This is a genomic window from Streptomyces sp. NPDC051677, assembly GCF_044453465.1.
GTDB lineage: Bacteria > Actinomycetota > Actinomycetes > Streptomycetales > Streptomycetaceae > Streptomyces.
The window spans coordinates 112,143-169,127 of sequence record NZ_JBITCT010000011.1; the positions used below are offsets into that span (position 1 = coordinate 112,143).

At 72.0% G+C, this 56,985-nt stretch carries 46 protein-coding genes, 2 tRNA genes and 1 pseudogene (2 of these 49 running past the window's edge); 17 read left to right on the top strand and 32 right to left on the bottom strand.

The window, feature by feature from the left end:
- The 3 genes from aroA to ACIBAF_RS15400 form a co-directional block, all read left to right on the top strand.
- A protein-coding gene (gene aroA / locus ACIBAF_RS15390) for a 3-phosphoshikimate 1-carboxyvinyltransferase (protein ID WP_399463697.1) crosses the window boundary here: on the top strand, positions 1–485 show its final stretch. 865 nt of this gene lie to the left of the window's left edge; 485 of the gene's 1,350 nt are visible here — the last part of the coding sequence; the start codon falls outside the window, past its left edge; its stop codon occupies positions 483–485.
- 11 nt (positions 486–496) lie between these two features.
- Positions 497–1,507, top strand: coding sequence for a ribosome small subunit-dependent GTPase A (gene rsgA, locus ACIBAF_RS15395; RefSeq protein WP_399463698.1), 1,011 nt, complete (start codon positions 497–499; stop codon positions 1,505–1,507).
- An 86-nt stretch (positions 1,508–1,593) separates the two neighbouring features.
- Positions 1,594–1,917, top strand: a complete 324-nt coding sequence (locus ACIBAF_RS15400; RefSeq protein WP_399463699.1) for a DMT family transporter — start codon at positions 1,594–1,596, stop codon at positions 1,915–1,917.
- Between the two features lie 47 nt (positions 1,918–1,964).
- Here ACIBAF_RS15400 and ACIBAF_RS15405 read toward each other — a convergent pair whose 3' ends face one another.
- Positions 1,965–2,567, bottom strand: a complete 603-nt coding sequence (locus ACIBAF_RS15405) for a TetR/AcrR family transcriptional regulator (RefSeq protein WP_399463700.1) — start codon at positions 2,565–2,567, stop codon at positions 1,965–1,967.
- Positions 2,568–2,707: 140 nt separating this feature from the next.
- Between ACIBAF_RS15405 and hisN the strand changes: the two genes are divergently transcribed.
- The 4 genes and pseudogenes from hisN to ACIBAF_RS15425 all read left to right on the top strand — a co-directional run.
- Positions 2,708–3,508 (top strand): histidinol-phosphatase, encoded by an 801-nt coding sequence (gene hisN, locus ACIBAF_RS15410; RefSeq protein ID WP_399463701.1) that lies wholly within the window; start codon positions 2,708–2,710, stop codon positions 3,506–3,508.
- Positions 3,509–3,720: 212 nt separating this feature from the next.
- The gene (locus ACIBAF_RS15415; RefSeq protein WP_399463702.1) at positions 3,721–4,113 is read left to right on the top strand and encodes a cyclic nucleotide-binding/CBS domain-containing protein; all 393 of its coding nucleotides are present in this window, start codon (positions 3,721–3,723) and stop codon (positions 4,111–4,113) included.
- A gap of 129 nt (positions 4,114–4,242) precedes the next feature.
- Positions 4,243–4,659 carry a Fur family transcriptional regulator gene (locus ACIBAF_RS15420; protein WP_399463703.1) on the top strand — a complete coding sequence of 139 codons (417 nt, stop codon included), beginning with the start codon at positions 4,243–4,245 and terminating at the stop codon, positions 4,657–4,659.
- Between the two features lie 124 nt (positions 4,660–4,783).
- A pseudogene (locus ACIBAF_RS15425) lies at positions 4,784–5,129 on the top strand (hypothetical protein); the annotation flags it as partial.
- Between the two features lie 131 nt (positions 5,130–5,260).
- On the opposite strand, the gene ACIBAF_RS15430 reads toward ACIBAF_RS15425, so the two are convergent.
- The 4 genes from ACIBAF_RS15430 to ACIBAF_RS15445 form a co-directional block, all read right to left on the bottom strand.
- Positions 5,261–5,334, bottom strand: a tRNA-Met gene (locus tag ACIBAF_RS15430).
- 241 nt (positions 5,335–5,575) lie between these two features.
- Positions 5,576–7,411 carry a tetratricopeptide repeat protein gene (locus ACIBAF_RS15435; RefSeq protein WP_399463704.1) on the bottom strand — a complete coding sequence of 612 codons (1,836 nt, stop codon included), beginning with the start codon at positions 7,409–7,411 and terminating at the stop codon, positions 5,576–5,578.
- Between the two features lie 206 nt (positions 7,412–7,617).
- Positions 7,618–7,691 (bottom strand) — tRNA-Met (locus ACIBAF_RS15440).
- A gap of 40 nt (positions 7,692–7,731) precedes the next feature.
- On the bottom strand, positions 7,732–10,719 hold the full coding sequence (locus ACIBAF_RS15445; RefSeq protein WP_399463813.1) for a UPF0182 family protein: 2,988 nt from the start codon (positions 10,717–10,719) through the stop codon (positions 7,732–7,734).
- A gap of 164 nt (positions 10,720–10,883) precedes the next feature.
- On the opposite strand from ACIBAF_RS15445, the gene ACIBAF_RS15450 reads away from it, so the two are divergent.
- Positions 10,884–11,426: a PPA1309 family protein gene (locus tag ACIBAF_RS15450; RefSeq protein ID WP_399463705.1), complete on the top strand. Its 543-nt coding sequence runs from the start codon at positions 10,884–10,886 to the stop codon at positions 11,424–11,426.
- Positions 11,427–11,460: 34 nt separating this feature from the next.
- Here ACIBAF_RS15450 and ACIBAF_RS15455 read toward each other — a convergent pair whose 3' ends face one another.
- The 4 genes from ACIBAF_RS15455 to ACIBAF_RS15470 form a co-directional block, all read right to left on the bottom strand.
- Positions 11,461–12,555, bottom strand: coding sequence for a PDZ domain-containing protein (locus tag ACIBAF_RS15455; protein WP_399463706.1), 1,095 nt, complete (start codon positions 12,553–12,555; stop codon positions 11,461–11,463).
- Positions 12,556–12,609: 54 nt separating this feature from the next.
- Entirely contained in the window at positions 12,610–12,774 is a 165-nt protein-coding gene (locus tag ACIBAF_RS15460) for a hypothetical protein (RefSeq protein WP_399463707.1), read from the bottom strand.
- Between the two features lie 260 nt (positions 12,775–13,034).
- On the bottom strand, positions 13,035–13,493 hold the full coding sequence (locus ACIBAF_RS15465; RefSeq protein ID WP_399463709.1) for a molybdenum cofactor biosynthesis protein MoaE: 459 nt from the start codon (positions 13,491–13,493) through the stop codon (positions 13,035–13,037).
- A 100-nt stretch (positions 13,494–13,593) separates the two neighbouring features.
- On the bottom strand, positions 13,594–14,703 hold the full coding sequence (locus ACIBAF_RS15470) for an SDR family oxidoreductase (RefSeq protein ID WP_399463711.1): 1,110 nt from the start codon (positions 14,701–14,703) through the stop codon (positions 13,594–13,596).
- Positions 14,704–14,894: 191 nt separating this feature from the next.
- Between ACIBAF_RS15470 and ACIBAF_RS15475 the strand changes: the two genes are divergently transcribed.
- Together ACIBAF_RS15475 and ACIBAF_RS15480 are read left to right on the top strand one after the other, a co-directional pair.
- The gene (locus ACIBAF_RS15475; RefSeq protein WP_399463712.1) at positions 14,895–16,355 is read left to right on the top strand and encodes a zinc-dependent metalloprotease; all 1,461 of its coding nucleotides are present in this window, start codon (positions 14,895–14,897) and stop codon (positions 16,353–16,355) included.
- Positions 16,352–16,867, top strand: a complete 516-nt coding sequence (locus ACIBAF_RS15480; protein ID WP_399463713.1) for an NUDIX hydrolase — start codon at positions 16,352–16,354, stop codon at positions 16,865–16,867. Before ACIBAF_RS15475 ends, ACIBAF_RS15480 begins: the two co-directional genes overlap by 4 nt.
- 159 nt (positions 16,868–17,026) lie before the next feature.
- On the opposite strand, the gene ACIBAF_RS15485 is transcribed toward ACIBAF_RS15480, so the two are convergent.
- From ACIBAF_RS15485 to ACIBAF_RS15500, 4 genes are all read right to left on the bottom strand, one after another.
- On the bottom strand, positions 17,027–17,782 hold the full coding sequence (locus tag ACIBAF_RS15485; RefSeq protein ID WP_399463714.1) for an AIM24 family protein: 756 nt from the start codon (positions 17,780–17,782) through the stop codon (positions 17,027–17,029).
- A gap of 18 nt (positions 17,783–17,800) precedes the next feature.
- Positions 17,801–18,481, bottom strand: coding sequence for an AIM24 family protein (locus ACIBAF_RS15490; RefSeq protein ID WP_079659796.1), 681 nt, complete (start codon positions 18,479–18,481; stop codon positions 17,801–17,803).
- 11 nt (positions 18,482–18,492) lie between these two features.
- On the bottom strand, positions 18,493–20,148 hold the full coding sequence (locus ACIBAF_RS15495) for a TerD family protein (RefSeq protein ID WP_399463716.1): 1,656 nt from the start codon (positions 20,146–20,148) through the stop codon (positions 18,493–18,495).
- A gap of 144 nt (positions 20,149–20,292) precedes the next feature.
- The gene (locus tag ACIBAF_RS15500) at positions 20,293–20,889 is read right to left on the bottom strand and encodes a M48 family metallopeptidase (RefSeq protein WP_399463717.1); all 597 of its coding nucleotides are present in this window, start codon (positions 20,887–20,889) and stop codon (positions 20,293–20,295) included.
- A 241-nt stretch (positions 20,890–21,130) separates the two neighbouring features.
- Here ACIBAF_RS15500 and ACIBAF_RS15505 point away from each other — a divergent pair, with 241 nt between their 5' ends.
- Together ACIBAF_RS15505 and ACIBAF_RS15510 are read left to right on the top strand one after the other, a co-directional pair.
- The gene (locus tag ACIBAF_RS15505) at positions 21,131–22,345 is read left to right on the top strand and encodes a TOMM precursor leader peptide-binding protein (RefSeq protein ID WP_399463719.1); all 1,215 of its coding nucleotides are present in this window, start codon (positions 21,131–21,133) and stop codon (positions 22,343–22,345) included.
- A complete protein-coding gene (locus ACIBAF_RS15510) occupies positions 22,338–23,726 on the top strand; it encodes an ABC1 kinase family protein (protein ID WP_399463720.1) in 1,389 nt (462 codons plus the stop codon). Before ACIBAF_RS15505 ends, ACIBAF_RS15510 begins: the two co-directional genes overlap by 8 nt.
- Positions 23,727–23,747: 21 nt before the next feature.
- Here ACIBAF_RS15510 and ACIBAF_RS15515 read toward each other — a convergent pair whose 3' ends face one another.
- The 5 genes from ACIBAF_RS15515 to ACIBAF_RS15535 all read right to left on the bottom strand — a co-directional run bounded on the left by ACIBAF_RS15515 (position 23,748) and on the right by ACIBAF_RS15535 (position 27,694).
- Positions 23,748–23,960, bottom strand: coding sequence for a hypothetical protein (locus ACIBAF_RS15515; protein WP_399463721.1), 213 nt, complete (start codon positions 23,958–23,960; stop codon positions 23,748–23,750).
- A gap of 136 nt (positions 23,961–24,096) precedes the next feature.
- Entirely contained in the window at positions 24,097–24,420 is a 324-nt protein-coding gene (locus ACIBAF_RS15520; protein ID WP_399463722.1) for a hypothetical protein, read from the bottom strand.
- A complete protein-coding gene (locus ACIBAF_RS15525; protein ID WP_005480495.1) occupies positions 24,417–24,785 on the bottom strand; it encodes a WhiB family transcriptional regulator in 369 nt (122 codons plus the stop codon). Before ACIBAF_RS15525 ends, ACIBAF_RS15520 begins: the two co-directional genes overlap by 4 nt.
- Before the next feature lie 176 nt (positions 24,786–24,961).
- A complete protein-coding gene (locus ACIBAF_RS15530; RefSeq protein ID WP_399463723.1) occupies positions 24,962–25,279 on the bottom strand; it encodes a hypothetical protein in 318 nt (105 codons plus the stop codon).
- A 210-nt stretch (positions 25,280–25,489) separates the two neighbouring features.
- Positions 25,490–27,694: an ATP-dependent DNA helicase UvrD2 gene (locus tag ACIBAF_RS15535; RefSeq protein WP_399463724.1), complete on the bottom strand. Its 2,205-nt coding sequence runs from the start codon at positions 27,692–27,694 to the stop codon at positions 25,490–25,492.
- 194 nt (positions 27,695–27,888) lie between these two features.
- Here ACIBAF_RS15535 and ACIBAF_RS15540 point away from each other — a divergent pair, with 194 nt between their 5' ends.
- Both ACIBAF_RS15540 and ACIBAF_RS15545 read left to right on the top strand, forming a co-directional pair.
- Complete coding sequence (locus ACIBAF_RS15540) at positions 27,889–28,146, top strand: mycoredoxin (protein ID WP_399463725.1); 258 nt, start codon at positions 27,889–27,891, stop codon at positions 28,144–28,146.
- 242 nt (positions 28,147–28,388) lie between these two features.
- Entirely contained in the window at positions 28,389–29,126 is a 738-nt protein-coding gene (locus tag ACIBAF_RS15545; RefSeq protein ID WP_399463726.1) for a hypothetical protein, read from the top strand.
- Between the two features lie 62 nt (positions 29,127–29,188).
- Here ACIBAF_RS15545 and nudC read toward each other — a convergent pair whose 3' ends face one another.
- From nudC to ACIBAF_RS15570, 5 genes are all read right to left on the bottom strand, one after another.
- On the bottom strand, positions 29,189–30,133 hold the full coding sequence (nudC, locus tag ACIBAF_RS15550; RefSeq protein WP_399463727.1) for an NAD(+) diphosphatase: 945 nt from the start codon (positions 30,131–30,133) through the stop codon (positions 29,189–29,191).
- Between the two features lie 155 nt (positions 30,134–30,288).
- Positions 30,289–31,701 (bottom strand): dipeptidase, encoded by a 1,413-nt coding sequence (locus tag ACIBAF_RS15555; RefSeq protein ID WP_399463728.1) that lies wholly within the window; start codon positions 31,699–31,701, stop codon positions 30,289–30,291.
- A gap of 10 nt (positions 31,702–31,711) precedes the next feature.
- On the bottom strand, positions 31,712–35,275 hold the full coding sequence (locus ACIBAF_RS15560; protein WP_399463729.1) for a UvrD-helicase domain-containing protein: 3,564 nt from the start codon (positions 35,273–35,275) through the stop codon (positions 31,712–31,714).
- A 44-nt stretch (positions 35,276–35,319) separates the two neighbouring features.
- Positions 35,320–38,640 carry an ATP-dependent helicase gene (locus ACIBAF_RS15565; RefSeq protein WP_399463730.1) on the bottom strand — a complete coding sequence of 1,107 codons (3,321 nt, stop codon included), beginning with the start codon at positions 38,638–38,640 and terminating at the stop codon, positions 35,320–35,322.
- 159 nt (positions 38,641–38,799) lie between these two features.
- A complete protein-coding gene (locus ACIBAF_RS15570; RefSeq protein ID WP_399463731.1) occupies positions 38,800–39,186 on the bottom strand; it encodes an MGMT family protein in 387 nt (128 codons plus the stop codon).
- A gap of 185 nt (positions 39,187–39,371) precedes the next feature.
- Between ACIBAF_RS15570 and ACIBAF_RS15575 the strand changes: the two genes are divergently transcribed.
- The 3 genes from ACIBAF_RS15575 to ACIBAF_RS15585 all read left to right on the top strand — a co-directional run bounded on the left by ACIBAF_RS15575 (position 39,372) and on the right by ACIBAF_RS15585 (position 45,421).
- Positions 39,372–42,089: a YbhN family protein gene (locus ACIBAF_RS15575; RefSeq protein ID WP_399463732.1), complete on the top strand. Its 2,718-nt coding sequence runs from the start codon at positions 39,372–39,374 to the stop codon at positions 42,087–42,089.
- 74 nt (positions 42,090–42,163) lie between these two features.
- Complete coding sequence (locus ACIBAF_RS15580) at positions 42,164–43,708, top strand: alpha/beta hydrolase (protein WP_399463733.1); 1,545 nt, start codon at positions 42,164–42,166, stop codon at positions 43,706–43,708.
- 150 nt (positions 43,709–43,858) lie between these two features.
- Positions 43,859–45,421, top strand: a complete 1,563-nt coding sequence (locus ACIBAF_RS15585; protein WP_399463734.1) for an alpha/beta hydrolase — start codon at positions 43,859–43,861, stop codon at positions 45,419–45,421.
- An 86-nt stretch (positions 45,422–45,507) separates the two neighbouring features.
- On the opposite strand, the gene moeZ is transcribed toward ACIBAF_RS15585, so the two are convergent.
- The 9 genes from moeZ to ACIBAF_RS15630 all read right to left on the bottom strand — a co-directional run.
- A complete protein-coding gene (moeZ, locus tag ACIBAF_RS15590) occupies positions 45,508–46,686 on the bottom strand; it encodes an adenylyltransferase/sulfurtransferase MoeZ (RefSeq protein ID WP_399463735.1) in 1,179 nt (392 codons plus the stop codon).
- Positions 46,687–46,749: 63 nt separating this feature from the next.
- Complete coding sequence (locus ACIBAF_RS15595; RefSeq protein ID WP_399463736.1) at positions 46,750–47,508, bottom strand: spherulation-specific family 4 protein; 759 nt, start codon at positions 47,506–47,508, stop codon at positions 46,750–46,752.
- Positions 47,496–48,458, bottom strand: a complete 963-nt coding sequence (locus tag ACIBAF_RS15600; protein WP_399463737.1) for an NAD-dependent epimerase/dehydratase family protein — start codon at positions 48,456–48,458, stop codon at positions 47,496–47,498. Before ACIBAF_RS15600 ends, ACIBAF_RS15595 begins: the two co-directional genes overlap by 13 nt.
- Before the next feature lie 426 nt (positions 48,459–48,884).
- A complete protein-coding gene (locus ACIBAF_RS15605; RefSeq protein ID WP_399463738.1) occupies positions 48,885–50,153 on the bottom strand; it encodes a hypothetical protein in 1,269 nt (422 codons plus the stop codon).
- Positions 50,150–51,877, bottom strand: a complete 1,728-nt coding sequence (locus tag ACIBAF_RS15610; protein WP_399463739.1) for a DUF3492 domain-containing protein — start codon at positions 51,875–51,877, stop codon at positions 50,150–50,152. Before ACIBAF_RS15610 ends, ACIBAF_RS15605 begins: the two co-directional genes overlap by 4 nt.
- A 354-nt stretch (positions 51,878–52,231) precedes the next feature.
- Positions 52,232–53,929, bottom strand: a complete 1,698-nt coding sequence (locus ACIBAF_RS15615) for a dipeptide ABC transporter ATP-binding protein (RefSeq protein WP_399463740.1) — start codon at positions 53,927–53,929, stop codon at positions 52,232–52,234.
- Positions 53,926–54,942, bottom strand: a complete 1,017-nt coding sequence (locus ACIBAF_RS15620; protein ID WP_399463741.1) for an ABC transporter permease — start codon at positions 54,940–54,942, stop codon at positions 53,926–53,928. Before ACIBAF_RS15620 ends, ACIBAF_RS15615 begins: the two co-directional genes overlap by 4 nt.
- Positions 54,939–55,958: an ABC transporter permease gene (locus tag ACIBAF_RS15625; protein WP_399463742.1), complete on the bottom strand. Its 1,020-nt coding sequence runs from the start codon at positions 55,956–55,958 to the stop codon at positions 54,939–54,941. Before ACIBAF_RS15625 ends, ACIBAF_RS15620 begins: the two co-directional genes overlap by 4 nt.
- A gap of 4 nt (positions 55,959–55,962) precedes the next feature.
- Positions 55,963–56,985 carry the 3' portion of an ABC transporter substrate-binding protein gene (locus ACIBAF_RS15630; protein WP_399463743.1) on the bottom strand. The gene runs 696 nt beyond the window's last position, so only the last 1,023 of its 1,719 coding nucleotides appear in the window; its start codon lies beyond the right edge, outside the window — the gene reads right to left on this strand; it ends in the stop codon at positions 55,963–55,965.

Below are 56,985 nucleotides of genomic sequence, written 5' to 3' on the forward strand. Positions count from 1 at the left end.
CCACCCAGCCGGGTGACCGGCTGCGCGAGATCTTCACCGAGATGGGCGGCTCCTGCGAGCTGGCCGACTACGGCCTGGTCTTCACCGGCTCGGGCTCGATCCACGGCATCGACGTCGACCTGGGCGACGTCGGCGAGCTGACCCCGGGCATCGCGGCGGTCGCCGCCCTCGCGGACTCCCCGTCCACCCTGCGGGGCGTGTCCCATCTGCGTCTGCACGAGACGGACCGGCTGGCCGCGCTCACCAAGGAGATCAACGAGCTCGGCGGCGACGTCACCGAGACCGCCGACGGCCTGCACATCCGCCCGCGCCCGCTGCACGGCGGGGTCTTCCACACCTACGACGACCACCGCATGGCGACGGCCGGTGCGATCATCGGCCTGGCGGTGGAGGGGGTGCGGATCGAGAACGTGGCGACGACGGCGAAGACCCTGCCGGACTTCCCCGACCTGTGGACCGGGATGCTCGGGGCGTCCGGGGTATAGGGACTCTCACCATGCGCCGCTACGGCAAGCACACCGACGAGGACGACATCCGCAGCCGCCCCAACCGCAAGGGCAACCGGCCTCGTACGCACATCCGGCCCAAGCACGAGGACTCCGTCGAGGGCATGGTCCTCACCGTCGACCGGGGCCGGCTGACCTGCCTCGTCGAGGACCGCGTCGTCCTGGCGATGAAGGCCCGTGAACTCGGCCGCAAGGCCGCGGTCGTGGGCGACCGGGTCGCCCTGGTCGGCGATCTGTCCGGCAAGAAGGACACCCTCGCCCGCATCGTCCGCATCGCGGAGCGCACCTCGGTGCTCCGCCGCACCGCGGACGACGACGACCCCTACGAGCGGGTCGTCGTCGCCAACGCCGGCCAGCTCGCCGTCGTCACGGCCCTGGCCGACCCGGAGCCCCGCCCCCGTCTGATCGACCGCTGCCTGGTGGCGGCCTTCGACGGCGGTCTGACCCCCCTCCTGGTCATGACGAAGTCGGACCTGGCGTCTCCGGACAAACTGCTGGAGCTGTACGGCCACCTCGACATCCCGTACGTCGTCACCAGCCGTGAGGAGCTGGACAACGGCGACGCGGCGGAGCGGGTGCGCGAGCAGCTGGCCGGGCGGATCACGGCGTTCGTCGGGCATTCCGGCGTCGGCAAGACGACCCTGGTCAACGCGCTGGTGCCGGAGGAGCGTCGGCGGGTGACCGGCCATGTGAACGCGGTGACCGGCCGCGGCCGCCACACCACGACCTCGGCGCTGGCGCTGCCCCTGGCGGGCACGGACGACTGGGTGATCGACACCCCGGGCATTCGGTCCTTCGGCCTCGCCCACGTCGACCCGGCCCGGGTGATCCACGCCTTCCCCGACCTGGAGCCGGGCACCGAGGGCTGCCCGCGCGCGTGCAGTCACGACGAGCCGGACTGCGCGCTGGACGCGTGGGTGGCCGAGGGCCACGCCGACCCGGCACGGCTGTACTCCCTGCGCCGGCTGCTCTCCACGCGGGAGCGCACGGAAGGCGACTGACCACCGCGTTGTTTGCGTCGGCCCGAGTCCGGTAAGTGCATAATCGCACCGAGCCGGACCGGGCCGGACCAACGGAGGGACAGCACATGGCGTGGCTGCTGGTCGTCGTGGCCGGATTGCTCGAGACCGGTTTCGCCGTCTGCCTCAAGCTGTCCCACGGCTTCACCAGGCTCTGGCCGACCATCGCCTTCTGCGCGTTCGCCCTCGGCAGCTTCGGCCTGCTGACCCTCTCCCTGAAGAAGCTCGACGTGGGCCCGGCCTATGCCGTGTGGACGGGCATCGGCGCAGCGGGCACCGCGATCTACGGCATGATCTTCCTCGGCGACCTGGTGTCGATCCTGAAGATCGTCTCGATCAGCCTGGTGATCATAGGGGTGATCGGCCTGCAGCTGTCGGGCTCCGCCCACTAGGACGCCAGGTCACCAGGTCACCAGGACGCCGGGCGCTACGCCTTGAACTACCGGTGCAACGCACCCCTCACCAGTTCCGCGACCCCGTCCTCTCCCGGCGGCGGCGCGGACACGCAGGACAGGGCGAGGCGGACGGCGAGTTCGCAGGAGCGGGCCAGGTCGGCTGCGTCGGCCCGGACGGCGCCGGGCCCGGAGAGCACCGCCACGGCCCGGTCGCGGACGGCGCCCACGAGGTCGCCGGGCGAGGGCAGCGGCCCGTCCGCCCGCCGCTGCGCCGGCACCGAGGAGGAGGACGGCACCGCCGAGAGCGTCGGCGCGGGCAGGCGTTCGCTCCAGAAGCCGGTGAGGACGGCCCGCACGAGGTCGTTCTCGCGGGCGGCCGAGGTGGTCCACTCGGCGGTCGCGGTGAGCCGTTCCCGGGCGTCGCCGTGCACGGCCAGCGCCCGCTCGACCCCGGCGAGGTACCCGTCGGCCTCGCGTCGGACAAGGGCCCTGGCCAGGCCTTCCTTGCTCCCGAACTCGTTGTACAGCGTCTGCCGGGACACCCCGGCCGCGGCGGCGACGTCCACCATCCGCACCGCGGGCCACGGCCGTTGCTCAAGCGCCTTGAAGGCGGCGTCCAGTAGGGATTCCCGCGCTGCAGGCATCATCGCCTCCCTGGGGCGAGCGGCTTGGTGCCCAGGTTTGACGCGCACGGGGGCACTGTCAAGGGTGCGCGGGGGCACAAGCGCCCTGTCCGCACTCCGGCCGGGTGTGGCCCCGTCCTCCCCTGCCGGATACGGTTCGTCCCATGCCGGACTACCTCGACGACCTCCGTCTCGCGCACGTCCTCGCGGACGCCGCCGACGCCGCGACCATGGCCCGTTTCAAGGCCCTCGACCTCAAGGTCGAGACGAAACCGGACATGACGCCGGTGAGCGAGGCCGACAAGGCCGCCGAGGAACTGATCCGCGGCCAGCTCCAGCGGGCCCGTCCGCGGGACGCGATCCTGGGCGAGGAGTACGGCATCGAGGGGACCGGCCCCCGCCGCTGGGTGATCGACCCGATCGACGGCACGAAGAACTACGTGCGGGGCGTGCCCGTCTGGGCCACGCTCATCTCGCTGATGGAGGCGGGAGAGGACGGCTTCCAGCCCGTCGTCGGCGTCGTCTCCGCGCCCGCGCTGGGCCGGCGCTGGTGGGCCGCGAAGGAGTACGGCGCCTTCAGCGGCCGCAGCCTCGCCTCCGCGAGCCGCCTGCACGTCTCCCGCGTCTCGAAGCTCTCCGACGCCTCCTTCGCGTACTCCTCGCTCACCGGCTGGGAGGAGCGCGGACACCTGAACGGCTTCCTCGACCTGACCCGCGAGGTGTGGCGCACGCGCGCGTACGGCGACTTCTGGCCGTACATGATGGTCGCCGAGGGCTCGGTCGACCTGTGCGCGGAACCCGAGCTCTCCCTCTGGGACATGGCCGCCACCGCGATCGTCGTGACGGAGGCCGGCGGCGTCTTCACGGGCCTCGACGGCCGACCGGGCCCGCACAGCGGCAACGCGGCCGCCTCCAACGGCCTGCTCCACGACGAGCTGCTGGGCTATCTCAACGAGCGGCACTGAACATCACGCCGGTGAACATCACGACGAACATCACGCCGGTGAACCACAGATGAGCGCGTGCGCCCTCAATTGGACGCACGCGCCCTCTTGTTGACCCGGGCTTTGCCTGCGACTCTGAGCTCACCCTCATTTGTGAACTTGTGCAGTCCCGAGGGGCGTCTCCGACGCCGGACTCGAACTGCCAGGGATTCGTAGGAGGTGACTCCGAACCCATGCTCGTCCGCGACGCCATGAGCACGGTGGTCCTCACCATCGGCCCCGCACACACCCTCCGTCAGGCCGCCGCCCTGATGTCCGCCCGTCGCGTCGGCGCGGCCATCGTCCTGGACCCGGACGCCGGCGGCATCGGCATCCTCACCGAACGGGACATCCTCAACTCCGTCGGCCTGGGTCAGGATCCGGACACCGAACGCACCCACGCCCACACCACCAACGACGTCGTCTTCGCCGCCCCGACCTGGACCCTGGAGGAGGCGGCCCGAGCCATGGCCCACGGCGGCTTCCGCCATCTGATCGTCCTCGACCGCGACGGCCCGGCCGGCATCGTCTCCGTCCGCGACATCATCCGCTGCTGGGCGCCGGTCCGACAGCAGGTACCGGCCTGAGCGCACCCCGGGCTCCCGACCCTCCGTCCACTCATCCGCGAGAGCTGAATTGGATTCAGTCCAATTCAAGATGATCTCTAAAGTCACACCCATTCGGGACCTGGTCCGGCTGGCTGCTAGGCTGGATTCATGAGTGACCTTCTGGAGCGGCTGCGCGGGCGCGGATGGCGTATGACCGCGCAGCGGCGCGTCGTGGCCGAGGTGCTCGACGGCGAACACGTCCACCTGACCGCCGAAGAAGTGCACGCCAGGGCCGTCGCCCGCCTGCCCGAGATCTCCCGAGCGACCGTCTACAACACGCTCGGCGAGCTGGTCTCCCTCGGCGAGGTTCTCGAGGTCGCCACCGACAAACGAGCCAAGCGCTACGACCCGAACGCACACCGCCCGCACCACCACCTGGTGTGCGCCCAGTGCGGCGCGATCAAGGACGTCCACCCGAGCGGCAACCCGCTGGCCGACCTCCCCGACTCGGAACGCTTCGGGTTCACGGTCTCGGACGTCGAGGTGACGTACCGCGGCGTCTGCCCGGCCTGCGCGGCGGCGTAACTCCGTCATATCGCCGGGAGTCGTGGGAGAGCCGTATCCGAAACTCGGCGCACGTGATCCGACCCGAACCTTGGGCCGGGGCCAGGGCGCGGTGACGCCCTCGGGCTGCGGCAAGTCCACCCTGCTGCGCATCGCGGCGGGCACGCTGAGCGCGGAGTACACGGCTCCGCTGCAGGTCGCGCTCGACAAGGGCGAGTTCGAACGGGAGGGCCTGGACGTCACCCTCAAGGTGCTGCCCACGCCCGAGGCCCTGCCGCTGCCGGCCAAGGGGACGTCGACGCCCTGTAGCGGCCCCGGAGGCGGCCGTCATGAACGGCGTCCGGCCCGGCTTCGACATCCGCTGGACAGCGGGGAACTTCTCCCCCGACCCCGGCTCGAAGAGCGGCCTGTGGGTGCGGCTGAAGGACGGCGAGACGGCGGCGGACGCCACGATGTCCGACCGCCGGCTGGGCACGATGATCGGCAAGGGAGAAGGACCCGGCGTTCCACGCCCGCTCTCCCCGAGTCGGGAACGGTGAACCGGAGCCTGTACGAGGAGGCTGTCGGCCATGCACACGACTGAGGGCCGGAACCCTTTCGGATTCCGGCCCTCGGCCTTCAGTAGCGGGGACAGGATTTGAACCTGCGACCTCTGGGTTATGAGCCCAGCGAGCTACCGAGCTGCTCCACCCCGCGTCGATGAATGCAACGTTACGTGAAGGCGGCCCCCAAAGGCAAATCAATAAGCCGGACCCCCACCCGCACCTACTTTTCACAGGCTGACCGACCCTTCCAGCCCGTCCGGCATGTGAAGACGAGGCCCTTCAGGGCCGACAGCGGGGGTCTGGGGGCGCAGCCACCAGAGGGCACGGGACCGCAACACCGGGTTCCCCTGACCCCCGCTCAGCACAAGGCGCCGCCCCCGCACAGCGCAGCGTCACGCAGACAGCTCTTCGCGCAGCGCGTCCCGCAGCCGCGCCGCCCGCTCGGCCACCTCCCCGGGCCCGAGCGACACCGCCCGGTCCGCCCACCGCTGCCCCTCCGCCAGCTCGCCGCGACGCGCGTAGACCAGGGCGAGCCGCAACGCCGCCCGCCCGTGCCCGGCGTCAGCCGCCCGCGTCCACCACACGGCAGCCTCGGGCTCACTCCCTTCCCGCGCGAGCAGCAGCCCGAGGTTGAAGGCGCCGTTGCGCGACCCGGCCTCCGCGGCCGTCCGGTACCGCCGGGCCGCCTCCACCACGTCGCCCCGGGCGGCGGCCAGCATGCCGACCCGTACCTGCGCCCGCCGATGTCCCTGCGTCGCTGCCCGCTCGTACCACTCCTCGCACTCGGTCTTCTCGTGCACGATCTCCCCGAGCTCGTGCGCCGGCTGCGGCGGCCGCCGCGCGTCGAGCACGGCCGCCAGCCGGTACGCGGCCTCCGCGCTGCCCCCGCCGGCGGCGCACCTCAGATGCCGTTCGGCCTCCTGCTCGTCCCCGTCCCGCAGGCGCGCGATGCCGACCTGCAGTGCCGCCTCGGTGTGCCCGGCGGCCGCCGCCCGCTCGTACCAGCGCTGCGCGACGCCCTCCTCGCCGCGCCCCGCGAAGAGGATCCCGAGGTTGAAGGCGGCGTCGACGCTGCCCGCCTCCGCGGCCTTGGAGAACCACGGCTCGGCCCCGGCGGTGTCGCCGCCCTGGAGCAGCAGGATGGCGAGCGCGTTGGCCGCCTCCCGGTGCCCGGCGTAGGCGGCGCGCCGGTACCACTGCTCGGCCTGCGCGGTGCGGCCCTGCTCGGCGCAGAGCAGGGCGAGGTTGTAGGCGCCGTTGTCGTCGCCTGCGTCCATCGCGGCCCGGTACCAGCGTTCGGCGGTCTGGGTCTGTCCGCGCTCGGCGTGCAGCGCGCCCAGGGCGTTCGCGGCGTTGCCGTCGCCGTCCTGGGCGGCGCGCAGCCACCAGATGGCGGCGTTCTCCGTGTCGCCGGCGTCGCGCAGCAGGAACCCGAGCGCGCAGGCGGCCCGCGCCTCGCCGTCCTTGGCGGACGTCAGATACCAGCGCCCGGCCTCCTTCAGCTCGCCCCGCTTCTCCAGGATCGTCCCGAGGTGCAGCGCGGCCCGCCGGTGCCCGCGCGCGGCGGCCTGGCGGTACCACTGCTCGGCCTCGGCCCGGACGCTGTGCTCCTTGGGGTCCTCGCGCTCCTCGTGGTCCCTGTGATCAAGAGCGCGGGCCAGCCGATAGGCGGCTTCCCGGTGACCGCGCTCGGCGGCGGCCCGCATCCACTGCTCGGCCCCGGGGTCCCCGCGGTGCTCCAGCAGGTCGGCGAGGGCGTACGCGCCCAGCGCATGCCCCTGCTCGGCGGACTGGCGCAGCCAGTACTCGGCGGCCGGCTCGTCCCCGCACTCACGACGGTGGCGGCCGAGCGCGTGCGCGGCCGCGGCGGAGCCGGCGACGGCGGCGACCCGCCACCAGCCGGCGGCCTCGTCGGGGTAGCCGCGCTGGTGGAGGAGGACACCCAGGTTGTTGGCGGCGGCCCGGTCGCCCTCGGCGGTGGCGGTACGCAGATGGGGCTCGGCTCCGTCGAGGTCGCCATGGCGCAGCAGCATGGCCCCGAGGACGCTCATGGCCTCGACGTCGCCGGCTTCCGCCGCGAGCCGCAGGCGCATCTCCTCGACGGCCTCCCCCGTCTCGACGGCGTCCGCCGTCTCGTCCCGGCTCTCGTCCGGGGTCGCTTCCTCACCGGAAGGCTGCACAAATCGCCCTGTCTCGAACAGAGTTGCCTTGTCCCCCATAACGTCCATCGTCGCACCACCTGCAACCCGGGTACACCTGGTATACCGCGGCCCGTAAGGTCACTTCAGCGTTTTGTCGACATGCCCACAGAGAGACAAGTCAAACACAGATCGCCCAACTCCCCACAGCGGCGCGGCCATCACTCCCCCCGGCACATGCGTTCGCACACCACGAAGGCCCGGATCCGTTTCCGGATCCGGGCCTTCGTTTTCAGTAGCGGGGACAGGATTTGAACCTGCGACCTCTGGGTTATGAGCCCAGCGAGCTACCGAGCTGCTCCACCCCGCGTCGTGTTCCACAACCGTACCACGACGCGGGGCGAACATGATCAGCCGCTACTTGGGCTGGGACTCGGACTCGGACTGGCCTTACTGCCGGAGCCGCTGCCCGACCCGCCGCTCGGGCTCGCCGAAGGCTTCGGACTCGGGCTGCTGCTCGCCTTGGCGCCCTTGTCGGCCTCCGCCTGCGCGTCCTCGGCCCGCTTCAGCGCGGCCTCGAGATCCTTCTGCGCCTTGGCGTACGCGTCCCAGTCGGGCTTCTTCAGCGCCTCCTGGCCGGCCTGGAAGGCCTTCTGGGCGTCGGCCAGCGCCTCCCGGACCGTCGGGTTGCTGGACGTCGGCGGTGGGGTGGTGCCGGTGCCGGTGCCCTCGTCCGTCGGCGGCGGGGTCGTGCTCTCCGCGCCGAACACCTTGTTGAGAGCCTCGTCCAGGGTGTCCTCGAAGGCGGTGTTGCCTCCGTAGGTCACCAACACCTTCTTCAGCAGCGGGTACTTGAGTCCGCCACCGCGTACGTACACGGGCTCCACGTACAGCAGGCCGCCGTCCAGGGGCACCGTCAGCAGGTTGCCGTACTCGATGTCCGAGTCGCCGCCCTTCAGAAGTCTGATGGACTCGGCGATGTCCTGTTCGGAGTTGAACTGGCTCTGGACCTGTTTGGGTCCGTCGACGGTCGTGCTCGTCGGCAGTTTCAGGACTCTGATCTTGCCGTAGTCGGGCGTGCCCGCCTCGGAGTCGACTGCCATGAACGCGCTGAGGTTGTCCCGGCCGTTGGGCGTGAACGTCGTCGTCAGCGAGAACGCCTGCGACTTCTGGTCGGGCATCTTCATGCTCAGGTAGTACGGCGGCACCGCGTCGCCCGACTTGTTGCTCGGGTCGTCGGGCACCTGCCACACCTCGCTGCCGCTGAGGAACGTCGTCGCGTCCTTCACGTGGTAGCGGCTGAGCAGTTCGCGCTGGACCTTGAACAGGTCCTGCGGGTACCGGAGATGGGCCATCAGGTCGGCCGAGATGGACGACTTGGACTTCACCGTGCCGGGGAACGCCTTCATCCAGGTCTTCAGGACCGGGTCCTCGGTGTCCCACTGGTACAGCTTGACCTCGCCGGTGTACGCGTCGACGGTCGCCTTCACCGAGTTGCGGATGTAGTTGACCTGGTTCTGCTGGGCCACCACCGCGCGGTTGTCGTTGGTGGCGGTCAGCGAGTCGGCCGTCGTATCGCCGAGGGTCGTACGGGAGGCGTACGGGTATCCGTTGGTCGTGGTGTACGCGTCGACGATCCACTGGATCTTGTGGTTCACCACCGCCGGGTAGGCGTCGCCGTCGATGGTCAGCCAGGGGGCGACCGCCTCGACGCGCTCCTTGGGCGTGCGGTTGTACAGGATCCGCGAACCGTCGCCGATGGCGCCGGAGTACAGGATCTGCGGCTCGCCGAACGCCACCGCGTACGCGGCCCGGTTGACCGGGTTGGAGAGGTTGACCCCGCTCTTGCCGGTGTAACTCGTGGTCTTCTCACCCGCGTCGTCGGAGTAGTCGATCTCCTTCTGGGGACCGCCGACGATCGAGTACGTGGTCGTCTTCTCCCCGTAGTACACCCGCTGCTCGTAGGTGCCGAGCTCGCCCTCGGAGGGCAGGTTGGACTCGGTGAAGACCGGGCGGCCCTCGGCGTCGGAGGTGGTGCCCTTAGCGGCGACCACGCCGTAACCGTGGGTGTAGCGGAAGTGGTTGTTGATCCAGTTCTGCTTGTCGACGCCCGCGAAGTTCAGCTCACGCAGACCGATGACGGTGTCCTCGTCGGCGCCCTTCACGTTGTAGCGGTCCACGTCCAGGTTGGTCGGGAACGCGTAGTACTTCCGCATCTGCTGGAGCTGCTGGAAGGTCGGGGAGACGATGTTCGGGTCGAGGACGCGGATGCTGGCCGTGGCGTCGACGTCGTCGCGCAGCGTCGTCTTGTCCTTGGTGGTGCTCGTGCCCGAGTACTCGGTGACCTGCGCGCCGTCGATGCCGTACGCCTCGCGCGTCGCCTTGAGGTTCTTCTCTACGTACGGGGCTTCCTTGGCCTGCTCGTTCGGCTGGACCTGAAACTTCTGGACGATCGCCGGGTACAGCCCGCCGATGAGGATCGCCGAGAGGACCATCAGGCCGAAGCCGATCACGGGCAGCTGCCAGGTGCGCCGCCACAGGGTGGCGAAGAACAGCAGCGCGCAGATGACGGCGATGCAGAACAGGATCGTCTTGGCCGGCAGATAGGCGTTGGCGTCGACGTACCGCAGGCCCGTCCAGTTGTCCGTCGCCTTGAAGTCGCTGGACTTCACCGCCAGGCCGTACCGGTCGAGCCAGTACGCGACGGCCTTCAGCGTGACGAAGATGCCCAGCAGCACCGACAGGTGTCCGGTGGCCGCGGCGGTGGCGCGCGCGCCCGGGCTGGTGACGCGCAGCCCGCCGTAGAGGTAGTGGGTGAGCGCGGCGGCGATCAGGGCGAGGATCGTGGCGGCGAAGCCGAAGCCGAGCAGGAACCGGTACCAGGGCAGGTCGAAGGCGAAGAAGGAGACGTCGAGGTGGAACTGCGGGTCCTTCTGGCCGAAGGACACACCGTTGACCCACATCAGCCACGTCCGCCACTGACCCGCCGCGGAGGCGCCGGCGATGAGGCCGACCAGGGCGGTGATGCCGAGCAACAGCCACGTCTTGTACGGCGCGATGCCCATGCGATAGCGGTCGAGGCTCTGCTGCTCGACCGACATCGCGCTCAGCGGCGGCCGCATCCGGTGGGCCAGCCAGATGTTGAAGCCGACCGCAAGGGCCATCAGCAGGCCGAAGACGAAGAACAGCCCGATCTTGGTCCAGAGCGTGGTCGTGAACACCGACGAGTAGTGCACCGAGCGGTACCAGAGCCAGTCCGTCCAGAACCCGGCGAACATGGTGAACGCCATGCCGAGGACGGCAAGGACGCCCAGTGTCATGAGCAGCGTCCGGACGCGCCGGGACGGGCGGCCCACTCTGATCCGCGGCCCCGTGGGGCCTCCGCCGCGGTCCGGCATCTGGAAAGCCAAGGTGCGCACCTCGAAAGTCGCAGTTGATCCGTCAGGCCCGCGTGTTCGTGGACCGTTCGTGGCCCCCCGTGATCGCGGGCCCACACCTATGCAACTTACTCACCGTTTACTCGGTTCCCGATTCCGGCCAGGAACGAGAGAGGATTGTGACCATGTCCAACACTCCCATGGCGGCGAGCCCGCTCACCCGGGCCGTGCTCGAGATCGACGAGTACGCCTCCGGCCTCGGCTGGGACCAGCCCGCCCGCCTTTTCGCCCTCGTAGACACCGCTCGGCTGCGAGCCCAGGAACCGTCGCTCGCCGCCCAGCTCGGCCTTCAGGACGAGCCCGAGACCACCGGTCTCACCCCGATCGAGCAGGACGAAGTGCCAACGGGCAAGCCGCTCGACGAGTTCCTCGCCACGATCGCGTGGCCCGACGCGGTCGTCGGCTGCGCCCTGACCGTGGAGCGTCTGATGCTGCCCCCGTCCGCCGAGGCGCAGGTCCCGAAGGGCCTGAGCGACGCGAAGCTCACCAAGTGGGTCGCGGAACACCCCGACCGCCAGGAGGTCCGGATGACGGTCGGCGTCCTGCGCGACGGCACCCGTGACTCGGCCCTGCGCCTGCGCGAGAAGGACGCGCCGACGGAGGTCCTCACAGGCGCGGGCCTGGTGCCGGGCCTGGCGGAGGCGCTGTCGGCGACGTTCGCGGAGTAACCCGCGCGTCGTTCGGCCTACTCGGCTGCTTCGCCTACTTCGTCGTGCACTTGGGCAGGTCGGCGGTGTCGCCGCTGCGGATGTCCTTCAGGGCGGTGAGGGCGTCGTCGATGGTGTTCACCTTGACGAGCCTGAGCCCCGAGGGAGTGTCCTTGGCGGCGGCCGCGCAGTTGTCCGCGGGGGTCAGGAAGTACTGGGCGCCCTGACTGCGCGCGCCGACCGTCTTCATCTCGATGCCGCCGATCGGTCCGACCTTGCCGGCGTCGTCGATGGTCCCGGTGCCGGCGACGAACTTGCCGCCGGTGAGGCTGCCGGGGGTGAGCTTGTCGTAGATGCCGAGCGCGAACATCAGACCGGCGCTGGGTCCTCCGACGTCGGCGAGCTTGATGTCGATGGTGAACGGGAAGGTGTGGTCGGTCCCGGCCGAGATCCCGACGATGGCCCGCTTTGCGCCGGTGTCGTCGGAGGTCGCGGTGGTGATGGTGACGTCCTGGGTCTTGGTCGCCGCCCGGTTCGCCTTCTCGGCGGCCGCCTGCTCCTTCGCCGGGACGATCCGGAAGACGACCTTCTCCCCCGCCTTGTGCTTGGTCACCAGCTTCGCGACGTCACCGGGTTCCTTCACCGCGGCGCCGTCCACGGCCTTGATCACGTCACCGGCGTGCAGCCTGCCCTCCGCCGGGGAGCCCTTCACGACGGTCGAGACGATCACCCAGGACGTCACCGGGATGTTCAGCTCCTTCAGGGCGGCGACCTTGGCGCTCTCCTGGGACTGGCTGAACTCCTCGGCGTTCTCCTGGGTCGACTGCTCCTCGGTCTTGCCGTCCGGGTACAGCGTGTCGTGCGGCACGACCTTGTTGTCGTGCGCGAGCCATCCGTAGACGGCCTCGACGAGGTTCATGCGGTAGTCGGCGCTGGTGACCCGCACCGTGGTCATGTTCAGGTGGCCGCTGGTCGCGTACGTCTTGCGCCCCGCGATCTGCAGCACCGGCTCGCCGCCGTGCTCGCCCAGTGTGTTCACCGTCGGCCCCGGGGACATCTCCGCGTACGGCACGGGGATGAGTACGCCCGCGCACAGGAGCGCGATCAGCATCAGGGTGGAGGCGAGCATCGTCGCGGTGCGGCGTGGCATGCCTCGACAGTACGTGACGCGTCTGTCAGCGCACCGTCAGGGCTGCCACCCGGGTCACGCACGCGAGTGGGGCTTCTCCATGGCCGCGCGGAAGCGGGCGTATCCGTCCAGCTCAGGGCCGTCGCTGCGGGCCTTCCGGGTCCGGTTGGCCCAGCTGCCCCACAGACCGGCGCCGATCGCGGCGACCAGCGGAATCAGCAACCACGCGAGCGCAGCCATGCCGACCTCCCAACCCCGATGTGCCACCGCAACTGACTGATCAGCAGATTAACCATCCGCACTGACAACGCTCACGGCAGGGGGCCGGTTACGCAACCGGACGGGTGGTCGGCAGGGCGTAGCGGACGGGCATCGCGGGGGCGCTGCGGGCTCAGCAGGCGCCGACCCGCCCTCCCGTCGCCCGACCACCACCCCTCAACGACGGCGCTACGCGCCGACCCGCCCTCCCGTCGCCCGACCACCACCCCTCAACGACGGCGCTACGCGCCGACCCATTCATCAGTACCGTCGGAGAACGTCTGGTGCTTCCAGATGGGCACCTCGTGCTTGAGGTCGTCGATCAGCTTCCGGCAGGCCTCGAAGGCCTCCCCCCGGTGCGGACACGACACGGCGACGACGACGGCGAGATCACCGACGCGGAGATCCCCGATCCGGTGCACGGCGGCCAGCGCCCGCACCGGGTACTCGGCGACGACCTTCTCGGCGATCCGCCGCATCTCCGCCTCGGCGCTGGGGTGGCAGGAGTACCCGAGCGCGTCGACGTCGGCGCCCCCGTCGTGGTTGCGCACGGTGCCCACGAACAGCGCCGTCCCACCGGCCGCGTCGTCCCCTACGGCCTTGAAGACCTCGTCCAGGGAGAGCGCCGTCTCACGAACGGCGATCAGCTTGATGGGATCGTGCGCTGCCTGCTCGCCGGGATGGTGGTTGGTGGCTGCCATACCCCCATCGTGCCGCACGCCGGAAGGCAGGCGAAACGGCAGATCACCCAGCACACGCGCGTGCCGCTTTGGAACGACCTACAGAATCAGCCCGCCGACGCTACCGACGCCGCGCCTTCCGAGCCCGGCGCACCACGGCCGCCGCGCCCAGCAGCGCGACCGTCGCCCCCGCCGCGCCGGCAGCCGTCGCGTCCTTCCGTCCCAGTCGCCGCCCGACGACCGTGTGCCGCCCGGACACCTCCTCCAGCAGCTCCGCGAGCACCTCCTCGTTGGTCCACTGCGGCCGCCACCCCGCGTCGTGCAACCGGCTCCCGCTCACCACCCAGGGGTACATCGTGTACGCCAGGTCGCCCGCCGGAGACGGCGTCAGCCCGATCCGGTGCAGCCGGGCCGCGGCGCCCAGCGCGACCGCGGACGGCAGCTCCATCCGCCGGATCCCGCTGAGCTCCTCGACCTCCTCCTGCTCCAGCCACCCGTCGCAGCCCACGGCCAGTTCGCCGTCGACCTTCTCCAGGACGGCGTACTCCAGAGCGCCCACGAGGTCCTCGACGTGGCAGAACTGCCAGGCCGGCCGCGACCCGGCGACGACCAGCAGCCGCGGCGACTCGAAGTACCGCGTCAGCGCCGTGTCGGTGCCTCCGACGAGCACCGCGGGCCGCACCACGGTCACGTTGAGCCCCGGATGCGCCCGGGGCGCACGCCGGGCGAGCCGTTCGATTTCCAGGAGGTCGCCGACGCCGGTGGCCTCCGCCGTCGCCCGCAGCTCCGCGTCCTCCGAGAGCGGCAGCTCGTTGTCCTCGAGCGCTCCGTAGACCATCGCGGAGGTGCACAGCACGACGCGGTGCACCCCGGCCGCGGCGGCGGCCGTCAGCACGGTCTGCGTACCGCGCACGTTGTAGGCCGTCCGGGCGGCGGCGTCACTCCCCAGGTCGAGGTCGAGCGCGAGGTGGACCACGACGTCCGCCCCGCGGAGCTTTTCGGCGATCGCGGGATCGCGGACGTCGAGGATGTGCCACTGTGCCGCGTCGCACTCGCCCCGCCGCTCGTCGATGGCGACGACCTGCTTGACCTCCTCGGACGCGGCGAGCCGCTCGGTGAGCAGCGCGCCGACCCCGGTCGCGGCACCGGTCACGGCGACTACGGGCCCGCGCGCACCGCTCGGGGCTGAGCGGTTTCGCGCTGCGCGAACCTGCGGATCTGGGGAACTCACCAGGTGTCTCCAGCGGTTGTCTTGGCATACGGGCGCGAGTGACGCGTACGTACCAGTGGCATCCATCCTGCCGCAGGCCAGGAGTCGGCGAAGCACCGAGGCCCGATCGAGCCGGGGTGTCTACGCTGGGTGGTGTTGCAGGGCAGTCGCCGCCGGCCGAGAACCGGTGGCCTTACCAGCCGAGGAACCCCGTGAGTGACACCCCATTCGGATTCGGCCTTCCGCCGGAGGAGCCGGAAGACGGCGACGAGGGCAAGAAGAAGGACTCGCAGAGCGGCGGTGGTCAGGGACCGGCCAACCCGTTCGGTTTCGGCGGGCTGCCCGGTGCCGGAGGCTTCGGCAGCCCGGGCGGCCCGGGCGCCGACAATCCGCTCGCCGCGATGTTCGGCTCGCTGAACCCCAACGACCTGGGGGCCGCGTTCCAGCAGCTGGGCCAGATGCTCTCCTACGAGGGCGGCCCGGTGAACTGGGACATGGCCAAGCAGATCGCCCGCCAGACGGTCTCCCAGGGCACCTCCGACGGCGTGAAGGACGTGAGCGTCGGTCCCGCCGAGCACACCGCGGTCCAGGAGGCCGTCCGCCTGGCCGACCTGTGGCTGGACGACGCCACGTCCCTGCCGTCCGGCGCGGCCTCGGCCGTGGCGTGGTCCCGCGCGGAGTGGGTCGAGGCGACCCTGCCCGCGTGGAAGGAGCTCGTCGATCCGGTCGCCGAGCGCGTCGGCGCGGCCATGGGCGATGTCCTGCCGGAGGAGATGCAGGCCATGGCCGGCCCGCTGATCGGCATGATGCGCTCCATGGGCGGCGCGATGTTCGGCTCGCAGATCGGGCAGGCCGTGGGCGTGCTCGCGGGCGAGGTCGTCGGCTCGACCGACATCGGTCTGCCGCTCGGCCCGGCCGGGCGTGCCGCGCTGCTGCCGGTGAACATGGAGGCGTTCGGCAACGACCTGGGCGTGGCGAAGGACGAGGTGCGGCTGTACCTCGCGCTGCGCGAGGCCGCCCACCAGCGTCTGTTCGCGCATGTGCCGTGGCTGCGTTCGCACCTGTTCGGCGCGGTCGAGGGCTACGCGCGCGGGATCAAGGTCGACACGGCCAAGCTGGAGGACGTGGTCGGTCAGTTCGACCCACAGAACCCCGAGCAGTTGCAGGACGCGCTGCAGCAGGGCATGTTCCAGCCGGAGGACACCCCGGAGCAGAAGGCCGCCCTGGCCCGCCTGGAGACGGCCCTGGCGCTCGTCGAGGGCTGGGTGGACGCGGTGGTGCACGCCGCCGCGAAGCCGCGCCTGACGTCCGCCGACGCCCTGCGGGAGACGCTGCGCCGCCGGCGCGCCACGGGCGGTCCCGCGGAGCAGACGTTCGCGACGCTGATCGGTCTGGAGCTGCGCCCGCGCCGCCTGCGGGACGCCTCCCGTCTGTGGGCCTCGCTGACGGACGCGCGCGGGGTCGACGGCCGGGACGCCCTGTGGGCCCACCCGGACATGCTGCCCACGGCCTCCGACCTGGACGACCCGGACGGCTTCGTGCACCGCGAGCACATGGACTTCTCCGAGTGGGACAAGATGCTCGGCGAGGCGGCGAGCGGCGACCTCGGCGAGAAGCCGAACCTGAAGAAGGACGACGGCGAGGACGACTCCAAGGGCGACGAAACCGAGTGAGCCTGCACGACGACGCGGTCCTCGTCCTGAAGGGGTACGAGGGCCAGGAAGAGCTGCGCCAGACCTACCTGGACCATCTCTGGGCGCATCCGGACGGCATGTGGAAGGCCTGCGGGGACGGCCACATCACGGCGAGCGCGCTGGTGATCGACCCCGAGCACGGGCGGGTGCTGCTCACGCTCCACAAGAAGTTGCGCAAGTGGCTGCAGATGGGCGGCCACTGCGAGCCGGTCGACGCGACGCTGGCGGCCGCGGCGCTCCGGGAGGGCACCGAGGAGTCGGGTATCCCTGGGCTGACCCTGCTGCCCGACGGGCCGGTGCGCCTGGACCGGCATCTCACGCCGTGCGCCTGGCACTTCGACGTCCAGTACGCGGCACTCGCTCCGGCCGGGGCCGTGCCGGCCATCAGCGACGAGTCGCTCGACCTGCGCTGGTTCCCGTACGCCGAGGTGGCGGAGGTCGCCGACGAGTCGGTCGTCCGGCTGCTGGAAGCGACCCGCGCGCGGCTGTGAGCCGGAACGGGTAAGGGGCGACCCTCCAGGCGGCCGCCCCTTACGTTTGTTTTCCGGACGGTTCGGCAGCACCCCGAAGGGGAGCGGGGCATTGCGCGACCAGTCACGACGGGCCCGCAGCCGATCGACGGGCCCACCGCGGCGCCACCAGCGGAGCGCTCAGCTCCAGACGTTGCCCTGGTTCTGACCGCGTGCCCCCTGCTGCCCCATGCCGTACTGCGCGGCCAGACCGGAGCCGATCGCCGCGTTCTGCGGCGGCAGCAGCTCGCTGGGCTGGACGAGCGCGTAGCCGGTGCCCATGAAGCTGAGCTCCCAGCCCTCACCGGTGTTGCCGCGTCGGCGCCACACCCCGGAGGAGTGCGTCTGGGCCTGCATCTGCACCCGCAGCCCGGTCGACCAGGCGACGATCGCGTCGGCGTCGCAGTTGACGTACTTGTCGGGCGTGACCTGCATCATCAGGGGCGCGCCCGAGGTCATCAGGGCGACCCGGCCACGGCCGGTGATGTTGAGCTGGTACTTCCCGGAGCCGGAGATGCCGTACTGACTGTCGACGGCGATGACGTCGTAGTGCAGTGAGGAGTCCATGGCCAGCACGTAGCTGCCGTCGACGGTCAGCCCGTCCTGCTCCACATCCATGAGGTGGACGTGCTGGGCGAGGTTGGCGAGGTAGACCGTGCCCTGCCCGTGGCAGCGCATGAGGTCCAGGCCCTCGCCGGTGTACGCACGCGCGCGTCCCTGCTGGTTGTTCTGGTACTCGGCGTCGAACTCCATCAGGCCCTGGTAGGCGACCATCGTGCCCTTGCGGGCGAGGATGTCGTCATGGCCCTCCAGGGTGACCCGGAGCATCTGCTTGTTCTGCAGACTCCAGCGTTCCTGGGTCTGCGAGTCGTTGTGCGCGAAAAGTGGGCTCTGCATGGCGTTTCTGGCTCCCCCTCAGCCCCGGACCCGAAGGCGGTCCGTGCTGTCCTCGCTGGGCTGGACGACGACGATGCCCTGGCCGGAGAAGGCCATCTGGTAGGCCTCGCCGCTGCCCCGGCCGATGAGCGACTGCGCCTTGAAGCTGCGCTTGCCCTTCACCTTGAGATTGGGCGACCAGGCGACGAGCGCGTCGGGATCGACGTAGGTCTCGTCCTCGCCACCGCCGCAGTCGACGACGATCGGCTTGCCCCGGGAGGTCAGCGCAACCCAGCCCTGCCCGGAGATCTTGGTGTTCCACAGGCCCTGACCGGCGAACTTCGCGAGACCCTTGACGCGTTCGACGCCCCACGTAAGGTGCGCGTCGAAGGCGAGCAGGTTGGTGGCGTTGACGGAGATGCCGTCGCCGTTGAGGTTGATGACGACGACGTTCGCCCCGTAGTCGGCGAGGTAGAGCAGGCCGTCGCCGGTGCACTTCATCAGGGGCGCGCCCTCGCCGGTCATCCAGTCGCGTGCGATCTGGCGCACGGCCGGCGGGTTGGGCTCGTACTGGACGAAGCCCTCGTAGGCGACCATCGAGCCCACGCGCGCGAAGAGGTCGTTCCCGGTCTGCATGGCGACCTTCAGCATGTGGTTGCCGTGGTTCTCCATGCGTGCGGTGACGGGTGCGGGGGCATAGCCCGCGAGCGGCTGGTTCATGACGGGCTCCCTCAGACCTCGTACGGCTGGACGACGATGAAGTTGCCGGGAGCGCCCCGGAACTGGAGGTTGACGCTCTCGCCGGTGTCGCCGGGGTAGGCGTTGCGGCGCATCCGCACCTGGCTGGAGACGACCACCTGGGAGGCGGCCGACCAGGCGACGACGGCGTTGCAGTCGGCGAACGTGGTGGGCGTGACCGGCAGGACGACAGGCGTGCCGTGCGTCTTCACGACGATCGTGCCGGTGCCCTGGAACTGCATGGTGAACAGCGCGCCCCCGGGGATGCCGTGGCCCTCGATGCGGCGGACCTCGTACTGGAGGCTCTCGTCGAAGGCGAGGACGTTCTCCGAGGAGACGCAGAGGGCGTCGCCCTGGAGTTCGACGGGGTGCAGGTGGGTGGAGTTCTCGGCGAGGAAGACCTGTCCCTGGCCGGTGCAGCGCATCAGCTGCATCTCCTGGCCGGTCGCGTTGCCCACGATCCGGCCGGCGAACCCGGCTCCCTTGTAGCTGAAGTCGACCTTGCCCTGGTAGAGGACCATGCTGCCCTGCCGGGCGAGCACGGGCTGGCCGCCGATGCCGAGGTCGACGCGGATCAGCTTCTTGTTCTGCTGCGTCCAGCGCTGTCCGGTGGGCGTCTCCTTGAACTGCTGGAGCGCGGCGGTCACACCGGCGCCGCCTTGGGGCGCGCCCTGCGGGACGCCGTAGGCCTGCTGGCCCGGGACCTGCCCGAACGGCGGCTGGTGGCCGTAGCCGGGCGGTGGGGTCGGCTGTCCGTAGCCGGGCGGCGTCTGTGGGGCCTGGGGCTGCTGGCCGTAGCCGGGCGGCATGGGCGCGGCCGGCGCGGGGGGCTGACCGTACGGCTGCTGCTGGGGCGGCTGTCCGTAGGGCGCGGGGGCCGGAGCGGGGGGCGGGACCTGACCGCCGCCGGGCGGGGTCATCGGCGCGACGATGGTCGGCGCGGCGTGCACCGAGGGCGCGGGCGCCGGGGCGGACGGCGGTGTCGCGCCGGGCGGGGGCGCGAAGCCCTGAGCGGCGGGCTGCGGCGCGGGCGCCGGGGCGGACGGTGCGCCGAAGGCGGGCGGGGCGAAGCCCGGAGCGGCGCCGGCCTGCGGCTGCTGCGGGGCGGCGGGGGCCTCCTCCTCGGCGACCTCGCCGCCGAAGTTCTTCAGCAGCGCGTCCAGTCCGCCGTCGAAGCCCTGTCCGACGGCCGCGAACCGCCACACGTCCTTCAGGTAGAAGTCGCCCAGCATCACGGCCCGCTCGGTGGTGAACTCCGAGCCGTTGAACGCGTAGCGGGCCACTTCTTCGCCGCCGGCGACGATGCGGAGGTAGCCGGGGCCGATCTGCGACATCTGCCCGGCGCCGTCGAGGGTCGCGGTGAAGGCCAGCTTCTGGATCTGCGGCGGGATCCGGTCCAGCGTGATGCGGAAGGACTCCGTGTCGCCCGCCTGGGCGCCCAGGAGCTGGATGGACTCCTCGGGAGACTTCGGCTGGTTGAAGAAGACGAAGTACCGGTCGTCCGAGAGCCGTTCGTCGGCGTCGAGGCCGAAGCAGCTGATGTCGAAGGTCAGACCGGGACCGGCGATCTGCACGCCTACGTACAGATCGGTGCCCGCGGTGAGGTCACTGATCCTGGCCTTGTGGCCGCGTTGGAATTCCCTGGGCATGCGTAACGACCGTCCCCCATCCCGATTGCGAGTGCGTCGCGTCAGGCTAACGGCAAAGTCCGACAACGCACGATGTCGGTACAGACCCGGTACACAACCCGCGTCACGTAGGAGCGGACGCGTTCACTCCGCGCGCGTTGCAGGTCACTCGTCGCTTGCGCCGGGCAGGTGGGGCAGCCGTTCGGCCGCGACGACGCCCTCCAGGTAGCCGCGGGCGCGCTCGGTGCGCGGGTACGCCTCCAACAGTCGCCAGAAGTCGGGGCCGTGGCCGGGCACGAGCAGATGCGCGAGTTCGTGGGCGAGGACGTAGTCGATGACGTACTCGGGCATGCCCTTGAGGCGGTGCGACAGACGGATGCTGCCCTCGGCCGGGGTGCACGAGCCCCAGCGGGTGTTCTGGTTGGTCACCCAACGCACCGAGGCAGGCCGTGCCCGGCCGTCGAAGCACTGGGCCGACAGCCGCTCGGCGCGCTCGGCCAACTCGGCGTCGCCGGGCACCCGCCGACTCTCCTGGGCGGCGAGTTTGTCGAGCATGACGCTCACCCAGCGTTGTTCCTCGGCCTCGGACATCCGGGCAGGAATCAGCACGATGGTGCGGTCGCCCTCGCGGTACGCGGAGACCGTCCGGCGGCGACGGGGGCTCCTGCGGACCTCGATCGCGCTCACCCCGGAGCCGCTCGGCGGCTGGCTCGTCGGCTTCCGCTGTGACGTTCCGGCGCGGTGCAGTGGGTCGGCGGGCACGCCCCGACGTTACCCGCTGCACACGGGGGAAGTCCCGACTCCGGGACGGTTCGGTTCTGATCTCTCCCGCCGCGTTTGCCTCATACGACGGATTTGTACGATGAACGCCCCCACCTGTGGACAACTTTCGGCACGTTCGGACGGGTCCGGGCATGCTGGCACTCGTCGGCGGAGCGAGGACGACCCCACGCCCCTCGTTCCGCCGACGTGACGGGAGTTTCCAGGCATACGGGGGCCTTTGATGCATCCGATGGTGAAGCCTGCGCTGCGGCGCGGCTGGCGTGACCTCAACACGGTGCAGTTCGGAATGACTCCGGCGCACGCGCTGACACTCGGCCCGGTGGACACGGCGACGGGCAGTTTCCTCGACCTGCTGGACGGCACCCGAGGGCTCGCGCTGCTGCGCGAGGAAGGCCGCCGCATGGACCTGCCCGACGGCCATGTCGACCGGCTGGTGGAGCGGCTGGCGCGGGCGGGGCTGCTCGACGACGCGCGCGGCGGCGGGCCGGAAGCCGCTGCCCTGCGGGAGAAGACCGAGGTCCTGGACCGGCTGCGCCCCGACCTCGCCGCCCTGTCCCTCATCACCTCCGAACCGCAAGACGCGATCGAGCAGCTGACCGCCCGACGGCGGCTGCGGGTCCAGGTACGCGGAGCGGGCCGGGTCGGCGCGGTGCTGGCGGCGCTGCTGTCGGGCGCGGGGATCGGCGAGGTGGACGTGCGCGACGGCGGCCGGGTGGAGCCGGAGGACGTCGCGCCGGGCGGCCTGCCCTCCGAGGCGGTCGGCGAGCGTCGGGACGAGGCGGCCCGCCGCGCCGTGCGCCGGGCCGCCCCGGATCGCCCGCCCCGCCGAAGCACAGGGTCACCGGCCGAGCCGGACACCCCCGGCTTCTCCCTGGTGATCCTCGCCCCACGGGACGACGTGTCCGTGCACGCGCCGGATCCCTCGGCGGCGGAGCCCCTCATCGCGTCGGGAACACCGCACCTCTATACGGGGGTCGTGGAGGGAACGGGCGTCGTCGGGCCGCTCGTGCTGCCGGGTGAGACGGGCTGCGCCGGGTGCCTGCAGCAGGCACGCACCGACCGGGACCCGGCGTGGCCGCGACTGGTCGCGCAGTGGCACTCCGGGAGGAAACGCGCGGCGCGCGCCTGTGATCTGACGCTGGCCACGACGGTCGCCGGGCTGGCGGCCGCCCACGCCCTCACCTTCCTCGACGGCCGGACGCCGTCGAGCGCGGGCGCCCGCTGGGAGGTCTCCACTCCCACCCTCCAGTGGCACGCGCGTCCGGTTTGGCCCCACTTGGACTGTCCGTGCGGGGCCGCGGAGAAAGGTAAGCGGGAACACACCTCCGAGGACCAGGCATCGCACGCGACAATGGCAGAGCAACGGCAATCGACGGAGTTACGCCGTACGACGGACGCGGCGCGGCTGGCTGGGACCTGGAGGGCGCATGTCTGATCTTCCCCGGAAGGCGGTTACCCGAACCGCCAAGCTCGCCGCGCTCCCGCTCGGCTTCGCCGGGCGGGCGACCTGGGGTCTGGGCAAGCGGATCGTGGGCGAGTCCGCGGAGATCGTCGGCCGCGAGCTCCAGCAGCGCACCGCCGAGCAGCTCTTCAAGGTGCTCGGCGAGCTGAAGGGGGGTGCCATGAAGTTCGGGCAGGCCCTGTCCGTCTTCGAGTCGGCGCTCCCCGAGGAGGTCGCCGGCCCATACCGTGCGGCCCTCACCAAGCTTCAGGACGCGGCGCCGCCGATGCCGACCCGCACGGTGCACTCCGTGCTCGCGGACCGCCTCGGCGCAGACTGGCCCGAGCTGTTCCTGGAGTTCGACGACAAGCCGGCCGCTGCGGCCTCGATCGGCCAGGTGCACCGAGCGGTGTGGCACGACGGCCGGGAGGTCGCGGTCAAGGTCCAGTACCCCGGGGCGGGTGAGGCGTTGCTGTCCGACCTGAACCAACTCAGCCGCTTCGCCCGCCTGTTGGGCCCTCTCATCCCGGGCATGGACGTCAAGCCGCTGATCTCCGAGCTCCGGGACCGGGTCTCCGAGGAGCTCGACTACAGCCTGGAGGCGCAGGCCCAGCAGGCTCATGCGGAGGAGTTCGCCGACGATCTGGACGTGGTGGTCCCGGCGGTGGTCCACCAGTGCGACCAAGTACTGATCACCGAGTGGATCGACGGCGTGCCCATGTCCGAAGTGATCGCCGACGGCACTCCTGAGCAGCGCAACCGCGCCGGCCAGTTGCTGTCCCGTTTCCTGTTCTCCGGTCCGGCCCGCACCGGCCTGCTCCACGCCGACCCGCACCCCGGCAACTTCCGCCTCCTGCCCGGCGGACCGGACGGCGAGGACGACTGGCGGCTGGGCGTCCTGGACTTCGGCACCGTGGACCGGCTCCCGGGCGGTCTGCCGGATCCCATCGGCCGGTCCCTGCGTATGACCCTGGACGGTGAGGCGGAGGAGGTCTACGAACTTCTCCGCACGGAGGGTTTCGTCAAGGAATCCATCGAGCTGGATCCCGACGCGGTCCTCGACTACCTGCTACCGATCATCGAGCCGGCCGGGGTGGAGGAGTTCACGTTCACCCGCGGCTGGATGCGCAGCCAGGCGGCCCGGATCGCCGACCCCCGCTCCCCCGCCCACCAGCTGGGCAAGCAGCTCAACCTCCCCCCGGCCTACCTGCTCATACACCGGGTGACGCTCAGCACGATCGGCGTGCTGTGCCAGCTCGGCGCCACGGTGCGGCTGCGCGAGGAACTGGAGGAGTGGCTGCCCGGGTTCCTTGCGGAGGAGGGCCTGGAAGCGCTGGAAGTCTTGGATGCGGAGGGGTCGGTGGCGGAGGCCTGAGGCACCCGCCTGTGACACACCTCACCACCAGTCGGAGTCGAGCCGTCCTTCGATCGCCCTGAGGTTCTCGCGGGCGCAGACCTCGCAGAAGTAGCGCCGGACGCCGTTCTCCACGGAGCAGGTCCAGGTGACGGGCGGCGGCTGCTCCGCCCGAGCGCCGCAGCGAGCGCACGCAAGAGGGCGGGGCTCCGCCGCGGAACCGCCTCGGTCACCGTCTCCGGGAAGACTCGTCACCTTCGGGACGATAGCGCCGCTGCGCTGGATCGCCGGCACAACGCACCGCGGGGGTCGGTCCGTTCGGACGGACCGACCCCCGCGGGGAGAGCTTCGCCTCCCTCGGTTGGGAGGCCACCGCTTCAGGTGTGCGTGGTTACTGCATCACGGCCATGGCGAGCGCCCGGCGGGCGCGCAGCGAGGCGCGCTCGGCCCGACGCTGCATCCGGCGAGCGGTCGCCAGGCGCACGGCCCGGCGTTCCCGCTCGGCCTGGTGCAGTCGGTCGTGCATATGCGCACGAGCCAGGGCTTCTGGGATGAGTTGCATCTCGCGGGTCCTGTTCTGACGCGAGTCGTACGCGCCGGTGGTGCTGATGTCTTCGGTCGCGGAGCCTGCGGGCTCGCTGGTGAACGGCTTCATCGGGGCCTGCTTCTTGGGGTCTTGCGTGAGGGGGCGGTCGATCGTTCCTGCGGTGTTCATGCCGTGACCGGGTTCTTGCGCGGGCGACCCCGCGGCCGCTTCCGGGCGACGACGACGCCCTGGACGAACAGCTCGCCGCCCCAGACGCCCCAGGGCTCGCGCCGCTCCTTGGCACCGGCGAGGCAGGCCTCCATCAGCGGGCAGGTGCGGCAGAGGGACTTGGCGTACTCGACGTCGGCCGGCGACTCGGCGAAGAAGACCTCCGGGTCGTAGGAGCGGCAGGGGACGGGTACGCCGAGGTTCTCGATGGCGTCGTCGAGCGCGGTGAGCGCCGTGAGCGGGGTCAAGGTGGAGTCCTCCGTGAGGCCGGGCGGGGGGATCGTTTCGGAAGGCGGTACGGACGGGGCGTGCGCTTCGAGTTGCACGGTTCGTCTTCCTCGTCTGGTCGGTCCGGCCCTGTGGGGCCGAGTGGCGGCTGGTACCGGGTTCTTTTCTTGTCCCGAGGCCCCTTCGCTCCGTCGTCCCCGTGGGAGGACAAACAGAAGGGCCGCGGATCCCGGGTGGGGTTCCGCGGCCCTGAAGGCGCCGGCCTGATCGTCGATCAGGCTGGATCACTCCAGGGTTCTGGCCCACGGAAGGCCCACATCAGGTGGTGCTGCGTCGTCTGCTTCCGGGATCCGGCACCGGCTGCCGCAAAGGCATAGGCATGCGCCTGTGCCCCTACTGCTTCCAGTGCCTTGGTCGGTCGCTCATTGCGCTCGCGGACGGGAAGGCCCGCGGGAGCAACGGAGGAGGACGCCAGCCGGTCGGCACGAATGCCGGACAGACCGGTGCCCAGAACCGAGATGCCGAGCATGCACGTGGAGACGACAGAGCGATCGTTCAGTTTGGCGGTGGAGCTGCTGTTGATGATGATCACTGGAATCGCCTCCTCTCGGCGTCTCGGGGGACCGGGGTGAACCCAGTCCGACGGATATGCAAGTACAGCACGGAATCAGGGCCTTCGAGAAGGCCGCCGTCCCCGTGGCTTAGAACCTATGGGGATTGCCGGGGCATGCGCAAACTATTTTTCCGACGAGTTCGGATCAGTTCCCCGTCTGCCCTCCGCCCGTCCCCCGTCCGCCTCTTCTCAGTCCGTGTCTTCGTCCTCTCCGACGTCTTGGCCTGCGCAGATGGCCAGGACGTCGGCTCCGTAGCGGTTGAGCTTGCGTATGCCGACCCCCGGAATCCGCGCGAGCTCGCCCTCCTCGTCGGGGACGGCCTCGGCGATCGCCATCAGCGTCTTGTCGGTGAAGACGCAGAACGCCGGCTGGCCGCCTCGCTGCGCCTGGACCGCCCGCCAGTCCCGCAGCCGTTCGTAAAGCCCCTCGTCCATGTCGGACGGGCAGTCCTCGCAGCGCATCAGCTTCATCTCGCCGGCGTCGGTCAGGGTGCGCCCGCAGACCCGGCAGCGGGCGGGGGTGCGCCGGGTCCGGCGCGGCACGGCGGGCGCCCCCACGGCGGTACCGGTGAAGCCGCGCTCGATGCCTCCGGCGCCACCGGCGCCACCGCGGCCGACCGCGGTGCCCGAACCGGGACGCAGGCCGTCGAGGAAGCGGCTGGGGCGGCGGCTCGGGCGGCCGCCGGGTGAGCGGGCCAGCGCCCAGGAGACGTGCAGGCGCTCGCGGGCGCGGGTGACTCCGACGTAGAGGAGTCGGCGCTCCTCCTCGATCTGCTCGTCGGTTCTGGCGTAGGTGATCGGCATCATGCCCTCGGCGACGCCGACGAGGAACACGACGTCCCACTCCAGGCCCTTGGCCGAGTGCAGCGAGGCCAGAGTGACGCCCTGGACGGTCGGGGCGTGCTGGGCGCCGGCCCGTTCGTCGAGCTCGGCGACCAGGTCGGCGAGCGTGGCGCCGGGCTGGGCGGCGGAGAAGTCGTGGGCGAGGTTGACCAGCGCGGCGAGCGACTCCCAGCGTTCTCTGACGGCTCCGGAACCGGCCGGCGGCTGGGACGTCCAGCCCTCGCCCGAGAGGACGGCACGCACCTGGGAGGGCAGGTCGACGGCGTCCTCGAGGAGAGTGTCGTTGCCACCGAAGCGGGCCGCGCCGCGCAGGGCGACGCCGGCCTTGCGCACCTCCGGTCGGTCGAAGAAGCGCTCGGCGCCGCGCAGCTGGTACGGGATGCCGAGGTCGGCCAGGGCCTGTTCGTAGGTCTCCGACTGCGCGTTGGTGCGGAACAGGATGGCGATCTCGGCGGCCGGGACCCCGGCGTCGAGGAGCTCGCGGATGCGGCGGGCCGCGCCCTCGGCCTCGGCGGGCTCGTCGGTGTACTCGGTGTAGCCGGGGTCGGGTCCCGGGTCGCGCTGGGAGACCAGCTCCAGGCGGTGGTCGGCGGCGCGGCCCCGGGCCTGGGAGAGCAGGCCGTTGGCGAGGTGGACGACCTGGGGGGTGGAGCGGTAGTCGCGGACGAGCTTGACGACCGTGGCGCCGGGGTGGCGGGTGCGGAAGTCGAGGAGGTGGTCGGGGGTGGCTCCGGTGAAGGAGTAGATCGTCTGGCTGGCGTCGCCGACCACGCACAGGTCGTCCCGGTCGCCGAGCCACAGCTCCAGAAGGCGCTGCTGGAGGGGGCTGACGTCCTGGTACTCGTCGACCACGAAGTGCTGGTACTGGGCGCGGACCTGTTCGGCGATGTCGTGGCGGTCCTGGAGGACGGCGACGGTCAGCAGCAGGACGTCCTCGAAGTCGATGACGGCGCGCTCCCGCTTGAGGTTCTCGTAGGCGGAGTAGAGCTGGGCGATCTCGGCGGGGTCCCGGGGGATCGCGCGGCCCGCCTTCGCGGCGGCCAGGGCGTAGTCGGCGGGGACGGTCTGGGTGACCTTGGACCACTCGATCTCCGCGGTGGCGTCCCGCAGCTCGCCCCGGTCGAGACGGATGCGGCAGGCGGCGGCCGCGTCGGCGACGAGTTGGATCTTCCGGTCGATGAGCCGGGGCAGAGAGCCACCGATCGCTTTCGGCCAGAAGTACTGCAGCTGGCGCAGGGCCGCGGAGTGGAAGGTGCGGGCCTGGACGCCCTGGGCGCCGAGCTGGCGGAGCCGGCCGCGCATCTCCCCGGCGGCGCGGTTGGTGAAGGTGACGGCGAGCACGCTGGAGGGGTGCAGCATGCCGGCCCGCACGCCGTAGGCGATGCGGTGCGTGATGGCCCGCGTCTTGCCCGTGCCGGCTCCTGCCAGCACGCACACCGGACCGCGCAGGGCGGTCGCCACCTCGCGCTGCTCGGGGTCGAGCCCTTCGAGCACCGCGTCGGCCGAGTCCGGTACCTGCGGGAAAAGGGTGGAGTGCGTTGCTGCTGTCACATGGCCATGCTGCCAGGTCGGCGGAGACCGGCGGGCCGGTTGTCCACAGGCGGGGCCCCGCAGTCGTACTAATGCGGCGAGCGTCACCCTCGGCCTCCCGGCGCACAGCGCCTCGCGGGAATGGCAGCCCTCCGACGTACGTTCACTCCTCTGCGACCGCCTGAACCCCGACTCGCCGAAGGAGCACAAGAGACATGCTGGGCACTGTGACGATGTACAGCACCACGTGGTGCGGCTACTGCCAGCGGCTGAAGAAGCAGCTCGACCGCGAAGGCATCGGATACACCGAGATCAACATCGAGCACGACCCGGCGTCCGCGGCTTTCGTGGAGAAGGCGAATGGCGGAAACCAGACGGTTCCCACCGTTCAGGTGGTCCCCTCCGGCGGTGGGGCTGAGGTCGTGATGACCAACCCGAGCCTCGCCCAGGTGAAGCAAGCGCTCGGCGTCTGACTCTTCGACGCGAAACCCCCGATCGGCCTGGTGCTGATCGGGGGTTTCATGCGTCCTGGGCGTATGTGCGGTGCGCAAGGCGGCCGAATGCGAGACCTCTCGGCCGGCCGGGCGGTACGGTCCGACCGTGCGTTGATCTTCCGGGCGGCGGCCGAGCGCCGCCGCAGACGGTGCGGGCGCCCCCGACGGGTTCGGGGCCGCCCGGTCGGCATACCCGTCATCACCCCACCGGAGATCACGCAATGACCGCTCAGCAGCCCCTCGCCTACGACGCGTTCGTCGAACTCGCCGCCGCTGATCCCGCTGTCGTCGGCCTTGTCCTCAAAGGTTCCCGGGCCCACGAGGGCATGACCACCGAGCACTCCGACCACGACCTGTACGTCGTCCTCGCCGATGGCGCGACGACGGCCCTCACCCGGTTCACGGGACACCGCACCCCGGAACTCGACCTCGTCGTCCTCTCCCTCGACGAGTTCCGCGCCGCCGGAATGCCCGGCTTCGAGCGGTACGCCCTCGCCCGCGCCCGGATCGTGCTCGACCGGCTCGACGGAGGCATCGCCCGGATCCTGGCCGGCAAGGCACGGCTCGACGCCGATGAAGCCTTCCAGGAGGCGGGCGGATGGCTCGACGCCTACGCCAACTCCCTCTACCGCTCGGTCAAGGACGACCGCGACGGGCATGCCCTCGCGGCCCGCCTCGACGCCGCGGACAGCATGCGGTTTCTACTGGAGTTGCTCTTCGCTCTCGACCGCCGTCCGCGCCCCTACAACAAGTACCTGGAATGGGAGCTCGCCCGATTTCCGCTGCCCGGCTGGGACACCGGCGTGCTGCTCGACGCTACGGACCGTGTCTCGGGAACGGGCGATGTGTCCACGCAACGTCATCTCTTCGCCCAGGTCGAGGCAGTGGCCCGGCAGGCCGGGCACGGCGCGGTACTGGACGCATGGGGTGAGGACTTGGACCTGATGCGACCGCGGTAGCAGCGCCTCTCGCACCTAGGGGTGGCCGTCCCGGTCCGGGACGGCCACCCTTTGTGTCGTTCTCAGATGAAACTGCGGGTCGGCAGCGGCTTGCCGTACCAGAGCTCGATCAGACGAGCCGCGATGGAGATGCCGTACGGGGGCAGCACCTCGCCGGACTCGAAGGCGGCGCCGAGCTCGTCGCGGGAGAACCAGCGGGCCTCGTGGATCTCGTCGCCGTCGACGTTGATGTCGATGGAGGTGGCGCGAGCCATGAAGCCCAGCATGAGACTGGACGGGAAGGGCCAGGGCTGGCTGGCGATGTACTCGACCTGGCCGACGGTGATGCCGGCCTCCTCGAACACCTCACGACGCACGGACTGCTCGATGGACTCGCCGGGCTCCACGAAGCCGGCGAGGGTGGAGAAGCGGCCCTCGGGCCAGTGGACCTGGCGGCCGAGGAGGATGCGGTCCTCCTCGTCGGTGACGGCCATGATCACCGCGGGGTCGGTGCGCGGGTAGTGCTCGGCGCCGCAGGCGGGGCAGCGGCGGATGTGGCCGGCGGCGGCGATCACGGTGCGCTCGCCGCAGCGGGAGCAGAAGCGGTGGGTGCGCTGCCAGTTCTCCAGGCCGACCGCGTGCACCATCAGGCCCGCCTCCCGCGGCGACAGCAGCAGGCCGGCCTCGCGCAGCCCGGCCGGGCGCGCGGACTGGTCGATACGGCCGGGCAGGGCGTCCTTCTGGAGGGCGAAGTAGCTGACGCCGTCCTCGTCGGTTCCCAGGAAGTAGCGGTGCGCCTCGGTGAGGGGCGCCTCGAACGACGGGGTCATGAGGAGTTCGGTGCGGCCGTCGGGCGTCTCGTCGATGAGGACCTGGCCGCCCGAGACGACGAAGCACCGCGTGGTGGGGTGGCTCCACGCAGCGGCGAGCCAGGCCTCGTCGAGCCGGTGGTGTGCGGCCCGGTCGATGCCGCTGGGCGCGGTGAGCGAAATGGGTCGATCGGCGTTCTGGTCGGTCCAGGTGGTCACGGGTACTTCCAACTCCCCCGGTGGAACGGTTGTTTCGGCGGGCGGTTCAGCGGGACGTACGGCAGGGAACGACCGGTTGCGGTGGGGTGTCGCGGTGCGGGCCGGTCTGTCCAGTGTGCCCCGCGCGCGTGTCCCCTCCGGACCGAGCGAGGGCGTCAGGGCGCATGACGCCAGTTCTCGGCGAGGTCGCCCCACAGGTACGCGGTGGTCTCGACGCCTTTGAGGAGGAGGTCCAGCTCGACCTTCTCGTTCGGCGCGTGCCAGCCGTCCGAGGGCACGGAGACGCCCAGGAAGAGCACCGGGGCGCCGAGGACTTCCTGCAGGTCGGCGGCGGGTCCGGAGCCGCCCTCGCGGGTGAAGCGGACGGGTCCTTCGAAGGCGCGGCCCATGGCGCGGACAACGGACTTCAGGGCCGGGTGGTCCAGCGGGGTCAGGCACGGGCGCGTGGCCGGGCTGAACGCGATCTCGTGCCGGATCCCGGCGGGCACCTGCTCCTCGGCCCAGGCGCGGACGGCCTTCTCGATGTGGTCGGGGTCCTGACCGGCTACCAGCCGGAACGACAGCTTCACGAACGCCGACGACGGGATGATCGTCTTGCTGCCGGGGCCCTGGTAGCCGCCGCCGATGCCGTTGACCTCGGCGGTGGGGCGGGCCCAGATGCGCTCCAGGGTGGTGTGTCCGGCCTCGCCGTGGGTGGCGTGCGACCTGGCGGCGCGCAGCCAGTCGTCCTCGTCGAAGGGCAGCTCGGCGAAGAGCTCGCGCTCGCGGTCGGTGAGCTCGACGATGCCGTCGTAGAAGCCGGGGACGGCCACGCGCGCGTGTGCGTCGTGCAGAGCGGCCACGAGGCGGGCCGCCGCGGTGGCCGGGTTGGGCACGGCGCCGCCGAAGGAGCCCGAGTGGATGTCCTGGTCGGGGCCGAAGAGGCGGATCTCGCACTCGGCGAGGCCGCGCATGCCGGTGCACACCGTGGGGGTGTCCTCGGACCACATGCCGGTGTCGGAGACGATCACGGCGTCCGCGGCGAGCCGCCCCGCCCGCTCCTCGACCAGCGCGCGGAAGTTCGGCGAGCTGGACTCCTCCTCGCCCTCGATCAGCAGCTTGAGGTGGACGGCCGGGGCGCTCCGCCCGGTGGCGGCGAGGTGGGCGCGCACGCCCAGGGTGTGGAAGAAGACCTGGCCCTTGTCGTCAGCCGCTCCGCGCGCGTGGAGGCGGTTTTCGCGGACGACGGGCTCGAAGGGGTCGGTGTCCCAGCCGTCCTCGCGGGCTGCGGGCTGCACGTCATGGTGGCCGTAGACCAGGACGGTGGGGGCCTGCGGATCGCCGGAGGGCCACTCGGCATAGACGGCCGGGGCGCCCGGCGTCTGCCAGACCTCGACGGTCGGGAAGCCGGTCTCCTTGAGTTTGGCGGCGAGCCAGTCCGCGCTGCGCCGCACGTCGGGCACATGGTCGGGCTGCGCGGACACCGACGGGATGCGCAGCCACTCGACGAGGTCGTCGAGGAAGGCGGCGCGGTGCTGCTCGATGTACGTCCGCACGGCGCTGACGGCACTGTCAACGGGATGGCTCATGGTCACGAGCCTATCGGCCCGCACCGACATCCTCGCCGGGCCCTTGCCCAGGGTTTACCTGCCCGGCCGGTCCCTCAAGGTTGCCGTCGGCGCCCTCTTCCCCGGTCAACAGGCGCTCCAGCGCGGCACGATCGGGCAGACCCTCCGGTCGTACGACGTCGCCTGTGCGCACGTACAGGAACGCCGCTGTGACGGATTCCACGGGCACCCCCTGCTGCTCGGCCCAGGCGAGCCGGTAGAGGGCGAGCTGGAGAGGGTCGGCGGTGCGGGCTCGGTGCGTCTTCCAGTCGACGATGTCGTACGTCGCCGCGTCGCCGTCGCCCTCCTTGTAGACGGCGTCGATACGGCCTCGCACGACGCGGCCGGCGAGGGCGAGCTGGAAGGGGGCCTCGACGCGGTAGGGCGTGCGGTGGGCGTACTCGGTGCGTTCGAAGGCTTCCTTGAGGGCTTCCAGGTCCTGTTCGTCGGCGATCTCGGCGTCGCCGCCGGGCAGCTCGTCCGGTTCCAGCAGGGGGAGCGTCAATGCCTCGAAGCGGGCCTCCACCCATGCGTGGAACCGGGTGCCCCGACGCGCGGCCGGTTGCGGGGGGCGCGGCATGGGGCGCGCGAGTTCCTGCGCGAGACCGTCCGGGTCGGCGGCCAGGCGCAGCACCTGCGAGGCGGTCAGGGCCGTCGGCAGGGGGACGTCCGTGACGCTCTGGCGGGCGCGCAGGAGCTCGCCGGCGAGCGCGTCGAGGTCGCGGTCCCAGGAGGCGACGGTGCGGGCCTCCTCGGGGGTGAGGGGGGTCCGGCGCGGGTGAGCGGGGTGGGCGCGCGCGGTGGGGGGTTCCGGGGCTGTGGCCTGGTGTGGGACGGCGGGGCGGTCGCCGGTCCACTCGTCCCAGTCGCCGGGGTCGTCCTCGAACGGGTCGGCCTCGTCGTAGGGCGGCTCGCCGTGGGGCGGCTCGTCGTGGGGCGTCGCGTCGTCGTGGGCGAGGGCGTCCTCGTCCGGTGGTGTGGGCCAGTCCGGGTCGTCGTAGGCGTCGGGGTCGTGGGTGGCGGCGGTGGGGCCGTGACCGGGCGAGCTGAGGTCCTGCAGGTGGGCGAGGACGGTCTCGGCGGCGGCGCGGCGGCGGGCCAGGGCAGCGTCGTCCAGGGGGAGCGGCCAGACCTGGTCGGCGCTCGCGCGGTGCAGGGTGGGGTTTTCCTCGTCCTCCTCCGGCTCGCCCGCCCAGGCCTCGATCTCGCCGTGGCCGGCCGCGCAGTGGTCGTGGAGGGCCTGGAGGAAGTCGGAGGGGCCGCGGGGCTTCTTCTGGGTGGGACCCCACCAGTGGCCGGAGCCGAGCAGCAGGGAGCGGGGGCGGGTGAAGGTGACGTAGCCGAGGCGGAGTTCCTCGGTGTGCTGGTGGTCCTTCATGGCCTCGTGGAAGGCCTTCATGCCCCGCGCGTCCCAGGAGTCGAGGTCGGGGAGCGTGTCGGCGTCGCCGCGCAGCTCGTGCGGCAGCACCTTGGCCTGCGCGGTCCACTTCTCCCGGCCCTGACCGCTGGGGAAGGTGCCGCTGACCAGGCCGGGTACGGCGACGACGTCCCACTCCAGACCCTTGGACTTGTGCGCGGTGAGCACCTTGACGGTGTTCTCGCCGCCGGGGAGCGCGTTGTCGAGGCCCTTCTCGTACTGGGCGGCGGTGCGCAGGAAGCCGAGGAAGGCGAGCAGGCTCGCCTCGTTCTCGCCGGCAGCGAAAGAGGCGGCGATGTCGAGGAAGTTGGACAGGGTCTCACGGCGGCGGGCGGCCAGGGCGTGCGGGGACGCCGACAGTTCGACCTCGAGGCCGGTGACGGCGAGAACGCGGTGCAGGACGTCCATCAGAGGGTCGGCCAGGGAGCGGCGCAGGTCGCGCAGTTCGGTGGCGAGCCGTGCGAACCGCACGCGCGCGTCCGGCGAGAAGGGCAGTCCGTCGTCCTCCCCCGCTCCGTCGGCGCCGTACAAGGGCGACTCCAGGAACGTGTCGAGGGCGTCCGCGAGCGATATCACCTCGGACGGATCGACGCCTTCGACGGCCTCGGCGAGGCGGCGGTCCGGGTCGTCGTCGCCGGCCCCGCGCGCGTGGCCGACGAGCAGCCGCGCACGTCGGCCCAGGAGGGCGAGGTCGCGGGGGCCGATGCGCCAGCGCGGGCCGGTGAGCAGCCGCACCAGGGAGGCGTTGGCACCAGGATCCTGCAGGACTTCGCAGACGGCGACGAGGTCGGCGACCTCGGGCAGGTGCAGCAGCCCGGACAGGCCCACAACCTCGACGGGGATGTCCCGGGCCACCAGAGCGCCCTGGATCTGCGCGAAGTCGGTGGCCGTGCGGCACAGGACGGCGATCTCACCGGGCGCCGTGCCGGTGCGCACGAGATGGGCGACGGAGTCGGCGATCCAGTCCATCTCCTCGGCGTGGGTGGCCAGGAGGGCGCAGCGGACCACGCCGTCGCGTTCGGCGCCCGGGGCCGGGCGCAGCGCCTCCACGCCCGCGTGCAGGGCGCGCAGCGGCTCGGCCATGCCGTTGGCGAGGTCCAGGAGGCGGCCGCCGCTGCGGCGGTTCTCGCTGAGCGACTGGCGCCGCGCCCTGCTTCCGTCGGTGTGCGCGAAGTGCTCGGGGAAGTCGTCGAGGTTGGCCACGGAAGCGCCGCGCCAGCCGTAGATGGCCTGGCAGGGGTCGCCGACGGCCGTCACGGGGTGGCCGGTGCCGCCGCCGAACAGGCCGGCCAGGAGGATGCGCTGGGCAACGGAGGTGTCCTGGTATTCGTCGAGGAGGACGACGCGGAACTCGTCGCGCAGGATCGGGCCCACCTCGGGGACCTGGCCGAGCCGGGCCGCCATGGCGATCTGGTCGCCGAAGTCGAGCAGGTCGCGCTCGCGCTTGGCAGCCCGGTAGCGCAGCACCAGGTCGGCCAGTTCGCGCCGCGCGGCGGCCGTCTCGGGCACCTTGCGCAGGTCGGCGTTGGTGAGCTTGGCGCCCTCCAGGGTGCGCAGCAGCCCGGCGTCCCACGCGCGCAGGTCCTCGGGCCGGACGAGGTGTTCGGCGAGTTCGGCGTCGAGCGCGAGGAGGTCGCTGATCAGGTCGGCGAAGGAGCGGGTGAGCGAGGGGTAGGGGCCGGGGGCTTCGCGCAGCACGCGCGCGGCGAGCTGGTAGCGGGTGGCGTCGGCGAGCAGGCGGGAGGTGGGCTCCAGGCCGATGCGCAGGCCGTGGTCGGTCAGGAGGCGGCCCGCGAAGGCGTGATAGGTGGAGATCACCGGCTCGCCGGGCGGGTTGTCGGGGTCGATGACGTCGGGGTCGGTGACGCCTGCCTTGAGCAGTGCCTTGCGGACGCGTTCGGCGAGTTCTCCGGCGGCCTTGTTGGTGAAGGTCAGGCCGAGGACCTGTTCGGGGGCGACCTGGCCGGTGCCGACCAGCCACACCACGCGGGCGGCCATCACCGTCGTCTTGCCCGATCCGGCGCCGGCCACGATCACCTGCGGGGCGGGCGGCGCGGTGATGCAGGCCGTCTGCTCCGGGGTGAAGGGGATCCCGAGGAGCTCCTTGAGCTGCTCGGGATCGTTGATACGGGCGGGCATGGGGAGAGGCTAACGGCGGGCACTGACAGTCGAGGACCCGGCGGTCACTCCACGACGTGCCGTCCCTCGGGCCGGGCGCTGCACGAGGCGCGGAACGCGCAGTGGGTGCACTGCTGGCCGGCGGTCGGTGTGAACCGCTCGTCGAGGACCTTCCCGGCCGCCGTGGCGAGCAGGTCGCCGACCCACTCCCCCGCCGCGCCCTCAAGGGCCTCCTGCGCCTGCACCTTGGGCAGGCTCTCGCCCCCGTCGCGCTTGGCGGCGCCCTGGCGCAGCTGGACGAGTTCGGCGCCGCCCGGTGCGGGCCGTGCGCCGTCGAAGGCCTCGTCGACGGCGCCCTCGCGGACGGCGAGCTGGTAGACGGCGAGCTGCGGGTGGCGCTCCACCTCGCGCGCGGTCGGCGTCTGTTTGCCGGTCTTGAAGTCGACGACGTAGGCGCGGCCCTCGCCGTCCGCCTCGACGCGGTCCATCTGGCCGCGGATGCGCACCTCGTAGTCGCCCGCTTCGAGGGTGACGTCGAAGTCGTGCTCGCTGGCGACCGGTGTGCGGCCCGTGCGGTCCATCACATGCCACTTCAGGAAGCGTTCGAGTGCCACGCGCGCGTGTGCCTTCTCCTGCGTGGACTTCCACGGGGCGTCGAAGGCGAGGGCGTTCCACACGGAGTCGAGGCGCTCCATGAGGACGTCGAGGTCGGCCGGGGTGTGCCCGGAGGCGACCTCGTCGGCGAGGACGTGCACCACGTTGCCGAAGCCCTGGGCGGCCGTGGCCGGCGCGTCGGCCTTCACCTCGCGGCCCAGGAACCACTGCAGGGCGCAGGTGTTGGCGAGCTGGTCGAGGGCGCTGCCGGAGAGCACGACGGGCTGGTTGCGGTCGCGCAGCGGAACCTTGCTCTCGGTCGGTTCGAACATGCCCCACCAGCGGTAGGGGTGGGCGGACGGCACCAGGGGCCTGCCGTCCTCGTCGGCGAGCGCAGCCAGCCGGGCCAGGCGGCGGGCGGCGGCCTCCCTGAGGGGGGTGGAGACGCGCGGGTCGACCGTGGTGGCGCGCAGTTCGGCGACCAGCGCGGCGACCGACAGGGGGCGGCGCGGGCGGCCCGTGACGTCCTTGGGTTCGACGCCGAGTTCGGTCAGGAAGCGTGAGGGCTGGTCGCCGTCGTCGGCGGGCGCCTTGACGGCGGTGACGACGAGTCGCTCCCGCGCACGCGTGGCGGCGACGTAGAACAGGCGGCGTTCCTCGGCGAGCAGCGCGCCCGGGGTGAGCGGCTCGGCGAGTCCGTCGCGGCCGATGCGGTCGGCCTCCAGGAGGGAGCCGCGGCGCCGCAGGTCCGGCCACAGGCCCTCCTGGACGCCGGCCACGACGACCAGGCTCCACTCCAGACCCTTGGCACGGTGGGCGGTCATCAGGCGTACGGCGTCGGGGCGCACGGCACGCCGGGTGAGGGTGTCGGCGGCGATGTCCTCGGCCTCGATCTCGGCCAGGAAGTTCAGGGCGCCCCGGCCGCCGGTGCGCTCCTCCGCGCGCGCGGCGGTGGCGAACAGTGCGCACACGGCGTCCAGGTCCCGGTCGGCGTTGCGGCCGGCCGCGCCGCCGCGCCGGGCCGCCCGTTCCAGGCGCGCAGGCCAGGGTGTGCCGTCCCAGAGGTCCCACAGCGCCTCCTCGGCCGTGCCGCCGCGCGCGAGGCGCTCACGGGCCGTCGCCAGCAGCGCGCCCAGGCGCTGGGCGCCGCGCGCGTACGTCGGGTCGTGGGCGACGAGCCGCTCCGGCTCGGCCAGGGCGCGGGCGAGCAGTTCGTCGGAGGGCGGCGGCAACGGGTTGCCCGCGGCACGCTCCTCCTCGCGCAGGGCGCGTCCGAGACGGCGCAGGTCGGCGGCGTCCATGCCGGCGAGGGGTGAGGCGAGGAGCGTGAGGGCGGTTTCGGTGTCCAGCGGGCAGGGAGCGTCGGCCCGGGCGGCGTCGGTGTCCTCCTGCGGCCGTACGGACGCCTCCGCGACCGCGCGCAGGGCCGTCAGCAGGGGGGCCACCGCCGGTTCGTGGCGCAGAGGGAGGTCGTCGCCGTCGATGTCGAGGGGGACGCCCGCGGCGGTGAGGGCGCGGCGGACCGTCGGGATCGTGCGGGAGCCCGCGCGCACCAGGACGGCCATCTCGCCCCAGGGCACGCCGTCCTCCAGATGCGCGCGGCGCAGGATGTCGGCGACGTTGTCCAGCTCGGTGCCGGGCGTCGGGTACGTGTAGACCTCGACGCGGCCTCCGTCACGGGCGGCGGACAGTTCGCGGTGGGCGCGGACCTTCTCGGCGGGCAGGCGGGTCAGGGGCATCCGCTGGGTCAGCAGCCGGGTGGCGGTCAGGAGGGCCGCGCCGGAGCGGCGGGAGGTGCGCAGGACCTCGACAGGCGCCGGACGGCCGTCGAGGCGGGGGAAGACCTGTGGGAAGTCCAGGATGCCGTTCACGTCGGCGCCCCGGAAGGTGTAGATCGACTGGTCGGGGTCGCCGAAGGCGACCAGGGTGCGGCCGCCGCCGGCCAGGGCGTGCAGGAGGCGCACCTGGGCCGGGTCGGTGTCCTGGTACTCGTCGACGAACACGGCGTCGTACTGGGCGGCGAGCCGCTCGGCGCCCTCGGGCCGGTGGGCGAGGAGGACCGCGCGGTGCACGAGTTCCGCGTAGTCGATCACGCCGTGCAGGTCGAGCACGTCGAGGTACTCGGCGAGGAAGGCGGCCGCGGCACGCCAGTCGGGGCGGCCGATGCGGTGGGCGAAGGCGTCCAGGGCCGCGGGGTCGAGGCCCAGTTCGCGGCTGCGGGCGAGCACCGCGCGGACCTCGTCGGCGAAGCCGCGGGTGGTGAGGCAGGCGCGCAGTTCGTCCGGCCAGCGCACGTGCGCGAGGCCGAGCCGTTGCAGGTCGAGCTGGCCGGCGAGCAGCTCACGGACGGTCACGTCCTGCTCGGGGCCGGACAGCAGCCGCAGGGGTTCCACGAACAGGTCCGTGTCCTGGTGGGCCCGCACCAGCGCGTAGCAGTAGGAGTGGAAGGTGGTCGCCTGGGGCGCGCGGGCGGCGCCCATCCGAAGTGCCATCCGGTCCCGCAGCTCGACGGCCGCCTTGCGGCTGAACGTGAGGACGAGCACGCGCGCGGGATCTGCGCCGCGAGCGATCCGGGCCGCCACGGACTCGACGAGCGTGGTCGTCTTTCCGGTGCCCGGACCTGCGAGAACGAGCAGCGGACCGGACCCGTGGTCAACCGCGGAGCGCTGTGCGGCGTCCAGACGAGGGGGACCCACCCGGGTCGGCGGGGTATGCACCAGTCGGTAAGCGCCACGGTTCCCCTGTCGCCCCTGGGGGTGCGACAGGCGCCTGGTGGAGGAAGAGGAGCTCACGTGGTTCGCCGGTCCTGGTGGGTGTGCTGGTTGGCCGGGGGCCGCCTTCGCCGCCCCGCGCCCCTCGAACGTACGTCATGCCACCGACGTGCCCGGTTTCGCCGGTTTCCCCCGTACGGGCCCAGGGCTCCCCTCAGGCGCCCGCGATGGCGGAAGCTGTCAGGTGTGACCTTCCGCGCGTTCGCCGCCGTCCCACCGCGCCCGCCTCATGTCGAGGCGCGGCACATGGCCCTCGGCGGCCCTGCTCGCCTGCTTCAGGGGCGTGCCCTCGGCGCGGTAGCGGTCGAGCGCCCGCAGTTCGTGCCCCGGCAGCAGCACCCCGTCCGCGCGCACGACACGCCACCACGGGACGGCGCCCCCGTACAGGGCCATCACGCGCCCGACCTGTCGGGGGCCGCCCTCCTCGAGCCATTCGGCGACGTCCCCGTACGTCATGACCCGCCCGGGCGGGATCAGCTCCGTGACCTCGAGGACCCGCTCGGCGTACTCCGGCAGCGCGTCCGTGTACTCCGGGCGGGCGTCGTCCGGAAGGCTCTGCTCGCTCATCCGCCCCATCCTGCCCCACCCCACCGACAATGCGACGAGCCCTCCACCCTGGGTGACCCTCGCCCCCGCGGGGCGCTTCGGGCAGACTGTGCGCCCCGCATTTGCACCCTGATGCCCCCGTGTGTCGGTGGGGCATGCCACCATCGTGCGAGCGGTGACCGGTGATACGAGATCAAGAAGAGACGATGAAGCAGCAGGGTGTGCAGCCTGAGGGCGCGGAGGACGCCTCCGAGGCCGCGTCGCGCCCTGGCATCGCCAAACAACCGCAAGCCCGAGAAGCACGGGACGAACAGACACCGGAAGAGGTGCACATCGACGAGGTCGAGGGCGACGAACCGCTGCTCCCCGCGCGCGTGCACCGCCCTTCCGACCTGATGCGGCTGCTGGTCGGCGTGCTCGCCGTCATCCTGCTCCTGGCCATCGCCGCGTTCGCACACGGAACGACCTCGGGGCTCGAACAGGACATCAACAAGGGCACCGGGCAGGCGCCCGATCTCCTCATCAAGATCGCCGGGCTGGCGTCCAGCATCGCGATCCTGCTGGTGCCGGTCGCGTTCGCGATCGAGCGGCTGATCAAACGGGACGGGCTGCGCATCGCCGACGGTGTGCTCGCAGCGGTCCTCGCCCACGGTGTGACCCTCGCCACCGACCTGTGGGTCGCCAAGGCCGCACCGGACTCGATCCAGGAGGCGCTCACCCAGCCCTCCCCCGGCGACATCCACGCCCTCACCGACCCGGTGCACGGCTACCTCGCGCCCGTCATCGCGTACATGACTGCCGTCGGCATGTCCCGTCGGCCGCGCTGGCGCTCGGTGCTGTGGATCGTGCTGCTCCTCGACGCCTTCTCGATGCTCGTCACCGGCTACACGACACCGTTCTCGATCATCCTCACGGTGCTGATCGGCTGGACGGTGGCGTACGGGACGCTGTACGCGGTCGGCTCGCCGAACGTGCGTCCCACCGGCCGGACGCTGATGGCGGGCCTGCGGCACGTCGGCTTCCGCCCGGTGAGCGCGGCCCGCGAGGAAGGCCCGGACGCGGCGGAGGGCGACCGCGGCCGACGCTATTTCGTCACCCTGGAGGACGGTCCGCCGCTGGACGTCACGGTCGTCGACCGGGAACAGCAGGCCCAGGGGTTCTTCTACCGGGCGTGGCGCAATCTGACCCTGCGCGGCTTCGCCACCCGCAGCAGCCTGCAGTCGCTGCGCCAGGCGCTGGAGCAGGAGGCGCTGCTCGCCTACGCGGCCATCGCGGCCGGCGCCAACGCGCCGAAGCTGATCGCGACCTCCGAGCTCGGCCCCGACGCGGTGATACTCGTCTACGAGCACACCGGCGGCCGCACCCTCGACTCACTGGCGGACGAGGAGATCACCGACGACCTGCTGCGCAACACCTGGCGCCAAGTGCAGTCCTTGCAGTCGCGACGCATCGCGCACCGCCGGCTCGCGGGTGACGCGATACTGGTGGATCGTTCCGGCACGGTGATCCTCACCGATCTGCGCGGCGGCGAGATCGCGGCCGGCGATCTGCTGCTGCGGATGGACGTCGCCCAGTTGGTGACGACGCTCGGTCTGCGGGTGGGCGCCGAACGGGCGGTGGCCTCCGCGGTGGGCGTGCTCGGACCGGACGCGGTCGCGGACTGTCTGCCGATGCTCCAGCCCATCGCACTGACCCGCTCCACGCGCGCGACGCTGCGTCGACTGGCACGCGAGCGCGCACAGCGCGAACGCGAGGCGGTCCTGGAGGCCTCCCAGCAGGCCAAGCAGGCCCGCCTGGAGGCGACCGGCGCCACCACCGAGACCGCCGTACCGGAGAAGGCCGGCAAGAAGGCCGTCCGCGCGGAGGCGCGGGCCGAGAAGCGGGCCCTCGACGAGGCGCTGGAGGGGGCACGCGAGGAGGATCTGCTGACGCAGATCCGGCACCAGGTGCTGCTGATCCGGCCCCAGGCGCCGGTGGAGCCGGCCCGCCTGGAACGGGTGCGGCCACGCACCCTGATGAGCTTCATCGCCGGAGCCATCGGCGCGTACTTCCTGCTGACACAGCTCACCCACATCGAGTTCGGCCCGCTCGTCGCCAACGCCGAGTGGGGCTGGGTCGCCGCGGCCGTGTTCTTCTCGGCGCTGAGCTACGTCGCCGCGGCGATGAGCCTGCTGGGGTTCGTGCCGGAGCGGGTGCCGTTCCCGCGGACCGTGGCCGCGCAGGTCGCCGGGTCCTTCGTGAAGATCGTGGCCCCGGCCGCGGTCGGCGGGGTCGCCCTCAACACACGCTTCCTGCAGCGCGCCGGGGTGCGGCCCGGGCTCGCGGTGGCCAGCGTCGGCGCCTCGCAGTTGTTCGGGCTCGGCTGCCACATCCTGATGCTGCTGTCGTTCGGCTACCTCACCGGCACCGAGAAGACACCGTCGCTGTCGCCGTCCCGCACGGTCATCGCGGGTCTGCTCACGGTGGCGGTGCTCGTGCTCGTGGTGACGTCGGTGCCGTTCCTGCGGAAGTTCGTCGCCACGCGCGTGAGGTCGCTGTTCGCGGGTGTCGTGCCGCGCATGCTGGACGTGCTCCAGCGGCCGCAGAAGCTGGTCACCGGCATCGGCGGCATGCTCCTGCTCACCGCTTGCTTCGTGATGTGCCTGGACGCGTCGATCCGCGCGTTCGGCGACGAGTCGACCTCGCTCAGCATCGCCAGCGTCGCCGTCGTCTTCCTCGCCGGCAACGCACTCGGCTCCGCCGCCCCGACGCCGGGCGGAGTCGGGGCCGTCGAGGCGACCCTGACGGTCGGTCTGATCGCGGTGGGACTGCCCAAGGAGGTAGCCGCTCCCGCGGTGCTGCTGTTCCGCCTGCTGACGCTGTGGCTGCCCGTGCTGCCGGGCTGGCTGGCCTTCAACCATCTGAGCCGCAAGGGCGCCCTGTAGCAGGGCGTGGGCGCCCGTACCTCGTACGGCCCGCGCCCCGCGCGCGTGCCCGCGGGCGACCGCAGGATGGGATCATGCCGAACCCCTCCCGCCTGCGCGCCGCCGCCGTGACCGCCACCGCCCTTCTACTGACCTCCCTGGTGGCGGGCTGCGGCGACGACGCGCAGGACGAGGACCTGACGGCGCAGAAGCTGAACTGGAAGGACTGCCCGGCCCCCTCCCCGGCCGAGGGCGGCGGCACCGCCCCGTCCCCGCTGCCGGACGGCGACCAGTGGCAGTGCGCCACGATGAAGGCGCCCCTGGACTGGACCGACCCCAAGGGCGACACGATCGGCATCGCGCTGATCCGGGCCCGGGCGAGCGGCGACGCGAGCAGCCGGATCGGCTCGCTGGTCTTCAACTTCGGCGGCCCCGGCGGCTCGGGCGTCTCCACCCTGCCCGCGTTCGGCGACGCATACGCGGCCCTGCGCACCCGCTACGACCTGGTGAGCTTCGACCCGCGCGGGGTCGGCCGCAGCGCCGGCGTGCGATGCGAGAACGACCAGCAGCTCGACGCGTACTTCCAGCAGGACGCCACGCCCGACGACGCGGCCGAGCGCAGCGCGCTGCTGGACAACACCAAGGACTTCAACGCGGCCTGCGAGAAGCACTCCGAGAAGATGCTGCCGCACGTGCGGACGACGGACGCGGCCCGGGACATGGACCTGATGCGCCAGGTCCTCGGCGACGCGAAGATGCACTACTTCGGCATCTCCTACGGCACCGAACTGGGCGGCGTGTACGCCCACTTGTTCCCGAAGAACGTGGGGCGCGCCGTCTTCGACGCGGTCGTCGACCCGACGCAGACGTCCGAGCAGGGCTCGCTCGGGCAGGCCAGAGGGTTCCAGCTCGCGCTCGACAACTTCGCCGAGGACTGCACGTCCAAGACGACGGACTGCCCCGTCGGGGACACCGCGCAGGACGTGAAGGACCGGATCGCCGGGTTCCTGCAGGATTTGGACGGCAAGCCGATCCCGGGCATCTTCCCGCGCGAACTGACCCAGAGCGCCGCGACCAACGGCATCGCGCAGGCCTTGTACTCCAAGGACTTCTGGGAGTACCTCACCGAGGGCCTGGAGCAGGCCTACGCCGGGGACGGCAGGATTCTGCTGCTGCTGTCCGACCTGATGAACGGCCGCAGCGAGAACGGCGAGTACAGCAACATCGCGGCCGCCAACGTCTCCATCAACTGCGCCGACGACAAGCCGCGTTACTCCACCGCCTACGTGGAGGAGAAGCTGCCGGAGTTCCGGGCCGCCTCCAGCCTGTTCGGCGACTTCCTGGCCTGGGGGATGGTCGGTTGCACCGACTGGGCCGTGCCGGGCGCGGCCGACCATCCGGACGTGAGCGCGCCCGGCTCGGCGCCGATCCTCGTCGTGGGCAACACCGGCGACCCCGCGACCCCGTACGAGGGGGCGCGGAAGATGGTGGACGCGCTGGGCAAGGGCGTCGGGGTCGAGCTGACGTACAAGGGGCAGGGGCATGGCGCGTACGACAGCAAGAACAAGTGCGTGCAGGCGGCGGTGAACGGCTATCTGCTGAACGGCAAGATGCCGGCCGCAGGAACCGTCTGCTCCTGACCCCCGGACCCCGACCCTTCACATTTTCCCGGAAAACCAGCAGGTCACAAGGTTATCCACAGGCTCAGACCGTCGGGCTTGGCTCCGCCTAATATGGCCTGACAGCCGTCCGCCGCCGAGTGCGGGCGGCCTGCGAGGGGGGACATGCACATGGCGCGATTCGTACGGTGGACGGCGCTGGGGGCCGCCGCCGCGCTGCTGGTGGCGGGCTGCAGCAGCGGCACGTCGGACGGCGACGACGGTAAGGACGGCTCGGCCGGCGCGCGGCCCTCGGCCGACTCTTCCGGGGCGACGGCCACGACGGCTGCCCTGCCCGCCGCCCTGACCGGGCAGAAGCTCGACTGGGGGCGCTGCAAGGCCACCAAGGACTCCGCAGCACCGGGCAGCGACTGGCAGTGCGCGACACTGAAGGCGCCGCTGGACTGGTCGAAGCCGGACGGCAACACCATCGGCCTCGCCCTGGTGCGCACCAAGTCCCGCGCCGACGGAAGCGATCGGACCGGCTCGCTGCTGTTCAACTTCGGCGGCCCCGGCGGCTCGGGCGTCTCGACGCTCCCCTCGTACGGCTCCGCGTTCTCCTCCCTGCGCGAGCAGTACGACCTGGTGAGCTGGGACCCGCGCGGGGTCGGCGCCAGCGAGGGCGTCCGCTGCCGCAGCGACAAGGACATTCAGGCCGCCGAGTCCCTCGACTCCACCCCGGACACCCCGGCCGAGGAACAGGCCTACTTCCAGGACGCCACCGACTTCGGCAAGGGCTGCGAGAAGGCCGCGGGCGCGCTGATGGCCCATGTGTCGACGACCGACACCGCCCGCGACATGGACCTGATGCGCCAGGTCCTCGGCGACGCGAAGATGCACTACTTCGGCATCTCCTACGGCACCGAACTGGGCGGCGTGTACGCCCACTTGTTCCCGAAGAACGTGGGACGGCTGATCCTCGACGCGGTCGTCGACCCGAGCGCCGATGCGGTGGGCCACGCGCAGAACCAGGCACGTGGCTTCCAGCGGGCGCTGGACGACTACCTCAAGTCGACGGGCCAGGACCCCGAGAAGGGCAGCAAGAAGATCGCTGACCTGCTGGACGGGATCGACGCCAAGCCGCTGCCCACGTCGGACGGGCGGAAGCTGACGCAGACGCTGGCGGTCACCGGCATCGTCCTGCCGCTGTACAGCAAGTCGAGCTGGCCGAGCCTGACCAGCGCCCTGAAGGCGGCCGAGTCGGGGGACGGCTCCGAGCTGCTGACGCTCGCCGACGGCTACAACGAGCGGGACACCTCGGGGCACTACGGCACGACGACCCACTCGCAACGGGTCATATCGTGCTTGGACGACAAGCAGCGGCCGACCGCCGAGGAGACGAAGAAGCTGCTGCCGGAGTTCGAGAAGATCTCGCCCGTGTTCGGGGACTTCCTCGGCTGGGACACGGCCGGCTGGTGCCACGACTGGCCGGTGGCCGGTCAGTACGACACCCCGGAGGTGAGCGCGGCCGGTGCGGCGCCGATCCTGCTGGTCGGCAACACCGGGGACCCGGCGACGCCGTACGAGGGCGCGCGGAAGATGGCGGACGAGCTGGGCAAGGGCGTCGGGGTGCTGCTCACCTGGAAGGGCGAGGGGCACGGTGCCTACGGGAGCGGGAGCAGCTGCGTCGACTCGGCGGTGAACGCGTACCTGTTGAAGGGGACGGCGCCGAAGGACGGCACGGTCTGCTCATGACGACGGCGGGGGCTTCGCGCACTCGTGGTGCGCGAAGCCCCCGCCGATCCGACCGGGAAGACCGGTGGGCAGAGCCTGGGGTCGGGTCAGTAGATCGGCTTGCTCGGCTCGATCTGGTTGACCCAGCCGATCACGCCGCCGCCGACGTGCACGGCGTCCGCGAAGCCCGCGGACTTCAGCACCGCGAGGACCTCCGCGCTGCGCACACCCGTCTTGCAGTGCAGGACGATCTTCTTGTCCTGCGGCAGGCCCTCCAGGGCGGTGCCCAGGAGGAACTCGTTCTTCGGGATCAGCCTGGCGCCCGGGATGGAGACGATCTCGTACTCGTTCGGCTCGCGGACGTCGATGATCTCGATGTTCTCGCCGTCGTCGATCCACTCCTTGAGCTGCTTGGGAGTGATCGTCGAGCCGGCGGCGGCCGCCTGGGCCTCTTCGGAGACGACGCCGCAGAAGGCCTCGTAGTCGATGAGCTCGGTGACGGTCGGGTTCTCGCCGCAGACCGCGCAGTCGGGGTCCTTGCGGACCTTGACCTGGCGGTACTGCATCTCCAGGGCGTCGTAGATCATCAGACGGCCGACCAGCGGCTCACCGGTGCCGGTGAGGACCTTGATCGCCTCGGTGACCTGGATGGAGCCGATGGACGCGCACAGCACGCCCAGCACGCCGCCCTCGGCGCAGGAGGGGACCATGCCCGGCGGCGGGGGCTCCGGGTAGAGGCAGCGGTAGCAGGGGCCGTGCTCGGACCAGAACACGGAGGCCTGGCCGTCGAAGCGGTAGATCGAGCCCCACACGTACGGCTTGTTCAGCAGCACGCACGCGTCGTTGACCAGGTAGCGGGTCGCGAAGTTGTCCGTGCCGTCGACGATCAGGTCGTACTGGCTGAAGATGTCCATCACGTTCTCGGCCTCAAGCCGCTCTTCGTGAAGGATCACGTTCACGTACGGGTTGATGCCGAGGACGGAGTCGCGGGCGGACTCGGCCTTGGAGCGGCCGATGTCTGCCTGGCTGTGGATGATCTGGCGCTGCAGGTTCGACTCGTCGACCTCGTCGAACTCCACGATGCCGAGCGTGCCCACGCCCGCCGCAGCCAGGTACATCAGCGCCGGCGAGCCCAGGCCGCCGGCGCCCACACAGAGCACCTTGGCGTTCTTCAGCCGCTTCTGCCCGTCCATCCCCACATCCGGGATGATCAGGTGGCGGGAGTACCGTCGAACCTCGTCTACGGTGAGCTCAGAGGCGGGCTCGACCAGGGGTGGCAGCGACACGGGGACTCCGTTGGTCGGTCGATCACTACAGTTGTTCTCCCCGTAACACTGCCATGGCCTTCTTCATTCCGAGACACCTGTTCCGATCCGCGAGACGAGTTCGTCCCAGTAGCCGGGCATGGTCTCCCAGGGGTCGGTCAGGCCGCCGCGGTCGGCGCCGTCGGTGAACCAGATCGTCGCGGCGCCCTGCCAGCGGGCGATGCGGAGCGCCTCGTCGAGGTGGCCGCGCGGCACGCCGTGCACGAAGTGGCAGAAGCGCTCGGGCGGGTGGTCCGAGGTCCACTCGGCCACCTGCGACCAGCGGTAATCGCTCCAGGGGCCGGAGAAGGTGACCAACTGGTCGGCGTGCTCGGCGTATCCCGGGTACGGGTGGGTGCCGTGGCCGAGGACGATGTGGGACGCGTCACGCAGGGCGCGGAGCGTGCCGACCGTGCGGCGCAGTTCGGGGAGGGCGGTGCGCTCGGCGGGGCAGCGGTCCAGGAGGAAGCCGTCGACCTGGTACCAGTCCAGGTACCGCTGCGCGTCGGAGACGACCTCGGCGAAGGCGCGGGCCCCGTAGCAGGTGTCGATGTTGCCGAGGACACGGATGCCCGCGTTGCGCAGCCGGCCCGCGGACTCCAGGCAGCGCGGGTCGGGGCGGACGCCGGGGCCGTCGGCGACGTCGAGGACGACCCAGTGCAGCGGCCTGCCGGGGCGGGCGAGTTCGCCCCACTCGGCCGGCGCGAGGAGGGGGTGCGCGATACCGGGCACGCCGAGGCCGGTGCGGACGTCGGTGGTCCCGGCGCTCGCGGTGCCCGCCGGGGTTCCCGTCAGATACGACATGCCGCCTCCATCCAGATGTCGGCGAGGGACTCCTCGAGGTTGATCCGGGGCCGCCAGCCGAGCCGGTCGCGGGCGGTGCGCACATCAGCCTGTTGCCAACTGCCGCACCCGTCCGGGTACGGGAACGCCACAGGGCCCGCATGGTCGGACTCGGGACGGGGATGGCCGATGGCGGGCCTGAGGTGGCCGCCGGACGCGCCGTCCAGTTCGTGGAGGGCGCCGGCGTACCCGGCCACGCGGGCCAGGATCGACGCGGCGTCGCGCAGCCGGACGGCGCGGCCCGAGCCGATGTTGATGACGCCCTGCGCGGCGGAGAGGGAGGCGGCGTGCACGGCGCGGGCCACGTCGCGGACGTCGATGAAGTCGCGTTGCACACCGAGCCCGCCGAGCTTGAGCTCGCCGTCGCCGGACTGCATGGCGCGGCGCATCGCCTCGGCGAGCCGACCCAGTGGGGAGCCGGCGGGCGTGCCCGGCCCGGCGGGCGAGAAGACCCGGAGCACCACGGCGTCCAGGCCGGAGCCGAGGACGAGTTCGGTGGCGGCGAGTTTGCTGACGCCGTACGGGCCGCCGGGGCGGGGCACGGCGTCCTCGGCCGTGGAGGAGCCGGGCTGGCTCGGGCCGTACTCGGCGCCGCAGCCGATCTGCACCAGCCGGGCGCCGCAGCCGCTGCGGCGCAGGGCCTCGCAGACGGTGGCGACGGCGATGGTGTTGTGCCGGGTGAGTTCGCGGGCGCCGCCGCGGGTGGTGCCCGCGCAGTTGACGACGACCTGGGGGTGGACCGCGTCGAGGAAGCGGGTGAGCGCGCCGGGGCTGCCGGACGCGAGGTCGAAACGGACGTCGGCGTCGTCGCCGCGGCCGAGCGCGGTGAGCTGGACGGCCGGGTCGGCGAGCAGACGGTCGGCGACGAAACGGCCGAGGTAGCCGTTGGCTCCGATCAGCAGAACCCTCATCGTGCGGCTCCCGGGGTGTGCGCGGCGGCTGTCGCCTGGGCTGCGTGGGCTCCGGTCGCCCGGTGTGCTCCTGCTGCTCCTGTGACCGCGGGGGCTCCTGCGACCGCGGGTGCCCCGGTGGCTCCGGTCCCTCCGGATCGGGAGGTGGTCATCTGGTCTCTCCTTCAAGGGTGTTGCGCTGGGTTGCGGCTGGGTGGAGGAGCGCGTGCGTCGTGCGGTCGGGGCACGGTGGGGGATGCGCTGCGCGCGGTGGCGGAGGCGCCGACGGCCGGCGCCTGGCGGGGGCGGGCGGCCACGGACGGGCGGAGGTCGAAGAGCGGTGCCGTGAAGTCCCCGGGCCCGCCTGCGGACCCCACGGCCCCTCCCCCGGACTCGGCGGGACGGTCTCCGGGATCGCCGGGTGGGGGAGGCGGAGGTGGGTTCGGGTCAGCACGGCTGGTCCGTCCGGGCGTGGGCCGAGGCTCTGGTCAGCGTGCGGGTGGCGTGGATGAGGAGGGTCAGGGCGGCGGCCGCGCAGATGAGGGAGGGCACACCGGCCGGTCCCCAGGCGGTCACGAGGCTCTCCACGGGCGCGGCCAGGAAGCCGCAACCGGGCAGACGGCCGGCGAACACCATGGCCGGGGCGAGCGCCTCGGCCGCGCCGGCGGCGCCGAGGACGACCGCCGGGGCGTGGGCGAAGCCGTGCACGGTGAGGAGACGGGCCAGGAAGAGGAGCGCGCCCAGGGCGAGGGTGTGACCGTGGTCGGCGGGCTCGCCCAGGGCCGCGACACAGACGGCGTGCAGGGCGGCGAGCGCACACAGGAACAGGGCGAGGGCGCCGAGCAGCAACGGCTGCACGGAGGCGGCGAACTCCTCCAGGCCACGACTGGCGTCCAGACGCCGGCGCGCACGGACGGCGAGGAAGTGGGCGCTCCAGGCGGCGGGCGCGCAGGCCAGGGCGAGGGTCAGCAGCGGGGCGGCGGCGAGGGGCCAGGGGCCGTCGGCCGTTCCGTCGGGCAGGCCGTCGGGTCCGCCGCCGACAGCGGCGCGCAGGAGGCCGTCGCCGAGGGCCGCGTAGCCGAGGAGCCAGCAGGTCCAGGCGTCCGTCCGGTGCCGGCCGGGGTGGGCGCCGCTGTGCGGGCTCAGCGGGCCCCGGCGCAGTGCGGCGTGCAGGGCGAGGGTCACGGCGAGGATGCCCGCGGCGGCGACGAGGAGACACGTCCGCCCCTGGGTGAGGCGTACGCCGGTCACGGTCGCGGCGCACAGGGCGCCTGGGAGGAGGGTGAACAGCGCCCAGTCCAGGCGGGGTCGCGGGATCGCGGTCGGCGGGGTGGGCGGGGGTGCATCGCCGTCGCGCGGGACGCGGGCGTACATCTCCTCCGCGAGGGAGAAGACGTCCCGGTGCCGGAAGCGGGCGGCGGTGCGGTCGGTGACCCCGTGGGCCTCCAGGCCCGCGGCGATCTCCAGCGGGTCGACGGCCCGTTCGCACAGCTCACGGTGCCGGTGCATCAATGCCTTCACCGGGTCCACGACGCCACGGCGGGGGGCGGCAGGCTTACGGCCGTCGGCGACCGTGTCGGCGTCCGCGACCGTGTCGGCGTCCGCGACCGTGTCGGCGTCGGCGCGCGCGCCGGCACGCGTATCGGTACGCGCGCCGGTAAGCGCCTCGGCGCCTTCCGTCGGCCCCGGTCGGTCCAGTTCGTCGAGCCCGCTCATCGTGCTCCCTCCGTCGCCGCGACCGGCGAACTGCCGCGTACCGGCGGCCCCTCCGCCCAGCCCGGGGTGTGCCCGGCGGTGACACGCGGGCCCAGGTCGGTCCACAGGCCCGACAGCCTGGCCTCGGGCGGAACGGCGAACGGCCGGGGTTCGCCGTCGTGGCCGAGGACGAGCCGACGGAACGGGGCCCGGGAGACGAGCTCCAGGTAGATGCCGTGGAACGCCGCGACGTTCTGCTCGACCGTGAACAGTTCGAGGGCGCGGGCGCGGGCGGCGGCCCCCAGGCGCGCACGGCGCTCGGGGTCGCGCAGCAACGCCCCGCACGCCTCCGCGAGCGCCCGTGGATTGCGCGGCGGGACGACCAGTCCCGTGCCGCCGATGACCTCGACCACCGCGCCGACGTCGGTCGACACGGTCGCCCGGCCGCAGAACATCGCCTCGACCAGGCCGACCGGGAACCCCTCGACGACACTGGACAGGACGACGACCGCACCGGCCGCGTACGCCTCGGCCACGGTGGGTGCCTCCGGGCCGCCGATCTCCTCGAAGGAGACCGGGTTGTCGCCGACGGCGTGCGGTCCCTCCGCCTCGTCGGGGAAGAGCTGTGCGGCCAGCATCCGGCAGTGGCCGAGGTAGGCCCGGCCCTCCGTGCCGGCCGGCGCGCCGATGATCCGCAGGCGGGTGCGCGGCTCCTCCCTGCGGATCTCCGCGAAGGCGTGCAGCAGCGACACCAGGTCCTTCGCCGGCTCGACCCGGCCGACCCAGACCAGGGTGTGCGGGTCGGCGGTGTCCGGAGCCTCGCCCACCTCGGCGAAGCGGGACGCCGCCATGCCCGGGTAGACGGTGCGCAGTTTGGCGCGGTCCGCGCCGCACCGCTCCTGCCAGCGCCGGGCGTGCGTGTTGCCCGGCGTGACGCACGCCGCCTGCCGGTAGACCTCGGCCGCGAGCCGGCCGTGGAAGGCGGCGAGCAGGGCACGGACGGCGGGGGCCTCGCCGGAGCTCAGATAGTGCGTCCGCAGCCTTACCCCGTACTCGGTCACCAGCAGCGGCACGTCGAAGAAGTGCCGGGCGAGCAGCCCGGGCAGGGCCGCCGGGCCGCCGGACGTGGCATGGCACAGGTCGACCGCGCCGAGGCCCTCTCCCCCGTCGCCCGTCTCGTCGTCGTACCAGTCGAGCGAGAGGGGGCGCAGGGCGCGCTCGAGATGTGCGGCGACGGCGAGCAGGTCGGGGACGCGCGCCTCACGCGCCGTGCGCAGCGCGCCGGGCGCGCGGCAGGCACGTTCCAGGGCGCGCACGGCGCCCTCCGAGCGGAGCGCTCCCACCAGTCCGCCCTCGTCCCGGGTGAGTTCGGCGAGGCCGTACAGCGCGTTGGCGAAACGGTCCGCCTGAAGGGCCGGACCGGCCCCCGAGGAGTGGGCCGAGTCCGGCGAGTCGCCCTCGCACAGGGCGGTCACCAGTTCGCCGTAGAACTCGGCGAAGCGGCGGCGCGCGCGCCGGCCGTATGCGACCCCGTCCTCCTCGGCCGTCCACAGCGGCGCCGTGCGCACCCGGCTGACCTGCGGCGGAAGCTCGACCCAGCCGGCGTCCTCCTGGTGTTCGGCGCGGCTGAGCGCGTAGACGTCGAAGTCGTGTTGTCCGAGCCCGCGCACGAGCCGGTCGCACCAGACCCCGGCGTCACCGCTCACATACGGATAGCCACCCTCCGTAAGCAGTCCGATGCGCACGCGCGCCCCCGATCTCCCGTTTGGGGAGCCGCCGTTGACCCGGCGGCTCGCAGCGGGACGAACGTATGCGGACAAGGCGGTGGGGGGGGGGGGGGGGGGGGGGGGGGGGGCGCCGCCGGGGGGGGGGGGGGGGGTGTAGGGGCGGGGGGGGGGGGGGGGGGGGGCGGGGGGCCCCGCTGCGCGGGGGGGGGGCCCGGCGGTGGCCCGGGGGCCTCCGGGGGTCACCGGGGGCGCGGGGGCGGGGGGGGGCGGGGGGGGGGCGCCCCCCCCCCCCCACCAAAAGGGGTGAACGGTCGTAACTTTCCCGTGCGGGTCGCGTTCGGTCGCGCTAAGAGATCATTCGACCGCGAAACGTTACGCCACGGCCAACTCCCGCCGCTCGGCACGCCGCCGGGCCGCGACCGCCGGGTCGAGCGCCGGCACGGCGGCCAGGAGCTGCTTGGTGTACGGGTCGCGCGGCGACTCGTACACCTCGTCGGCGGGGCCCTCCTCGACGACGCGGCCGTGCCGCATCACCGCGACGCGGTCGCTGACCTGGCGCACCACGGCCAGGTCATGGGCGACGAAGACCAGCGCGAGGCCGAGTTCGCGCTGCAGTTCGCCGAGCAGGGCGACGACCTGGGCCTGGGTGGTCACGTCGAGCGCGGAGACCGGCTCGTCGCAGACGATGACGTGCGGGTCGGCCGCGAGCGCCCGCGCGATGCCGACGCGCTGGCGCTGACCGCCGCTGAACTCGTGCGGGTAGCGGTCGTAGTGCGCCGCTTCGAGTCCCACGCGCTCCAGCAGCTCCGTCACCCGCCCCCTGATGCGCGCATCGTCCCGCTCACCCCGCGCGCGGAGCGGGTCGGCGATGGACTCGCCCACGCTGCGGCGGGGGTTGAGGGAGGAGACGGGGTCCTGGAAGACCATCTGCACGGTCGGGTGCACGCCCGCCGACACCCGTCCCTCGTGGCGGACCTCGCCCTCGGTCGGCTCCAGCAGCCCGACCAGCATCCGGCCCAGCGTCGTCTTGCCGCTGCCGCTCTCCCCGACGACGCCGAGGGTCTCGCCCCGGCGGACCGTCAGCGACACGCCGTCCACGGCCGCGAACGCCCGCTTCCCGCGCCCGAACTCGCGCCGCAGCCCGCTCGCTTCGAGAACCACCTCCGCACGGACCGCCTTCCCGGCGACCGCCTCGACACCGGCCGTCTTCCCAGCGACCGTCTTCCCAGCGACCGCGTCCGTGCCGACCGTCTTCTCGGCAGCCGCCTCCTCGGGGATCCCGGACGCCTCTCGCCTCGCGTCCACCCGCGGTACCGCGCCCAGCAGTTCCCGTGTGTACGCCTGCGCGGGCGCCGCCAGGACGGCGCCCGCCGGGCCGTGCTCGACGAGCCGCCCGTGCCGCATGACCAGCACCTCGTCGACGCTCTCCGCCGCGACGCCCACGTCGTGCGTGACCAGCAGCAGCCCCATGCCGGTCTCCTCGCGCAGGGTGTGCAGCAGGTCGAGGATCTGGGCCTGGACGGTCACGTCCAGCGCGGTCGTCGGCTCGTCGGCGATCAGCAGGTCGGGCTCGCAGGCCAGCGCCATCGCGATGAGGGCGCGCTGGCGCATCCCGCCGCTGAACTCGTGCGGGCGCGACCGGGACCGTCGTACCGCGTCCGGGATTCCGACCCGCTCCAGGACCTGCACCGCACGCGCGCGTGCCGCACGGCGCGACCCGCGCGCGTGCACGCGGTACACCTCGGCGATCTGGTCGCCGATCGCGTAGTACGGGTCGAGGGAGGACAGCGGGTCCTGGAAGACCATCGCCGCCCTGCCGCCGCGCAGCCGCCGCAACTCCTCCTCGGAGGCGGCCTGTACGTCGGTCCCGGCGACTCGTACCGAGCCGCCCACGGCGGCCCCCGTCCCCCGGTGCAGCCCCAGCAGGGCCGAGGCCACCGTGGACTTGCCGGAGCCGGACTCGCCGACCAGAGCGAGCGCCGCACCCTCCTCCAGGCGGAAGGAGAGGCCGTCGACGGCCCGTAGCGACCCGAACCCGACCGTCAGGTCGGTGACTTCCACCAGGCTCATGCGAGCACCACCCGTCGGTCGGCCACCGCGTACAGGACGTCCGCGACGGCGTTGGCGAGCACCACGAAGAAACCGATGACCAGGACCATCCCGACGACGACCGGCAGGTCGACGACGTTGACCGCGTGCACCAGTTCCTGTCCGATGCCGGGGAGCCCGAAGAGGGTCTCGGTGAGCACCGCGCCGCCGACCGCGGAGCCGAAGTTGTTCGCGTTCAGCGCGATGACCGGCGCGAACGCCCCGCGCAGCGCGTGCCGTCCGATGATCGACCGCTCGCCGACGCCATACGCGCGGAAGGTGCGGATGTGGTCCTCGGCGAGGGTCTCCAGCATCGACGCCCGGGTCAGCCTGGCGAACGAGGCGGCCTCGATCAGGGCGAGCGAGAGCCATGGCAGGAGCAGGTTCCACGCCCACTGCTCGGGGTCGTCGGTGAGGTTCACGTACTGCGGGAACGGCAGCCACTGCAACTGTCCGCAGACGACGATCATCAGCACGAGGCCGATCACGAAGACGGGCGTGGCGACGCCCGCGAGCGTGACGCCGGTCAGCACACGCTCGGTGAGCCGGCCGCGCCGCCAGGCCGAGAGCACGCCGGTGCCGACGCCCAGGATCAGCCACACCGCCATCGCGCCGGAGACGAGCGACAGGCTCACCGGCAGCTTGGTCAGGATCAGCCGGGTGACCTGCTGGTCGCTCTGGTACGACAGCCCCAGGCAGGGCGCCGAGCAGTGCTCGACGGAGGTGCCCGTGGAGTAGTCCTGGCCGGCGACGAGGCCCTCCAGGAAGTGCCAGTAGCGCACGTACAGGGGGTCGTCGAGGCGCAGTTGCTCGGCGACCTGGTGCACCTGCTGCGGCGAACAGCGCGGGCCGCAGGTGATCTGGGCGACGTTGCCCGGCGTGACGTAGAAGACGACGTAGACGATCACCGAGATGGCGAACAGGGTGAGGATCGTGCCGACCGCCCGGCGCAGCACGAAGCCGCCGAGGCCGCTGAGGCCACCGAGGCCGCTCATGCCGCGCCTCCCTGTGCGACGTCCGCCTTGTGCTCGCGCCTGCGCCCGGTGCCCACCCGCAGCCGGGACGCCGCGCGCGGGTCGAGCGCGGTGCGCACGCCGTCGCCGAGGACGGTCAGCGCGAGGACGGTCGTGAAGAGCAGGCCGGCGGGCAGCAACAGGTACTGCGGGGCCGCCTGGTACCAGACGTCGGCGGCGGTGAGCATCTGTCCCCAGGACGGCGTGGGCGGCTTCACGCCGACGCCGAGGAAGGACAGGGCGGCCTCGACGGTGATGTTCTGCGGCACGAGCAGGGCCGCGTAGGTGATGACGGGGGCGGCGAGGCCGGGCAGCAGTTCGCGGCGGGCGATGCGCCAGTCGCCCCAGCCGCTGAGCCGCGCCGCCGACACGTAGTCGAGCTCCTTGAGGGTGAGCGTCTGGGCGCGTACGACCTTGGCGATGTTGCCCCAGGAGAGCAGGCCGATGACCAGGGTGACCAGGACGGGCCTGGGGAAGCTCGCCGGGACGATCGCGAGGAGCGCCAACGACATGATCATCAGAGGCAGGGCGACGAAGATGTCGGTGATCCGGCTCAGCAGTTGATCGACCCATCGGTTGCCGAGCGCGGAGGCGATGCCCATGGTGACGCCGATGACGACCTGGACGACGGTCGCGGCCAGGGCGACGCCCAGCGAGACCCGGGCGCCGTAGGCGAGGCGGGCGAACAGGTCGCGGCCGGTCTGCGGTTCGACGCCCAGCCAGTGGTCGCCGTCGATGCCGCCGAGCGGGCCGACCGGCACGCCCCCGCGCGCGGAGTCGATGAGAGAGGGGTGGTAGGTGGTCGGGTCCTGGCCCTCGACGGCGGTGAGCAGCGGCGCGGCGAGCGCGACCAGGACGAGCAGCGCGACGACGACGGCCGCGGCGAGGGCGGCGCGCTGCGCACGCAGCCGCCGCCAGAACTGACGGGACCCCGAGGCCCCCGGGACGGACACGGGGTCCGTGCCGGGGGCTTCGGCGACGAGGAGGGTCTCGCTCACGGCGCTACTTCACCGCGACCTGCGACGGGTCCAGGACGCCGTCCCAGTCGCTGATGACGATGTTGCGGACGTTCTCGCCGTACAGCCGCTTGTAGACGGGGTGGAACAGCGGGACCGTCAGCGCCTGCTCGCCGATCCTCTTGTCCAGGGCGCCCCACCTCTTCGCGGCGGCGTCGAGATCCGTCAGCTTGTTGATCGCGTCGATCTCGGCATTGACCGACTTGTCGTCGAGGAAGCCCGTGTTGAAGTTCGCGCCGTCCTTGACGATCTGCCGGCCGTCGAAGATCGGGGCGAGGAACGGACCGCCGGAGGGCCAGTCGGCGCCCCAGTGGGCGAGGAAGAAGCCGGGCTCCTTCTTCACGTCGTGGATCGTGTCGGAGTAGTCGTTCTCCTCCAGACCCTGCAGTTTGACGGTGATGCCGGCCTTCTTGAGCGCGTCCTGGACGGCGGTCGCGATCTCCGGGCTGGTCTCGAAGTCCTGGCTGTTGGAGTGGGTGAGGGTGACGGTCAGCCCGTTGGGGTGACCGGCCGCCTTCAGCAGCTCCTTGGCCTTCGTCGCGTCGCCGGTCGCGCCGGCCGGGAAGAGGTCGTAGGGCTCGTAGCCGAAGGACTTCTGGCTCGGCAGGAAGGTGGTGGCGGCCTCGGCGAGCGAGGACCCGCCCGCCGCGTTGACGACCGACGACCGGTCGACGGCGTACGAGATCGCCTGCCGCACCTTGGGGTCGTCGAACGGCTTCACGTTCGGGTTGAAGGCGATGTAGTCGGTGTAGCCGAAGCGGCCGGTGCCGACGCGGGCGGCGAGCTTCTTGTCGCCGCTGACCTTGGCGAGCTCGGCCGGGCCGAGGTTGGTGTCCGTGGTGATGGCGGTGGCGTCCGCCCCTTGGGACGCGGACAGCCGCTGGTTGATCACCGAGGAGTCGAGCCCGGACCGTACGTCGATCCTGTCCGGGTAGGCCTTGCGCTCGGCGTCCGTCTTCTCGGACCAGTAGGCGTTGCGCACCAGGGTGAGCCGCTCACCGTCGTTCTC

Excerpts from the sequence above, each read along its gene's own strand:
- rsgA (WP_399463698.1), top strand. The coding sequence starts at position 497 with ATGCGCCGCTACGGCAAGCACACCGACGAGGACGACATCCGCAGCCGC.
- ACIBAF_RS15400 (WP_399463699.1), top strand. The coding sequence starts at position 1,594 with ATGGCGTGGCTGCTGGTCGTCGTGGCCGGATTGCTCGAGACCGGTTTC.
- ACIBAF_RS15405 (WP_399463700.1), bottom strand. The coding sequence starts at position 2,567 with ATGATGCCTGCAGCGCGGGAATCCCTACTGGACGCCGCCTTCAAGGCG.
- hisN (WP_399463701.1), top strand. The coding sequence starts at position 2,708 with ATGCCGGACTACCTCGACGACCTCCGTCTCGCGCACGTCCTCGCGGAC.
- ACIBAF_RS15415 (WP_399463702.1), top strand. The coding sequence starts at position 3,721 with ATGCTCGTCCGCGACGCCATGAGCACGGTGGTCCTCACCATCGGCCCC.
- ACIBAF_RS15420 (WP_399463703.1), top strand. The coding sequence starts at position 4,243 with ATGAGTGACCTTCTGGAGCGGCTGCGCGGGCGCGGATGGCGTATGACC.
- ACIBAF_RS15435 (WP_399463704.1), bottom strand. The coding sequence starts at position 7,411 with ATGGACGTTATGGGGGACAAGGCAACTCTGTTCGAGACAGGGCGATTT.
- ACIBAF_RS15445 (WP_399463813.1), bottom strand. The coding sequence starts at position 10,719 with ATGCCGGACCGCGGCGGAGGCCCCACGGGGCCGCGGATCAGAGTGGGC.
- ACIBAF_RS15450 (WP_399463705.1), top strand. The coding sequence starts at position 10,884 with ATGTCCAACACTCCCATGGCGGCGAGCCCGCTCACCCGGGCCGTGCTC.
- ACIBAF_RS15455 (WP_399463706.1), bottom strand. The coding sequence starts at position 12,555 with ATGCCACGCCGCACCGCGACGATGCTCGCCTCCACCCTGATGCTGATC.
- ACIBAF_RS15460 (WP_399463707.1), bottom strand. The coding sequence starts at position 12,774 with ATGGCTGCGCTCGCGTGGTTGCTGATTCCGCTGGTCGCCGCGATCGGC.
- ACIBAF_RS15465 (WP_399463709.1), bottom strand. The coding sequence starts at position 13,493 with ATGGCAGCCACCAACCACCATCCCGGCGAGCAGGCAGCGCACGATCCC.
- ACIBAF_RS15485 (WP_399463714.1), bottom strand. The coding sequence starts at position 17,782 with ATGCAGAGCCCACTTTTCGCGCACAACGACTCGCAGACCCAGGAACGC.
- ACIBAF_RS15490 (WP_079659796.1), bottom strand. The coding sequence starts at position 18,481 with ATGAACCAGCCGCTCGCGGGCTATGCCCCCGCACCCGTCACCGCACGC.
- ACIBAF_RS15495 (WP_399463716.1), bottom strand. The coding sequence starts at position 20,148 with ATGCCCAGGGAATTCCAACGCGGCCACAAGGCCAGGATCAGTGACCTC.
- ACIBAF_RS15505 (WP_399463719.1), top strand. The coding sequence starts at position 21,131 with ATGCATCCGATGGTGAAGCCTGCGCTGCGGCGCGGCTGGCGTGACCTC.
- ACIBAF_RS15510 (WP_399463720.1), top strand. The coding sequence starts at position 22,338 with ATGTCTGATCTTCCCCGGAAGGCGGTTACCCGAACCGCCAAGCTCGCC.
- ACIBAF_RS15520 (WP_399463722.1), bottom strand. The coding sequence starts at position 24,420 with ATGAACACCGCAGGAACGATCGACCGCCCCCTCACGCAAGACCCCAAG.
- ACIBAF_RS15540 (WP_399463725.1), top strand. The coding sequence starts at position 27,889 with ATGCTGGGCACTGTGACGATGTACAGCACCACGTGGTGCGGCTACTGC.
- ACIBAF_RS15545 (WP_399463726.1), top strand. The coding sequence starts at position 28,389 with ATGACCGCTCAGCAGCCCCTCGCCTACGACGCGTTCGTCGAACTCGCC.
- ACIBAF_RS15555 (WP_399463728.1), bottom strand. The coding sequence starts at position 31,701 with ATGAGCCATCCCGTTGACAGTGCCGTCAGCGCCGTGCGGACGTACATC.
- ACIBAF_RS15560 (WP_399463729.1), bottom strand. The coding sequence starts at position 35,275 with ATGCCCGCCCGTATCAACGATCCCGAGCAGCTCAAGGAGCTCCTCGGG.
- ACIBAF_RS15570 (WP_399463731.1), bottom strand. The coding sequence starts at position 39,186 with ATGAGCGAGCAGAGCCTTCCGGACGACGCCCGCCCGGAGTACACGGAC.
- ACIBAF_RS15575 (WP_399463732.1), top strand. The coding sequence starts at position 39,372 with ATGAAGCAGCAGGGTGTGCAGCCTGAGGGCGCGGAGGACGCCTCCGAG.
- ACIBAF_RS15580 (WP_399463733.1), top strand. The coding sequence starts at position 42,164 with ATGCCGAACCCCTCCCGCCTGCGCGCCGCCGCCGTGACCGCCACCGCC.
- ACIBAF_RS15585 (WP_399463734.1), top strand. The coding sequence starts at position 43,859 with ATGGCGCGATTCGTACGGTGGACGGCGCTGGGGGCCGCCGCCGCGCTG.
- ACIBAF_RS15595 (WP_399463736.1), bottom strand. The coding sequence starts at position 47,508 with ATGTCGTATCTGACGGGAACCCCGGCGGGCACCGCGAGCGCCGGGACC.
- ACIBAF_RS15600 (WP_399463737.1), bottom strand. The coding sequence starts at position 48,458 with ATGAGGGTTCTGCTGATCGGAGCCAACGGCTACCTCGGCCGTTTCGTC.
- ACIBAF_RS15605 (WP_399463738.1), bottom strand. The coding sequence starts at position 50,153 with ATGAGCGGGCTCGACGAACTGGACCGACCGGGGCCGACGGAAGGCGCC.
- ACIBAF_RS15615 (WP_399463740.1), bottom strand. The coding sequence starts at position 53,929 with ATGAGCCTGGTGGAAGTCACCGACCTGACGGTCGGGTTCGGGTCGCTA.
- ACIBAF_RS15620 (WP_399463741.1), bottom strand. The coding sequence starts at position 54,942 with ATGAGCGGCCTCGGTGGCCTCAGCGGCCTCGGCGGCTTCGTGCTGCGC.